At 56.2% G+C, this 44,357-nt stretch carries 29 protein-coding genes; 8 read left to right on the top strand and 21 right to left on the bottom strand.

All coding sequences use genetic code 11. The features are described 5' to 3' along the window. Nucleotides 1-146: 146 nt before the first annotated feature. From VEH04_13190 to VEH04_13140, 11 genes are all read right to left on the bottom strand, one after another. Nucleotides 147-1,067: a hypothetical protein gene (locus VEH04_13190; protein ID HYG23732.1), complete on the bottom strand. Its 921-nt coding sequence runs from the start codon at nucleotides 1,065-1,067 to the stop codon at nucleotides 147-149. Continuing rightward, a complete protein-coding gene (locus tag VEH04_13185; GenBank protein HYG23731.1) occupies nucleotides 1,064-1,885 on the bottom strand; it encodes a type II secretion system protein in 822 nt (273 codons plus the stop codon). The genes VEH04_13190 and VEH04_13185 overlap by 4 nt, the downstream gene beginning before the upstream one ends. Then, complete coding sequence (locus VEH04_13180; protein HYG23730.1) at nucleotides 1,882-2,700, bottom strand: prepilin-type N-terminal cleavage/methylation domain-containing protein; 819 nt, start codon at nucleotides 2,698-2,700, stop codon at nucleotides 1,882-1,884. The genes VEH04_13185 and VEH04_13180 overlap by 4 nt, the downstream gene beginning before the upstream one ends. 8 nt (nucleotides 2,701-2,708) lie before the next feature. After that, on the bottom strand, nucleotides 2,709-3,467 hold the full coding sequence (locus VEH04_13175) for a prepilin-type N-terminal cleavage/methylation domain-containing protein (GenBank protein ID HYG23729.1): 759 nt from the start codon (nucleotides 3,465-3,467) through the stop codon (nucleotides 2,709-2,711). 23 nt (nucleotides 3,468-3,490) lie between these two features. Further along, entirely contained in the window at nucleotides 3,491-4,132 is a 642-nt protein-coding gene (locus VEH04_13170; GenBank protein HYG23728.1) for a type II secretion system protein, read from the bottom strand. A gap of 7 nt (nucleotides 4,133-4,139) precedes the next feature. Further along, the gene (locus VEH04_13165; GenBank protein ID HYG23727.1) at nucleotides 4,140-4,415 is read right to left on the bottom strand and encodes a CopG family antitoxin; all 276 of its coding nucleotides are present in this window, start codon (nucleotides 4,413-4,415) and stop codon (nucleotides 4,140-4,142) included. A 32-nt stretch (nucleotides 4,416-4,447) separates the two neighbouring features. Further along, a complete protein-coding gene (locus VEH04_13160) occupies nucleotides 4,448-4,732 on the bottom strand; it encodes a hypothetical protein (protein ID HYG23726.1) in 285 nt (94 codons plus the stop codon). Nucleotides 4,733-4,957: 225 nt separating this feature from the next. Then, nucleotides 4,958-6,259, bottom strand: a complete 1,302-nt coding sequence (locus VEH04_13155; GenBank protein HYG23725.1) for a type II secretion system F family protein — start codon at nucleotides 6,257-6,259, stop codon at nucleotides 4,958-4,960. Nucleotides 6,260-6,269: 10 nt separating this feature from the next. Further along, nucleotides 6,270-7,979 carry an ATPase, T2SS/T4P/T4SS family gene (locus tag VEH04_13150; protein ID HYG23724.1) on the bottom strand — a complete coding sequence of 570 codons (1,710 nt, stop codon included), beginning with the start codon at nucleotides 7,977-7,979 and terminating at the stop codon, nucleotides 6,270-6,272. A gap of 6 nt (nucleotides 7,980-7,985) precedes the next feature. Further along, complete coding sequence (locus VEH04_13145) at nucleotides 7,986-9,110, bottom strand: type IV pilus twitching motility protein PilT (protein HYG23723.1); 1,125 nt, start codon at nucleotides 9,108-9,110, stop codon at nucleotides 7,986-7,988. Nucleotides 9,111-9,259: 149 nt separating this feature from the next. Then, complete coding sequence (locus tag VEH04_13140; protein ID HYG23722.1) at nucleotides 9,260-10,975, bottom strand: ATPase, T2SS/T4P/T4SS family; 1,716 nt, start codon at nucleotides 10,973-10,975, stop codon at nucleotides 9,260-9,262. Nucleotides 10,976-11,232: 257 nt separating this feature from the next. Here VEH04_13140 and VEH04_13135 point away from each other — a divergent pair, with 257 nt between their 5' ends. Further along, the gene (locus VEH04_13135; protein HYG23721.1) at nucleotides 11,233-11,454 is read left to right on the top strand and encodes a DUF2835 domain-containing protein; all 222 of its coding nucleotides are present in this window, start codon (nucleotides 11,233-11,235) and stop codon (nucleotides 11,452-11,454) included. A gap of 97 nt (nucleotides 11,455-11,551) precedes the next feature. On the opposite strand, the gene VEH04_13130 is transcribed toward VEH04_13135, so the two are convergent. Continuing rightward, nucleotides 11,552-12,931, bottom strand: a complete 1,380-nt coding sequence (locus VEH04_13130; GenBank protein ID HYG23720.1) for an FAD-linked oxidase C-terminal domain-containing protein — start codon at nucleotides 12,929-12,931, stop codon at nucleotides 11,552-11,554. A gap of 196 nt (nucleotides 12,932-13,127) precedes the next feature. Further along, nucleotides 13,128-13,373 (bottom strand): hypothetical protein, encoded by a 246-nt coding sequence (locus tag VEH04_13125; protein HYG23719.1) that lies wholly within the window; start codon nucleotides 13,371-13,373, stop codon nucleotides 13,128-13,130. Nucleotides 13,374-13,569: 196 nt separating this feature from the next. On the opposite strand from VEH04_13125, the gene VEH04_13120 reads away from it, so the two are divergent. From VEH04_13120 to VEH04_13105, 4 genes are all read left to right on the top strand, one after another. Next, nucleotides 13,570-15,447, top strand: coding sequence for a phosphoenolpyruvate carboxykinase (GTP) (locus VEH04_13120; protein ID HYG23718.1), 1,878 nt, complete (start codon nucleotides 13,570-13,572; stop codon nucleotides 15,445-15,447). 119 nt (nucleotides 15,448-15,566) lie between these two features. Then, nucleotides 15,567-16,034, top strand: a complete 468-nt coding sequence (locus tag VEH04_13115) for an EF-hand domain-containing protein (GenBank protein ID HYG23717.1) — start codon at nucleotides 15,567-15,569, stop codon at nucleotides 16,032-16,034. 101 nt (nucleotides 16,035-16,135) lie between these two features. After that, a complete protein-coding gene (locus tag VEH04_13110) occupies nucleotides 16,136-16,594 on the top strand; it encodes a response regulator (GenBank protein HYG23716.1) in 459 nt (152 codons plus the stop codon). Between the two features lie 90 nt (nucleotides 16,595-16,684). Beyond that, complete coding sequence (locus VEH04_13105) at nucleotides 16,685-17,821, top strand: DUF748 domain-containing protein (protein ID HYG23715.1); 1,137 nt, start codon at nucleotides 16,685-16,687, stop codon at nucleotides 17,819-17,821. A gap of 84 nt (nucleotides 17,822-17,905) precedes the next feature. Here VEH04_13105 and VEH04_13100 read toward each other — a convergent pair whose 3' ends face one another. From VEH04_13100 to VEH04_13065, 8 genes are all read right to left on the bottom strand, one after another. Further along, nucleotides 17,906-18,499 (bottom strand): response regulator transcription factor, encoded by a 594-nt coding sequence (locus tag VEH04_13100; protein ID HYG23714.1) that lies wholly within the window; start codon nucleotides 18,497-18,499, stop codon nucleotides 17,906-17,908. A 243-nt stretch (nucleotides 18,500-18,742) separates the two neighbouring features. Then, nucleotides 18,743-21,082, bottom strand: a complete 2,340-nt coding sequence (locus tag VEH04_13095; GenBank protein ID HYG23713.1) for a heavy metal translocating P-type ATPase — start codon at nucleotides 21,080-21,082, stop codon at nucleotides 18,743-18,745. 346 nt (nucleotides 21,083-21,428) lie between these two features. Beyond that, nucleotides 21,429-23,015 carry an FGGY-family carbohydrate kinase gene (locus VEH04_13090; GenBank protein ID HYG23712.1) on the bottom strand — a complete coding sequence of 529 codons (1,587 nt, stop codon included), beginning with the start codon at nucleotides 23,013-23,015 and terminating at the stop codon, nucleotides 21,429-21,431. A gap of 260 nt (nucleotides 23,016-23,275) precedes the next feature. Continuing rightward, a complete protein-coding gene (locus VEH04_13085) occupies nucleotides 23,276-24,493 on the bottom strand; it encodes an MlaD family protein (GenBank protein ID HYG23711.1) in 1,218 nt (405 codons plus the stop codon). 18 nt (nucleotides 24,494-24,511) lie between these two features. Further along, nucleotides 24,512-25,300 carry an ATP-binding cassette domain-containing protein gene (locus tag VEH04_13080; GenBank protein HYG23710.1) on the bottom strand — a complete coding sequence of 263 codons (789 nt, stop codon included), beginning with the start codon at nucleotides 25,298-25,300 and terminating at the stop codon, nucleotides 24,512-24,514. Further along, a complete protein-coding gene (locus VEH04_13075; GenBank protein ID HYG23709.1) occupies nucleotides 25,297-26,160 on the bottom strand; it encodes an ABC transporter permease in 864 nt (287 codons plus the stop codon). Before VEH04_13075 ends, VEH04_13080 begins: the two co-directional genes overlap by 4 nt. Nucleotides 26,161-26,760: 600 nt before the next feature. After that, on the bottom strand, nucleotides 26,761-28,347 hold the full coding sequence (locus tag VEH04_13070) for an alpha-N-arabinofuranosidase (protein HYG23708.1): 1,587 nt from the start codon (nucleotides 28,345-28,347) through the stop codon (nucleotides 26,761-26,763). A 346-nt stretch (nucleotides 28,348-28,693) separates the two neighbouring features. Then, complete coding sequence (locus tag VEH04_13065; protein HYG23707.1) at nucleotides 28,694-29,407, bottom strand: hypothetical protein; 714 nt, start codon at nucleotides 29,405-29,407, stop codon at nucleotides 28,694-28,696. Nucleotides 29,408-29,884: 477 nt separating this feature from the next. On the opposite strand from VEH04_13065, the gene VEH04_13060 reads away from it, so the two are divergent. The 3 genes from VEH04_13060 to VEH04_13050 all read left to right on the top strand — a co-directional run. Then, nucleotides 29,885-31,726, top strand: a complete 1,842-nt coding sequence (locus VEH04_13060; GenBank protein HYG23706.1) for a LamG domain-containing protein — start codon at nucleotides 29,885-29,887, stop codon at nucleotides 31,724-31,726. A 581-nt stretch (nucleotides 31,727-32,307) separates the two neighbouring features. Then, entirely contained in the window at nucleotides 32,308-36,159 is a 3,852-nt protein-coding gene (locus VEH04_13055; GenBank protein ID HYG23705.1) for a LamG-like jellyroll fold domain-containing protein, read from the top strand. A gap of 11 nt (nucleotides 36,160-36,170) precedes the next feature. Then, the coding region (locus VEH04_13050; GenBank protein HYG23704.1) for a DUF6531 domain-containing protein at nucleotides 36,171-44,357 on the top strand (8,187 nt) is incomplete at its 3' end.

Here is a 44,357-nt window from a genome sequence, read left to right as displayed (position 1 = left end):
CAGGAACGTGATCACCGAGAGCATGATCAGGGTGACAATCAACGCGATGCCATTCTGCGTCGGTGACCGACGCGGCAATTCAACACTGAGCGGGCGAAAAGGCCGGGCCGATGGGGCCGAATGTCTCCAAAATTTCAGATGCAATTTCATTGATAGGCGGGCAGGTCTACCCGGCGAATGGACACGCGTTGCCGAAACAGATGCACATTGCCGACAAAATTGGTGCGATACGACTGCAGCTTAAGGGCGTGTGTCGGCGCCGCTTGGTAGCGCTCATAGGATTGGTTCTCAAGAATCCCAATCTCCAGTTCCACGAACGCAGGCAACGTATTCGACGACATGCGGTAATCGTAAATGTGAGGCAGGATCAGCGAGTTTGTCGCCGACCACGCAACCAAACGGCTGCTGTAGTTCGTTCCCAGGGTGTTCAATTCCGGCACTGACACGATTTCCATCCCATTCGTGTCGAAGGCTCGAACCCTGAAATGCACGACACCGTCGAGAACCTTCGCAACGTTTGTCAGAACCCCGTTCCCCCGCGCCTGATTGAAGCCGTGCCACATGGAAAACGGATTGAAGCTGAACTGGAACGAACTGTTGTTGGTTTGGTATCGATAGAGTGTTCCTACGGGCCCAAATGAACCCTGGATCCTCGCATTCGTCCGCACAAAATAGCCGATCCCAGACCACGTCTGGTTTTCGCGAATTACAAAAAACAGATCCGACATCAGGTTCGTCCGCATGCTGTAGCCTGGAAGCGCCTGCCAGCCGGTATTGTCCACATGCATCAGCTGCGTATAAAAGCCTGGAGTTGCGGAGTTGGTCTTGAGCGGCGGAGTCATCTGCTCGAGCTCGCGCACGATCAAGTCTGTCGCGACCCGCCCTGCCTCCAGCACATCGGTCTGGTTCATGCCCAGGCGAAAGGCCCGCTGCGTCTGGCTGAACATTGCGACCAATCCCAGCACGATCACGGACATGAGCGTGACCGCAATCATGATTTCAACGAGCGTGAACGCCGCGCGCGCAATGGATCGGTGACCCGCTCGTAATGACGGAAGCTTGTTCATTGCACCTGGACGAACTTGGAGGGTTCGAAGAAAAAGACGGGATGGGAGGGTGTGTTAGTATCCATCCTTCGGAAGATGGAACCTGCAACCATCTGCCTGAAGTTCTGACGTCCATTCCCAATTCCCGTTGGAAGCGCCGGCCAGCGGAACAGCAGCCGAACATCAGTGGAATTGTTCAACTGCAGATTGTGCAGGTAAAGCGTTGCGTTGTTGGTGTCGCCAAGAAAAGCGGGAACATACGGTGCGTTTTCAACCACCATGCGATACGTGAACGCCGAGTCGAGCACATCGACATTCCGTTGCGGCGCTTTTTCGACGATGGCGCCGCTCATGGAGCGCACATATGCGACAACGTAATTGCTCGTGAAAAGCCCGACGCGCGACGGCCCATTGACGGGCCAGAATTTGGGCGTGCTGAGGACTCCGATGATCCGGTATCCGTTCGTCAGGCGAAAACTATCGTTCGGCACGCCTGCCGGAAAAGTCACCTTCGATTGCGCATAGCTGTAGGAATTCTCATTTCCAGCATTGCGAACAATCGTGCCGTCCGTCCGAACTTCGTATTCGGTCCAGTAGTTCGTAATGGCAACCACGTAGTTGGTAAGATCATCAAATCCATACGCGCCATTGCGCAACGCATCGAGCCAGACACCGGCGTCCTGGTTGACGATCGTTTGCTGGCGGTTGTCCTTCTGCACATTCATGCCAGTGGGCAGCACGCCGATGATGGCGACCAGCGCAAAGCCGACGATCGCCAGGCACAAGGCGATTTCCACCATGGTGAACGCGTGAGACCGCGAGGAAGTCCGGATCTTCATTGAATCTCCCTTCGTTCCAGATGCCCGCGGCCGGTCAGCCAGTCAATCCGAACGACATGATATCCGATTCGACTGTTGTTGGGCGGTTGTTCCTGCACGCTCACCTGATTTTCGTTCGGGCCCAGGATCACCAGTTGCTTTGTTTTGGGATCGCGCGGATACGCCACGCTTCCCGCAGCCAGCGGAATCAGTTCCGCCTCCTCGTTTTGAGGCCGAGTAATCAGCCGTCCCTGATGGTCGAAACCGATGCAGGGAAGAAAAATGGAAGGCGCCGTCGCGGTTGGGAACGGAACCTCGACCCGCTCAAACCCGTAAATCCTATAATCCTCGCCCTTCGCCGGATCGCTGATGGTGAAAAATTGCGGAACTTCCGACCGATACCGGAACTTCTCAGGCAGAATGAAAACGCCGTCTGGGAGTTGCTCCCACGCGCCATGGTAGTATGGCCGCCCTTGTCCCGGCTGGTCGCCCGCACTGCGGAAGGACACAAACGTAAAGCCAGTGAGTTGACGATCAACCAGGTTGGTCAACGCGATTCGTTGCTGGTCGTCCAATGCCAGCCAATGCGGTTCTGTGATCAGGCCCACGAAATTCGTCGGCAGGAACACCATGTAAACATCCGTCCGCTGCGTCAAAGCCATCTGTCGCGCCCGTGCAGCGCCGCCCAGTAATTGGCTCGTTGCCGCTGCCATCGCATCGCCCTTGCGAAAAGTCTGCAGGCTCGGGGCAACAATGGCGGCAAGAATTCCGATGATCGCAATGACAACCAGCAGCTCGATCAGCGAGAATCCCGCAATGGAACGGCGCAAATTCATAGATGTTCCTATTGCCAGCTCAGCACGTTATCGCGGTTTGGAACCGCATTCGCCTTCGCTGCGGGACCATACTTCCCGTCAGGCCCCTTCGACCAGACCATCACCCTGCCGTTGTACTTGAACTCGTCCCCGGTCTCGCCTGGCGCACGGAACAACCCAAAGAAACCCGTGTCCCCGCTGCTCATCGACACACCTTGCTGGCAATAGAGCGAGTCGCGGACTTTATCGTCCATGTTGAGGTCGACTGAAATCACGTAGGGATTGCCCCATGGATCGCGATAGACGAGGTCGGGACCCACGCCCGCATTGGCCACATTGTCAGTCATCTTTGGGGAGATGAACTTGATTTGCTGCACGTTCTTTACATGCCCCGCGTTCAATGTGGGACCGCCCGTGTTGGGGAATTTTTCGTAATCCATCAGGATCGACATCAACTCAGAATTGGTGCGTTCGTAGCGCGGGTTGCCGGGATTTAAAACCTGTCCGCCATAGGTGATGTCGTCCTGCCGCCCGTCGCCGTACACAATCAACTTGGAGACATCCGCAGGAACGGGCGAACGGCTGTAGGTGTTGTAATATTGCTCGACTCCCGAGACGATCATGGCCATCTCGCTCTTCGCCCGATTGATCATTGCCTTCTCCTTCATCTTGGCAAGCGCAGGCAGGAGCATTGCGGCCAGGATGCCAATGATGGCAATGACAACGAGCAGTTCAATAAGCGTGAACGCCTTCCGCGGGAAGGGTGATCGAGCAGCAGTTGTGTTCATAATGGGAAGCAGGTTTGAACGTGTCAGCGGGCAACATTCCAATTGGCAACGCGATTGGTTTTTCCGCCAGCGACCACATCCACCCAAAGGTCGTAGGTCCGCGGGCTGTTTGTCGGATTGGACGAATTATATCGCCAGATGAGGGTGTCATCCGCGCTGCATGCCAGGAGTCTCACGTTGCTGTTGGAAACCACCTGCGCGGGCTTCAAATTCTTGAGAAACGACTCGATGGCCGGACGATCGTCAGTGGCGCCAGTGGATGCCGAACTGTTGATGAGGCCGGGAACCGCGAAGGCAGACACGACGGCATTCGTTCCAATGGTGTAACTGCCATCCAGGCTTCGATAGGCCGTCCCGTTATTCACCACCTGCATTCCGATCAGTTCGTAATAAAGAGGCGTCATCACGGGGCCGCGCAGCGGGCTGTCGGGCGGATAGACGCCATATTTGCCCTTATAGGCATCGATCGCTGACATGATTTGCGTGATCTCAGCGCGGGCTGTGGACATCGCCTTCGCACGTGCGAACGCCGGCATCGCGGTAAAGAGAAGGCCCGCGAGAACCGCGATGATCGCTATCACTACGAGCAATTCGATGAGTGTGAACGCCAGAATAGACCGCCGAGGCGCCGGGACAGATTTGGGGTTCAGGTTTTCGCGTTTCATAGGCAGGTTACTTTTCACGAAGTTCATCTTCCATCCGCTCGCTCAACCATTGCTTGATCATGCTCTGATAATTCAAATACCGCGACCGGGCCAGCCGCTTGATTCTCGCCAGCATTCTCGGATCGATCCGCAGGGTGATCGTGACGGATTCCGAGGATTCCGTGTTGCCAGCCAGCGCAGATTCCATGAGCCGCAGGTCGGGCTTATTTTCCGACCAGAAGTCCGCCTCGGCAGATTCGCTGTCGAAGATCGGCACATCTTCCCAATGGGCGAACGCTCGCATCGCAATCGTTTTCGGGCCAAAAACCGCATTGTTTACGCAAGGGTCTGATCCATCTTGCGCTGATAGAACACCCGTTCTTCCGGCTGGAACGTCCGCGCATAGAGAACACGAATGCGCTTTCCGTTCGTTCGATAAACGCTGAACACCCCCACCCCCCCAGCAGACATCCCCAAGTTAAAAAATCGCGCCTGAACTGCGAATCGCGGCGAATCAGGCAGCAGCTTCAAGGCAAACGGGTCCTCAAAAGACTCCTCGATTTCTCTTTCCGTCAAAGAACCATCCAAATCGAAAGGCACATTGGTCCAGTCAAACTCCATATCGAGCTGATCTGTAAGTCAATTGCCCATGCAATGTATTTACGTTGTATTTACGCACGGCTGGATTGTTTGTCAATAAGTTGTTGGGCCGAACGCGTCGCGTGTAGCTGAAACTGCGAGTCCGCCCGTGTCGCGGATCTCCCTTCCTATGGTGGAGGTTCACCCCTGCCGACAAGGAACCCGGGGATGCAGCAGGTTTGGGAAACCTGTATTAGCTACTCGCTGCTAATCCCCGCCAGCGCCGCCGCCGAGGTTGTTCATCAGATCGATCAGCGGAAGGAACATCGCAATGACGATGCTGCCCACCACGACAGCAAGAAAAACGATCATGATCGGTTCCAGCAACGAAGTCATGGCAGCGACTGCATTGTCGACCTCGTCATCGAAATTGTCCGCGATCTTCAGCAACATTTCCGGCAAGGCACCCGTTTGCTCACCGACGTCCACCATCGAAATCACCATCGGCGGAAAAACCCCGGATGCCTCAAGCGGCGCTGTGATCGTTTCGCCTTCCTTTACGCTGTCATGAACAGAAGCCACTGCGTTCGCGATGATGACGTTCCCGGACGTTTCCTTGACGATCGTCAGCGCCTGCAGAATCGGCACGCCGCTCGAAACCAGGGTTCCAAGCGTGCGGGTGAATCGCGATATGGAAATCTTGGTCACCACGGGACCGATGACCGGCATCTTCAGCTTGAACTTGTCGAAGACCTTCCGGCCGAACTTGGTCTTGATAAAGAGAACAAAGAGGATGACCGCGACGATCACACTGATCGAAGTGACAATGAAATGGTTTCGAATCGTGTCGCTGATGCCGAGGACGAGCAAGGTGAAGCCTGGCAGCGGACGGCCTTCGCCGAGGCCCGCGAACACTTCCTTGAACTTGGGAATGACGATCACCGTCAGGATGCCGAGAATCACTGTCGCGACAATCAGCACCGCGACCGGATAAAACATCGCGGCCTTGACCTTGCCCTTGATCTTCTGGGCTTTTTCCATGAACTCGGAAAGGCGGGCAAGCACGACTTCGAGCACACCGCCCAGTTCGCCGGCTTTCACCATGTTCACGAACAAACGGTTAAAAACTTTGGGATGCTGAGCCAGGCCTTCGGAAAATGTACTGCCGCCCTCGATCGACAGGGCGAGCTCGGCAATGATCTTTTTCAGGGTTGGATTACGCTCCTGCTTCTCAAGCACCCGCAATCCGCGCAGCAGCGGAAGACCAGCGTCCACCAGCGTCGCCAACTGGCGCGTGAAGGTTGTCAGGACTTTGGTTTTCACCCGGCCGCCGAGGCCCGGGATGCTGATGTTGATCTGGCCCTTTTTGCCTTTCGGCTTTGCGCCGCGCGCCCCGGCCTTGGCCTTCTCAACCTTCTTGTCCTTCGTCTTGTCGATCTCGACAATCTTCGTGGGGAACAGGCCCATCTCCTTCACGCGGCTGATTGCCTCGTTCTGGCTGGTGACTTCGAGGGTGCCCTTGGTCTCCTTCCCCCGCTGATCCATTGCGACGTAATTGAATTTCGGCATAAGCCTCTCCTTAGGTGTATTTCACGACTTCCTCGATGGTGGTGTCACCGTCGAAAATTCCCCGCAATCCGTCCTCTCGCAGGGTAACCATTCCCAGTTCCACCGCCTTTTGCCGCATAACAACCGTCGGCGCGCGTTCGTTGATCAACATGCGAATCGCGTCGTTTACGACAAGCAACTCGTAGATGCCCTTTCGGCCCTTGTAACCCGTGTCATTGCAATTGGAACAGCCGCGCCCGTAATAGAACACCTTGTCACCCAGGTCGTGCGGAGACAGGTTCAGCATGGCCAGCTGGTTTTCCGTCGGCTCAAAAGGTGTGCGGCATTGCTTGCAAATGGTTCTCACCAGGCGCTGCCCCAAAACACCCATGAGCGTCGAAGATATCAGGAACGGTTCAACACCCATGTCCACAAGACGCGTCACCGCGCCAGGTGAATCGTTCGTGTGCAGCGTGCTCAGGACCAGGTGACCCGTAAGAGATGCCTGGATGGAAATCTGCGCAGTTTCGATATCGCGCATTTCACCCACCATGATGATGTCCGGGTCCTGGCGCAGGAACGATCGCAACGCCTTGCTGAACGTCATTCCGGCAGCGTCATTGATCGCTACCTGCATGATCCCTTCAATGTCATACTCGACGGGATCCTCGGCTGTCAGCAGCTTCGAATCGATGGTGTTGACCCGGCGAAGGCAGGAATAAAGCGTCGTCGTCTTGCCACAGCCCGTCGGCCCGGTAACGACGAAAATGCCGTTCGGCCGCAGGATCGCCTCCGTGATGTAATCGTAGACGTACTTCGGAAACCCGAGCGATTCGAGTTCCATGTTGACGGCTGAACGATCCAGCACGCGCAACACCACCGATTCACCAAAGGCGGTTGGCAAGGTGGAAACGCGCAAGTCGATCTGCCGGTTTCCAAGCGTGAACTTGATGCGTCCATCCTGCGGGAGCCGCCGTTCAGAAATGTTCAGGCTCGCCATCACCTTGATACGCGAGACAACCGGCAGGGCGAGATGTTTCGGAGGCGGGGCCATTTCGTACAGCGCCCCATCCACGCGATATCGAATCCGAAATTCGGATTCAAACGGCTCAAAGTGAATGTCACTCGCGCGATCTTTCACCGCCTGCATTAACACCAGATTAACGAAACGCACGATCGGCGCCGCGTCCGCAAGATCGGCAACCGTTGCAATGTCATCGCTGGCTTCGATTTGTTCGACCTCCCTCGCAATCCCTTCATCTGCCCCAAGTTCCTTCAGGATTTCTGAAACACTGTCGGTGTCGTCCTGGCCGTAGTGGCGATCGATCACCTTGGCAATTTCCGCTGGATTTGCGATCGCCGGCTGCACGTCCCGCTTAACAATGAAGCCCACTTCATCGACACGGCCGGGATTCAGCGGATCCTCGAAAGCCACTTGGAGCGCATTTCCGACTGTTCCCACCGGAACGCAGCGGTACATCCGGGCGGTGTTGGGCGGAATAGCCTTGAGGAGGTCGGGAGAGAAATTGACGTTCTTCAGGTCCACCACCGGCGCGCCCATGTAATGACTGATGGTCTCGAGAATGGCATCGATATCCATGATGCCGAAGTCCTGAAGAATCTGCCCGACGGGGGTGCCAGCGCGCTTGTGTTCGGCCGCCACTTCCTCGTATTGCAGGTCGTCAATGAGACCCTGTTCTTTGATGAGCGACAGCAGTGGATTTGAGATTTCTTCCGACATAGTGAATTACGTCTTGGGCTGCTGCTGCTTGCCGCTCGAATCCACCCCGACAGCTTGCGCCAGTTCCAGCTCCTGCAGTTTCGCCTGGATTGTGATTGGATCCTGCGACTTTGTGATGACTTCCTCCCGTGCAATCATCCCCTGCAAATACTTTTCAACGAGGAACGAATCCAGCGTCACCATGCCGTACTTGGCCCCCGTCTGGATGTCCGATTGGATGCGGAACGTCTTGTTGTCACGAATCAGCGCCGCGATCGACGGGGTGTTGATCATAATCTCAAAAACCGCCACGCGGCCCGGCTTGTCAACCCGGGGAATGAGCAATTGTGAAATCACCGCCTGCAGCACGGTCGAGAGCTGGATCCGAATTGTTTCCTGCTGGTTTGTTGGAAACGCATTGACCAGGCGGTCAATTGTCTTGGCAGCGCCAGTCGTGTGCAGCGTGCCGAAAACCAAGTGGCCCGTTTCGGCCGCGGTGATCGCCGCCTCAATTGTTTCCAGGTCGCGCATTTCGCCGACCAGCACCATATCCGGATCCTGGCGCAAGGCGCGCCGCAGCGCTTCTGCAAAGCTCGGAACATCCACATGCACCTCGCGCTGCGTCACGAGCGCTTTCTTGTGCTTGTGGTAATACTCAATCGGGTCTTCGATCGTGATCAGATGCACCTCGTCGCGCTCTTCATTCACGAGGTTCAGGAGCGATGCGAGGGTGGTCGTTTTGCCGGAACCCGTCGGCCCCGTGACCAGGATCAATCCGCGCGGCTTGTACAACAATTCCTTCACCGACGGCGGAATGCCGATTTGCTCAATCGTCAGGAGCTTGCTCGGAATCTGCCGCAGGACCATTCCGAAATTTCCCTTCTCCTTGAACACACTGACGCGGAAACGGGCCGCTTCACCGAACGCGAATGCGAAGTCTGCGCCGCCTTTTTCGCGCACGTGCTGGATGTGATCCTCGGAAGACATGCTGCGCATCAGCTCTTCAGCATCGTCGGACGAGAGCGCAGGGCCTTCCACGCGGTGCAGAATGCCGTGAACCCGGATCGTTGGCGGGGTTCCGACGCGGATGTGGAGGTCGGAGGCTCCCTCTGACACCACCAACTGCAACAGATCAGACATCGAATAGGACATGAATTCTAAGCCTTAACTCGTTTTAAACAGGTTTTCTGAAATTGGACAGGGCACAGTCCGTTCCGTTTTGCAATCCCAGCCGGGTGTGCCGCATCGAAGCCCGCCGCAGTATTGAACGCCCTGACGCTTCACGACTCCACCTCGATACGTCAATCCACGTCTCCAACCGTTGCACGAATGACCTCTTCCGGAGTCGTCAAACCCGCAACCACCTTGCGAATGCCGTCTTCGCGGAGTGTGCGCATTCCCATCTCGCGAGCGCGTGTGCGCAGGACCGACGAAGGCACCTTCTCGTAGATGAGTTTTCGCGCCTCGTCGTCCACCAGGAAGATTTCGAAAATGCCGAAGCGGCCGCGGCAGCCCGTGCCTGAGCAATTGGAGCAGCCCTTGCCCTTCATGAATGTGGCATTCTTGATCGATTCCGCATCCAAACCGAGCGAACGCAATTCAGCTTCGGTCGGCATGCTCGGGGCAGCACATTGCTTGCAAACCTTTCGCACCAACCGCTGCGCCATCAGCGCGCGCGTCGAGGAGGCGACAAGAAACGGCTTCACGCCAATGTCAATCAAGCGCGTCACGGCGCTCGGCGCATCGTTCGTGTGCAAGGTCGAGAACACCAGGTGACCGGTCAGCGATGCGTTGATCGCAATGGACGCCGTTTCAAGGTCGCGAATTTCACCGATCATCACCACGTTCGGCGCCTGGCGCAGAATCGAACGCAACGCCATCGCGAACGTCAACCCCACCGTCTCATTCACCTGCACCTGGTTGATGCCGGCCAGGATGTATTCCACAGGGTCCTCGACCGTGATGATCTTTCGGTCGGGACGATTGATGAAATTCAGGCAGGAATAAAGTGTCGTCGTCTTCCCGGAACCCGTCGGGCCCGTGACCAGCAGAATGCCGTCAGGAAGTCCAATCAAGCGTTCGAACGTCTGCTGATCGTCCGTAAAGAATCCGAGCTCAGGCAACCCCAGCTTCAAACCTTCCTTGTCCAGAATACGCATGACGATGCTCTCGCCATGATTAGTTGGCAGGCAGGAAACGCGCAAATCGATTGTCTTCGCACCCACCTGCGTCTGGATGCGGCCGTCCTGCGGGATGCGATGCTCGGCAATCGACATGTTCGACTGAATCTTCAACCGCGCAATGATCGCCGCTTGCAGCCGCTTCGGCGGAGCTTTCATTTCCTGCAGGACGCCGTCGATCCGATAGCGCAAACGGAAAGTCTTTGCCAGGGGTTCCAGGTGAATGTCGGAAGCCCGAAGCTTGAACGCCTCGACAATCAATTGATTCACCAACTTGATCAACGGGGCGTCAGCCTCAACAACCTTTCCGTCGTCAGCGCCCGGCAGCGACGCCTCAACGTGTTCTTCAGTCAGCCGCTGAATGACTTCCTGAAATCGGCTGTCCTGCTCCATCGCCTTTCGATCGCCGCCGTAATACTTGCTCAGCGCGTTCTCGATGTCTTCTTCGGAGGCGACCTGGTGAATAATCTCCGCGTGCAGCAAATGCCCGAGGCTGTCGATGGTATCCAGGTCCGAAGGATCCGCGAGCGCAACCGTCAGGGTGTTGTCATGCTTGAAGACGGGAACAACGCGATACTTGCGCGCGATATGGCGGGGGACCATTGCAATGACGTCATCCTCGATTTTGATTTCCCCGAGGTTGACCACTTCCGCGCCGAAATGCGCGGCTTTGGCCTGGGTGACATCAGCTGGCCGGACAAGCTTGTTGGCCAGCATCAAATCGACAACACCGACTCCGGCAGATTGGGCTTCAGTTTGGAGTGCGGTGACCTGCTGGGGGCTCACAAACCCGAGATCAACCAGCATGTCCACTAGATAATCGTCTTTTTCAGCCACGGCTTTGGTTCAGCACTTCACGATGGTCGTGGAATGGTTCGCACAGAGTATCGGCCAAAACTCCAATGTCAATGGTTAGACCTTGAGTGACGAGCCAGCGGCCGGCCCAAAAACAATGTCGGCTGCTGCGCAATTGCAATCGTCCTTGTTTTTCCTTTCGTGCTGAAAAAACATCGGCGCGTGCTACGCCATGGCGTCCCGTTGGAGATTAAGCGAAACGAAAACGGCTGAAGCTTCCGGGCGCGCAATGTACCCCCATGCATCGCTACGAATTCGAACTGAGCATCTCGCCTGATGAGTTTCTCGAGTACTATCGTGGAGGAGTTCGCCATGCAGTCGGCGTGAGTCGATCCGGCCAGCGCGTGCAATTCCCGGCCTCGCTTCTCCAACGCTTTATAACCCCGGACGGCATTCGCGGAACGTTCGTGCTCACATGCGATGAGAACCACAAAAATCCGCGACTTGAAAAGCTTCATTGATTCACGACGGAGTGTGCCTGTTTCCGCCACAGCAACGTGCGAACCCAAAACGTTCGACCTTGTTCCGACCGCGCCCCCACCACCAAACAAATACGCCCTAAAACATCTTCCCTGGATTCAAAATGCCGTTCGGATCCATTGCCCGCCGGAATTCCTGCATGACACGCATCTGGGCGTCACCCGCGAACTGGCGAAGAAACCTCTTTTTCGCAACGCCGATTCCGTGTTCGCCCGTGATCGTTCCCCCCAAACGGATCGCTTCCGCAAACAATTCCTGGAACGCTTCCTCGACGCGATGCATTTCATCGGAGTTTCGCTCATCAATGAGGAACGTCGGATGCAGGTTGCCATCTCCCATGTGCCCGAACGTTCCGACCCGCAGCTGATGCTTGCGCGCTGTGGCCTCGACGAATCGAACCATTTTAGCCAGCTCGCTGCGCGGAACTGTGACGTCTTCGAGAATGGTCGTTGGCGCGACCCGGGCGAGGGCTGAGAACGCGCTGCGGCGTGCGGTTGCAAGCTGCGCGGCATCGGCATCATCGGTCGCGATCCGAATTTCCAGCGCACCGTTTGAGCGTGCAATGGATTCCATTTGCGCCGCTTCGCCGGCCACGGCTGCGGGATGGCCGTCGGATTCCATCAGCAACAGAGCGCCGCAATCCCGCGGCAGTCCGATCTTCGCGTATTCCTCCACACATTGGATGGTAGTGCGATCGAGAAACTCGAGTGTGCATGGAATAATTGGCTCAGCGATGATATCGGAAACGGTCTGGGCGGCGTGGTCCATTTGAGCGAAGGTAACGAGCAGCGTCTTCTTCGCCGCGGGCCGGGGAATCAATTTCAAGAGCACCTTGGTGATCACACCGAGCGTACCTTCCGAGCCAATGAACAGATCACGCAGTGAGTAACCCGCAACGTCTTTGACGCACTTGTTTCCGGTCCACATTATTTCGCCGTTGGGCAGCACCACTTCGAGTCCCATGACGTAATTCCGCGTGACACCGTATTTCAATCCGCGCAACCCGCCTGAATTTTCGGCCACGTTCCCGCCGATGGTTGAGATCTTCATCGATCCCGGATCGGGTGGATAAAACAAACCTGCGTGTTCGGCTGCATTGGCCACCTGCAACGTCGTGACGCCCGCTTCAACCAGCAGCGTCAGATTGGCGGTATCGAGCTCGAGGATCCGATCCATGCGGACGAGGCACAACACAAGGCAATCCGGAGACGGCAGGCTTCCACCGCTGAGGCCGGTGCCCGAACCCCGTGTGACGACGGGCAGGCGTGCTGCGTTCGCATGCCTCAGGACCGCACTGATCTGCTCGGTGGTGCGAACAAACGCAACGCATCCCGGCATCTGCTTGAGCGCAGCGGTTCCATCGAACGAATACGGGATGAGATCCTCTGGCTCGGTGAGCACATTTTCGGTGCCGAGAAGTTCCCGGAGAGCGTTTAGCGAACTGGGCGCGAGTGCCATTCGCGCGAAGAATGGGCAAGGCGTCCAGTGTGTCAAGGCTGCTCGCCCGCCGGCATAAATCCGTACCTCGAATAATCCTGATGAACATGGACTGCAACGACTAAAGGATCCTACGAAAATTCCTGCTGCGGATCTGCCTGCATTGCATTCACTCGTGGCTATCCCACTTCTTCATTGCCTCTTCCGGGTTAAACAGTCACGAGATCGGCTGATCCGACTTTTGCAGCAAGGCGAGCTCCCTAAAGTAATTGATGCGATACAACCGTTTGAGGAACGGTTCAGGTCCATTCTGAAACGTTTCCAGGCATAAAGGACTGCAGAGTTCCAGCATCGCGTTCCCCCGTTTCAACTTTGCGAAGCCGCCGCCGCCCTCCAGATTCTTGCCGCAAACCACGCAGGCCGGAACGGCGTTCATGTAGCCTATCGTATCCTCAATGTTCATTTCGAATGCAGATCCACCACCGAGCCCCCAGTCTCCCGGGCCAGCGCATGTTGCCCCGCTTCAGAACTAAACCCCTGATTCACAATAGAATCCCTCCGAATATTGCAAACCTCCGAACGTTTTTTGGTTCGGCTCGCGGAGGTGTGTGGCATAGTTTCGACGGGCGCCATCCAGGGACACGGGTCTGAGAACACTTATGAGCCACTCGATTCGAGATTCCGTTTACCATCGCAAACTTCTGTCATGGATCAATGAAATGACCGCGCTCTGCACACCCGATGATGTCGTGTGGTGCAGCGGCTCGACGGAGGAGCACAATGCTTTGTGTGAATCGCTCGTGCGGACGGGAAGTTTTGTGCGCCTCGATCCCGCGAAGCGCCCCAGATCCTATCTGGTGCGCTCGCATCCCAGTGATGTGGCGCGATTGGAAGACCGCACTTTCATCTGCACAGCCGAATCGGAATCAGCAGGGCCAACGAATCGCTGGGCGGACCCCGCCGCGATGCGACTCAAACTCCTTGAGCTCTTCAAAGGGTCCATGCGCGGCCGGAAAATGTACATTGTTCCATTTGCGATGGGACCGTTGGATTCTCCGCTGTGCAAGGTCGGCGTTCAATTGACGGATTCGCCCTATGTGGTCGCAAGCACATACATCATGGCGCGGATGGGCACGGCTGTGCTGCAGAAACTCGGAAGTCATGGACCGTTCGTGCCCTGCCTGCACTCGGTGGGTGCGCCGCTTTTGCCAGGCGCAACCGACACACCCTGGCCGTGCGAACCGGATCCCCAACGCAAATACATCGCGCACTTTCCAGAGGAACCATCCGTGTGGTCCTACGGTTCCGGTTATGGCGGCAATGCGTTGCTTGGGAAAAAGTGCCTGGCGTTGCGCATCGCATCCTTCATGGCGCGCCATGAAGGGTGGCTCGCCGAACACATGTTGATCCTTGGCCTGACATCCCCCAACGGACGGAAGCATTACATTGCGGCTGCATTTCCGAGCGCCTGCGGGAAGACCAACCTCGCCATGATGGAACCCTCGTTGCCCGGCTGGAAAGTGACGACCGTCGGCGATGACATCGCGTGGATGCGCATTGGCTGCGATGGCAGATTGTATGCGGTGAATCCGGAAATTGGATTTTTTGGAGTCGCTCCAGGCACGTCCGCCCGATCCAATCCCCATGCTCTTGCTGCATGCCGTCAGAATACGATTTTCACCAACGTCGTTCAAACGGCAGACAACGACGTTTGGTGGGAAGACATGGGCACTCCCGCACCCTCCGCCGGGATTGATTGGCAGGGTGATCTGTGGTCGCCAACGTGCGGACGCAAGGGCGCCCATCCGAACTCCAGGTTTACGGCGCCCGCGGCGCAGTGTCCCGTCATTGACCCCGATTGGCAAAAGCCGGAAGGCGTTCCAATCTCCGCGATCCTGTTTGGCGGCCGTCGCGCGAGGACCATCCCCCTGGTTTGCGAAGCACTCAATTGGGAGCACGGCGTGTTTTTGGGTTCCACGTGCGGATCCGAAACCACAGCCGCGGCTGCAGGGAAAACGGGGGTCGTGCGGCGGGATCCATTCGCGATGCTCCCATTTTGCGGCTATCACATGGGGGATTATTTCGCGCACTGGCTGTCGTTTCCAAATCGCACCTCGCGCACCGCCCTTCCGAAGATTTTCTTTGTGAACTGGTTTCGAAAAGATGCCGAAGGCCAGTGGCTCTGGCCCGGCTATGGCGAAAACAGCCGCGTGCTCGAATGGATCTGCCGCCGCATTGAAGGCAGCGCTGAAGCGGAACTCACTCCGATGGGCCGCATTCCTGCCGAAGGCGATCTGAATCTCTCTGGGCTGAAAATTTCCCATTCACATATTCGCGAGTTACTCGCGGTCGATACAGCGGGCTGGCAACGGGAAGTGGCGTCGATCAGCGCGTTCTACGATTCACTGGGCGATCGGCTGCCGGAAGGTCTGCGCGATCAATTATCCGATCTGGCACATCGTCTTGGCATAAGCGGAGCCGCGGTCTCTCGCGAGGGAATCGTTTCCCGTCCCACCGCCTCTTCATCTTCAATTTGAGCCACGAACATTGCGCGGAAGGTCTCCGCGCGAACAACGCTGGTCGCGCGTGATCCGGCGGTCCGTTTTTTCTTTTCGCCTTCACATTAGCTTAAGGTGGAGGCGCGTAGAGTGGCGTCATGAAAACCGAAAGCCACGTAACGCTGTTCAATGCCGGGTCACGACTGACCCGCGCAGCGCTATGGCTGGAGGTCGCAACACATATGAAACTCCATACTACAATCGTAATGGCCGCGCTCGCCCTCGCCGCAACCGCAACCCCATTGCTCGCGCAGGACGAGCCGGGCAATGGACCTCGTCCGCGGCAAGGCGGGCCAGACGGTGGCCCCCGCCCTCCCATGCCTATCATCGCCGTCCTTGATGCCAACCACGATGGAACGATCGACGCCAGCGAAATTGACAACGCGCCTGCAGCGTTGCGATCGCTGGACAAGAACGGCGACGGCAGCCTGACGCGCCAGGAACTTCGCCCACCGCGTCCGGAAGGAGCCGGCCGCCCCGATGGAGAACGCCCCCGTCGCGAAGGCCGGCCGGGTGGTCCGCGCCCTGGCAATCGCCCCCCGCAAACTGACGCCCGGAATCGCTAAGATGCCAGTGCGCCGGGAACCCTCCCGGCGCACGCACGGCTTCGAATGGTAGGGATATCCCTCCCTTCACAAATGTGATTTTTCATCCACGATGCGACCAAGTGAATAAAGCAGTGTCCGAGAACGATTGGGAGACACAAGGCAGCCATTCCAAATGGATTGTCGTCGACGATAACCGCGGCATCCTTCAAGTGATCTCCACGATGATGGAATTGCTGACGGACGCTGAGATCTTGTGTTTCGAATCCGCAGAAGATGCGCTCAAGGCTTTCGAAATCCAGCCCGAGGAGGTCTCGCTTGTCATTACCGATCTAGAAATGCCAGGCATGAACGGCTTGGAATTGTGCCACGCCATCCGCGCCATTCGCCGGGACGCAAAGGTCGTCTTGATGACGGGTAATCATACTGCGATGGACACCGCGTCGGCGCGGCTGATCGGCTTTGCAGCCCTCCTGTATAAACCGTTCCTTCCGGTCGACCTCCGCAATCTGCTCGACAGCGTTGGCGTCCTGAACGGGCATTCTTCGAATTGCGAGCAAAGCTACGCCCGGCCGCGTTGATTCGTCCGCTTTGCAGCCCGGGAGGTTCATCGGCAACTTGTCGGCGATCACCCCATAGCTCCCGTCCTGCCTTTCCCGAATGTTTCCGCCATGGCGCAGACAGCAGGAGCGAAGGTGAAATCCCGGTGGCATTCCATCGCAGTCTGGCTGCGGTGGACGATTGTCTCCCTGGTTGTATTGATCGTCGCCGCACGCCTCGCTTTGCCGCATGTGGTGAAGCGTTATGTCAACCAGCAGCTGAACACGATTCCCGAATACCGCGGCAGCGTCGCAGACATCGACATGCAACTGATCCGCGGTGCTTACAAAATCAAGGGGCTCAAGCTAGAGAAAGTTGAAGGTCAGGTCCCCGTTCCCTTTTTGAGCATTCCCGAAGTTGATCTTTCAGTCCAATGGAAGGAACTTTTTCACGGGTCGCTTGTCGGCGAAGTGGAACTGCATCGACCCCAGCTCAACTTCGTAAATGGTCCCTCGGAAACAGAGCAACAAACGGGCGTCGGCGAGGAAGGCAAGCGCAGCCTCGAAAGTTTATTTCCGTTTAACCTCAATCGTTTTCAGGTCAACAACGGCGACATCCGTTTCCGGGATTTTCATCGCGAACCCAAGGTCGATATCTACATAACCAACCTGTACGCCACGGCCACGAACCTCACGAACTCCCGTGAAGTGAAGGATCGCCTCCCGGCGGGCGTGGTCGCGCGCGGAAAAACCATCGGCGATGGCGAGTTCGATCTCGTCCTGCGACTGAACCCGTTGGAGAAGCAGCCCACGTTCGAGCTCGCGGCCGGGGTCACAAACGTGAACCTGGTTGCGCTGAACGATTTCATGCGCGCCTACGGAAAGTTCGACGTCCAAAGCGGCACGTTCCAGCTCTTCACCGAGGTTGCCGCCGCCGACGGCCGTTACGAAGGCTATGTGAAACCGTTCTTCCAGGACCTCGACATCTTCGATTGGGACAAGGAGCGCAAGAAGAACGTGCTGCAGAAATTCTGGCAGGCAATCGTTGCCGGAGTCGGCGCTCTGTTTAAAAACCAGCCTGAAAATCAACTCGCAACGCGAATCCCCCTGCAGGGGAACTTCGAGAAAACGGACATCGATGTCTGGGCAACAATCGGCGGGATTCTGCGCAACGCATTTGTTCGCGCGCTCCTGCCCAAGGTCGACGAAACCATCGGCGTCGAAGAGGTCGAATCCAGGACGGATGCCAGCGGGAACAAGGATCCCTGAGGTTTCCTCAAAGTTGATCGCGCGTTCTAACCAGATTCAGCCCTGAAGGTGAAAATCCGCCGGCAAATTCCACCGTCCCGCCGCTCACCTTGCAAACACCGCAAGCCAGCCACGAACGCATTGGAAGCCGCGCACGAGACGGTTGCTCCGGCATTTATGCTTCGGGATTGCGCGGTGCACCGTTGGCGAACCGTCACGGTGTTCAATCGCTTCAGTTTTGACGGCGGCATGCGCATGGATGGCAGATGCCTCGAGCGGAAATGTCATCGCCGATCGCACCCGTTCAGCGATCTCCTGGACAGAGTAGCTCTTCAATAAAAAGTCCGTGGCACCATCGTGCAGAGTCTGGGCACGCGCTTCCTCATTGCCAAATGTGGTCAACATCAGGACACGTGTCGCCGGAGCGAGTTCACGAATCGGCGCCACTGCCGCCACCCCGCCCATGCCTGGCATGCGCACATCCAACAGAATCACGTCGGGTCCGTGACCTGATCCGAGGGCTTCCAATACCGACTCCGCATCAGGGAACTGCCGTTCACATTTGAACCCGCTCTCGTCCTCGAGCAACGCGGCCAATAGCACGCGAAAGTTTTCGCTGTCGTCCACGAGCCAAACTCGAAGGCTACGGGCGCCATCCGCATTCATCGCGTCCGACCCTCCGTTCGAGGGCGTCCCCATTCTGTTCCTGTAGTTTCCTGACATGCGGCATCCCTTCGCACGGTGCATGCCATTCGCACCTTCTCACGTGAAAACACCCGATTGAGCCACGTCGGCGAGGCATTTAGTTGCAAGCGACTGGGATCGCGGCGGGAACAGTTTGGCGGATTTTACACTGTTTGAATGAAATCCTGCAATGCGCGCAAACAAAGGCTGAAAGGCACTAAACGAATGGGTGATTTCCTCGGCATCAACAACAGCCGCTTAGGCTTCGTCCTTCAGGTGGTTGGCGCCAAACAGGAGCCGCAAGCTGTTCATGACTACAATCACGGTGCTGCCTTCGTGGCCGATGACCCCGAGCGTCAGCGGAATTTTTCCGATGATGGCGAATACCACGAGCACTGCGACTGTCCCGAGCGACACCACGAGGTTTTGGCGGATGATCGCACGCGCGCGCTGGCTGAGGCGAAAAGCGGCGAGAAAATTTTCCAGCCGGTCATGCATCAGCACCACGTCAGCCTGCTCCAGCGCGGCATCCGATCCGCGCGCGCCCATGGCAACGCCGATGAACGCCGCAGCCAGGCTCGGGGCATCGTTCACGCCATCGCCCACCATTGCCACCTTCCGCCCTTCTTCCGTGAGACCCTGGATGGCGCCGACCTTCTGCTCGGGTGTCAATTCAGCCCGCACGTCGTCCAACTGCAGTTCAGTTTTCAAATGACTGGCGGTGGCCTGCCGGTCACCTGTCAGCACGACAGTCCGCAACCCTTCTTTCTTCAACTGCTGCATGACCGCACGCGCCTGAGGCCGGACGTCATCGCGCAGAATGATTCTTCCAAGCAGCGTTCCCGCTGCCGCCCAGATTTCCGAAAAACCTGGGGCGCTTGCAGCGGGTTGTTCCGGGGCGCTACCAGGGTCACTTTGACTTAACACCCAATCGCGCCGTCCGAGCAGGCACAGGTTTTCTGCATGACGCGCCCGCAGTCCCTGTCCCGTAACCGACGCGAACTCCTTCAGGTCCAGCGGCGCGAGTTGCTGCTGCTTGCCGTAACGGGTGATGGCGCGGGCGAGTGGATGCGTGGAAAGACGTTCCAGCGAGAATGCGAGCCGCGCGACTTCGCCTTCATTCCCCGCCGGGAAACTCTCTACCTTCTCCACGCGCAACTCCCCCGTGGTCAACGTTCCCGTCTTATCCAAAGCGACCACGTCAACGCTCGCCAGCTTCTCAACGGCGGCGCCCCCGCGAAACAAAATCCCCTGACGCGCGCCCCACGCAATCGCGGCGAGCACCGCTGAAGGAATCGAGAGCACGAGCGCGCAGGGCGACGCCACGACCAGCAACGTCATGGTGCGATAGAAGGCACTGCGGGTTTCTCCAGCGGAAGTGAACGGTTCGAGTCCCAATGCCAGCCACCAAACGAAAAACATCACGACGGAAAGGCCGAGCGCGAAGTACGTATAATAGGTGCTGAACTTGTCCGTGAATTGTTGCGCGGGCGCTTTCTGGTGCTGCGCTTCACGAATCAATCGAATGATCTTCTGCAGCGCACTCTGGGCGGCGGGCTTCTGCACGATGACTTCCACCGCACCCCAAAGGTTCATCGTGCCCGCCAGCACGGCGTCGCCCACCGCTTTGTCGACCGGAATTGCTTCGCCCGTGAGATTCGATTCATCGGCCGCGGTGTTGCCGCGCGTAATTTCAGCGTCGACGGGGAACTGGGAGCCTGGTTTGACGAGAAGGCGCATCCCGACTTGCAGCGACTCGACTGGCACCTCCGACTCGGTTCCATTTCGCTCAATCACGAGGGCCGTTTTCGGAGCGTCACGGAACAGCGAACGGATCTCCTTCTGCGTGCGGCCCAGGGCGAAATGCTCCAGCGCGCCTGAGAGCGAAAACAAAAACAGCAGCGTTGCGCCTTCGCCCCACGCTCCAATGCTGGCGCTGCCCGCGGCGACAGCAAGCATGAGGAAATGGACGTCGATGGCGCGCTGACGCAACCGCTCCCAGACTTCCTCCGCTGGAAACCACGCGCCCGCCAGGTAGCTCAGCAGGAAAACCGGAACCCGCCAGGCGGCAGGCACGACATAGGCCGCCAGCAGCCCGAGCACGCCGCACGCGGCTGCCAGCGCAAGTTGCGCCTTCCATTCGTTGATGTGGTGTTCGGCGTGTTCCTCATCCTCAACAAATTCAACATCACGTTGAACGACCTTCGGCCACGGGATATCGCGCCATCGCCAGAACTTCGGAGCCGTGGGACAGGTGACGCGCGATATCGTCGTTTGATCTCCATGATGCTCAATGGAAATACGGCGCTGTTGTTCCTCCGAAAGCGGCGCGCCGCACGTGGCACACTTCCCCTCGCCTTCGATCAACATGCAATGATGTTCCCGGCTTGATTCATATGCCCGTTGAATGGTGTCCGAGACGGTGCCCGTGACGCGGGGTTCGTCGGTCCTGCCAAGCGTGGCGACCGAGATCTTCTGGCGGGCGCGGTCGATCGTGACCGCCTCGAGGGTTGGCTCTTCACCCATGGCCTGCGCGACAGAACGTGCCAGGCAGTTCCCGTTTTCCGGCGGCACTGGCGGTTCGTTCGTTTGGCTCATATTGGCATGCGCAACATATACCGGTTTGACACCGATAGAAACCTGTTTGCACAAGGTGTGCACTGAAAACTATCGCGATCCGGAACAACTCCATTCCACGAAACAGAGTTCGAAAAGCCCCTCGTCTGCGACGCAGGAGCGGGAGAGGGGCCGGGGGAGAGGGTTTCCAAATTCAAACACTCCTCCTCTCCCCAGCCCTCTCCTCTGCTCCGAGTGGAAGAGAGGGAGTTGGATGAAGTCTGCACAGGTAATTACGAGGGCGTTCGTCTCAGACTCCATCTTCCTCCGTTCGCCGGCGAAGGAGGACATCGATGGCCGCAAACCCGTTCCGCCCCACGCCCGCGCCTCAACACCTCGCGGTCTTCAGCGCGGCCGCTTCACACGCCGCGTACTTTTCAATCAGCTTGTCGTAAATCGCCACGGCTTTCGGTTGTGGCCGAATTTCGGATTTGGGGATGGGATCGGCAAAACCGCGGACAACTTCCTCCCATTTCGGCTTCTTGCCATTCGCGAGCAGCCAGCCGTGCGCCGCGCGAATCCCAGCGCCCAATGCCGCGCTTTTTGAAACTTCAATTCGTACGACCGGGCAATTCATCACATCGGCCATCACCTGCAGCAAAGGAATGTTCGTGGACGCGCCGCCCGTCGCGTAAATGCATTCCGGCTTCACCTTCATCCAGCGAGAATGCAATCGCATCGACATCATCTGCGCCTCCGCTATTGCCCGGCAATGTGCCGCCGCGTCCTTCTCGTTGAGATCAAAACGATGCAGCAGCGGCGTGTTTACCCGCGGCACGATCTCGGCCTCAAACCACGGCAGCAGGATCGCCCCGTTGTTGCCGACCGGAGTGGCGGCCAGCGCCTTGCCAAACGCCTCCCAGGTTTTGATGCCGTACAGCTCCCTCACCTTTTCGCGTGCAAGGGACCCGTTCTTGAAACAGATCAGCGTCATGTAATCCCCGTTTGGCGACCCGAATACATGCCCTTCCCCGTGCTCGTCCGTCCGGCAGCGTTTCATGGATCCAAAATACGTGTCGCTGGTTCCCAGGCTGATGGCCACCCTGCCCTCGCTCACAAGGCCCAAACCAATCACGCTGCAGGGATTGTCCCCGGACCAAACCTGCACCTGCGCTTCCGGATTCAATCCATACTTCCGCGTGAAGTAAGGACAGACGCGCCCGATCAACTGCGACGACGGCGCGAGCGGCGGCAGCTTCCTGCGCAGTCCCGGGGCTGTCGCCTTCAATGCATCCGCGTGCCAGGTCTTCGCGCGGATGTCCATGAGGTTCATGCCCGCGCCGTCCCCGTGGTCGATGGGCGCGATTTTTCCGGCGAGGATCGAAGCCATGAAGGAGCTGACGAGCGCGATGTGCGCGGTGTGGTGGTAGGCTTCGCGATCCTGTTTGTAGAACTTTCGAATCTGCGGGCCCGTGAATCGTTCAAAGGTGTCCGACCCTGTTTTCTGTGCCGTTGCCTTGATGCCCCCAAGCTTCGCGCGAACCTCAGCGCATTCTTCAGCCGTTGAGGAATCCATCCAGATTGGCGAGGTGCGTCGCGAAAAGACCCCGCGCAATCCTCCGACGAGGCTCCTGGCTTTGCCCAACTTGGCGAACGCTTCAGCGGCGCCAGCGTTCAGATACACCGAGCCGTGCTGCTGGCCGCTGCCGCTGATGGCGAGAACTTCGCCGAGCGCAACGCCATCCTTTTGCATCTGCGCAAACAGCATGTCCAGGGCCTCCGCCCACAGGAGCGGTGAACTGTGCTTCACGAGCGGATCACGATGCGGCAACACTCCGTTCTGCGTTCCGTAGTCCGGCAATGCGCTGTCGAAGTTGAGTGACTTTTCGTAAACCACTTTGCGCGTGTCGTAATCAATGATCACGGCGCTGAGGCTCTGCGTGCTGGAATCGATCCCAAGGAATAGCTTAGCCATAATTATAATGCCGCAATTTGGCGGCAAGGCGGCGAGAGTAAGGAGCCGCTCCCGAAAGTTCAAATCGTAAACCGCACTGCGCGCAGCGGCGTACCGCTATACAAAAACGCACCCGAGCCGGAGCGCCGACTTGCAGTCGGCTTACGACGATCGACAATGACCGCCCCAAACTTGAGAAATCCGGGACCACTGCTGTACAAGTCCGGCGCCTCCCGCAAAAAAAACCCTAAGCCGGCTGCAAGCCGGCGCCCTGTTGAACGTCAGCGCGCGGCATCCCGCGGGGAGAGAATCGGCCGCCGCGAACCTTTCTCCCGCTCCTCTTCTTCCCTGCCCTCCGCGTTCTCTTCCTTGAACGCCGATCGCAACAGCCAATGCCGCTTCAATCCCTGCACAAGATTGTCGGCATCCACGATGGCCTTGGAAATCTGGCTCACGATGTTCGTGTTTTGCTGGACCTGCGTGTTGAGATTGCTCGTGATGCCAGCCAAGCTGATCAGCGTCTCGTTCAGGCTGTGCGCCAGCATCGCCACATTCGTGTTCGCGCTGTTTAAAGTCGAACCCGCCTCGCCAAGCACGCTGTCCAGTTGCTGGTTGATATTCGTCGGCAGAAGCCATTCGCCAAGCGAGCCAGGCTTGTCGAGATTCGCCGTGATCAGCGCGAGGTTGCTCACCGCCGGTCGCGCCGCCACGGCAACGTCGCTCAGATGCGACATCAAAACCGCGGAATTGGAGAGCACCGCGGCGAGCTGGTTCGTCAGATTCAAAATGTTGGGCAATGCCTCCTCCACCTGGTTCGCAACGGCCTCCAGCCGCTCGTTCAACGCAGGCGATTCGTCAGGGTCAAGCCAGTACACAGATTCCAGGTTGGTGTAAAAGCGTGCGCGATTTGCCGCGACAACCTGTTTTAATTCGTATCCAACCAGCCATTCGAATCCCGCAGCATTCGTGCGTGCCATATCCGGGTTCGCGCTTCGCAATTGAACCGCCTTCTCCGCGCGCGCACTGCGGATCAAGTCAGATCGCAGCATCGCCACCGCCACTCGGTTGGTGTTCTCATCGATCGTGGGCACACCCGATGCGCCCTTGGTGATTTCCAGGAAACGATTTCCCAGAAAATCCGACGACACCTTCACGCGCGAATCGTCCCAGATGTAACCGTAGTCAGGCTTCAACACCTGGAAGTAGACCGTCATGCCATAGTAATCATCGGGCGCATTCGGCACGATGCGGGTGATTTCGCCAACGGATTTTCCCATGAGCATCACGCTGTTGCCCTCCTTCAAACCGGCGGCGTTGTTCAGACCGGTTTGATACTGGAACTTGGGCGTGAACCAGCCTTTGCGCGCGGCAATGTTATAGATGTAATAGCCGAAGCCGAAGACGAGGAGCGCGGTGGCTATGATCACAAACCACCCAACCGCGCGTTCCATCCGGCTGAGTCGGGTCCGAAGCTGCGGTGTCAGATCCTGTAGGGCCATAGTTTGGTTAAGTGTGCTTCAAACCGAATGCTGCGCCGATGTCATGAATTCACGCACCTGCTGGTCCATGGAACGCTCCACCTCACTCCACGCTCCGAGCACCTCAAGCCGCTTGTCCTTGATAATTGCAAACTGATGCCCCCTGTTGCGCCAGATCCGCAGGTCATCGGTCGTTACCAGCAGCGTCATAGGCGTGGAACCGTACCATGCAGGTCCCGCTGCAAGTTCACCGAGGAAGTTCAACCACCAGCTCCGATGCCGCAGATCAAGGCCGCCCAAAGGGTTGTCCATGATCACCACCTCGGGCCGGAGAATGAGTGTCCGCGCGAGACCCACGCGCTGTTGCCAGGTTCGGCCAATTGCACCGGGAGTGTTGTCGGCAAATGCCGAAAGATCCATCAGGTCCAACAGCCGCCGCACTTCGTCGCGCGATTCCGCTGGCGAAAGATCGCGATGATAACGCAGCGGCAGCGCGATATTTTCTGAAACGGTAAGGTGGTTCAGCAGCTGTCCACCATCGAAGACCAAGCCGAGTTTCAGCCGTTCGGCGAGGCGGTTTTCATCGAACATGGGCATCGGCTCGTTGTTGAATCGATACGTTCCCGAAAGCGGCGGCATCAAACCCGCAGCCAGGAGCGCGAGATCCGTTTTTCCCGAACCCTGCAGGCCGCCGACCACCCAGAACTCCCCGCGGTTCACCGACCAGTTCACATCGCTGATCATGACCGCGTCGGGATCGCGCAACGCCCCCACTGCGACTCCGCGCATCTCAAGAACTGGAACTGAAGTGGCGGCGGAAACATTCATGCGACGACGAGATAAATCAGGATGAACACGGCATCCAGAAGCACACAGGCAATCACGCTTTGCGCCACGGCGCGCACTGTCGCAAACGAAACCTCCTCCAGCCGCAGAGGCTGGGCCAGCCCGTGATAGCAGGTGACCAATGCAATGATGAATCCAAACAACAAGGTCTTGAGCGCAAGCAACGCGAAGTCGAGTCCCGACAGGGCGCCGGCCAGTTGCCGAAAATAATCGCCGGGCCGAAGCGGCACGTCCTGCAGAAACGCCCAAAGGTAACCGCTCGCAAGAGTTCCCAGAATGAGATAGACGGTCAGCGCAAACAACCCGACTGCCATTCCGATCACTCGCGGCACGACAAAATAATGAATCGGATCAATCCCCAAGGCTTCCAGCGCCTCGACTTCACCCGTGGCGCGGGCGGTGCCGAGTTCGATCACGTTTGCAGCGCCGACGCGTGAAAGAATGAGCAACGCCGCGATCAAGGGCCCCAATTCCCGCACCACAACAATCACCATGATGGTTCCGAGATAATTGATTGCCCCAAACCGTGTTGCCCACGAGACGGTCTGTCCAATCACAACAAGGCCAGTCGCGCCCGCGAGAAACAGGAACATGGGAAGCAGCCGAACTCCGGACCGCGAGATTTGAAAGACGATGAGCGGGCGGATCAATTTGCGAGCGACCCCCATTTTGGTAAGCAACACGCCAAGCGTGATCAGGGTGAAGGCGCCCAGTCCCTGGATCGTGAGCAGGAATCGAAATAATTTCCGGCCGAGAAAGTTCGAGTAGGAACGGGGCAGCGGCATGCGCGAGATGAAGCGCACCTGCGGTGAATCAAACGTGCTGGCGTTGCCCTTCTGCACGGGCGAAAGCTATGTTCTGCCGCCGCAAGGGTCAAAGGGGAACTTCAACCCGCCGCCCCGCAGTGACGCTTCTTCTCAGCCGAAACCTCGTCCCATGGGGGACAATCACAGCACACACACGGCGAGAGATGAGGATGGGACCAAGGGACCAAAGGACCAAAGGACGAAGGGACGACGCACCGCGGAAGAACTCAACTCTCAACCAAAGACCCTCAACCCTTAACCATCAACCAACTACGGACAACGGGCTCTCAGTGATCTCTGCGTGTTCCTGTTCAAAGCCTCTCCTCCGCGCCCTTCGCGGCCTTCGCGTGAGGTTATTTTGTTTGACCCCGGACGGCGGTATAAGCACGACAGGCACAGCGGTCTTGGCTGCTTGCGGCGCTGATCATTCGCGAATCGCTGTGAAACGTTTCATTGCATTCACCCTTCCCACGCCGGGTTTCGTGTGGTTCGCGTGATTCGTGGTTAAATGCTGTCTTGCCTTTTCCGTATCCGCGTGGATCCGTGTCCATCCGTGGTTAAAGCCCTCTCTTCAATTCGCTAAAATTGGGTAATTCGCGTAACCCGTTTTGGCACCGAAACGGACACGTCCAACCATTAATGCAGCGAAAGAACCACCACCGACTTCGGCGGCAGTGTGGTCGTAAATCCCGAATCGTTCACCTTGCAATCGTTGAAAGGCGCAGGCTTCACCACGTGGGGATTGTCGAACGTGTTGTGTGAGTTGATCGCAGGAGCCGTCAACACCCGGCCACTCACCTTTTTGCCGCCCAAACCCGCCAATTCACAGGCGACCTCTGCAGCCTCGTTCGGATTCAAATTGGCAAGCGTCACATGAATTCTCCCCGCTTTATCCCTCGATGCCGACGCGTGGATTTGTGGAACTTCCTGCGATTGCGAGATGTATCGCCTCGACGAAATCGTCGCGGGCAGCAACGTCGCATCATGGTGAACGGAGTACATTTCAAACACGTGAAACGTTGGCGTCAGCACCATCTTTTCCTTGTGGGTCAGGATCATCGCTTGCAGCACGTTCACCGTTTGGGCGATGTTTGCCATCGTCACGCGATCGCAATGTTCGTTGAAGATGTTCAGCGAAATCGCGGCAACCAACGCATCACGCAACGTATTCTGCTGATACAGGAATCCCGGGTTCGTGCCTGGCTCCACATCGTACCACGTTCCCCATTCGTCGACGATCATCCCGATGCGCTTCTGCGGATCATATTTGTCCATGATCGCGCCGTGGCGGGTAACGAGATCGTCCATTTCAAGCGCCTTGCGCAAAGTGGTGTGCCACTCGGATTCATCAAAACGCGTTGCTGATCCTTTCTCGCGCCAGGTGCGGGGAACAGTGTAATAGTGCAGAGACAGCCCCTGCATGCGGCGGCCGACATCACGCATCACCACCTCTGTCCAATTCGTGTCCCCCCCGTTTGCGCCACATGCAAAGCGGGTCACTGGATTCGCACGATCATAGTTCTTCACGAACGTGTTGTAGCGGCGATACAAATCCGCGTAGTAATCGGGGGTCATATTGCCGCCGCAGCCCCAGCTTTCGTTGCCGACGCCAAAAAACGGAAGCTTCCACGGTTCGGCGCGCCCATTCTGGCGCCGCAGGTTGGCCATGGGGGAATCCGCACTCGACGTCATATACTCCACCCACTCCATCATTTCCTGGACCGTTCCGCTTCCGACGTTTCCACACACATAAGGTGCTGCACCGATCTGTTCGCAGAGGTCCATGAACTCGTGCGTTCCGAAGTGATTATTCTCCACCACGCCTCCCCAATGCGTATTGATCATGGACGGCCGTTTTTCCCGCGGCCCTATGCCATCCTTCCAATGATACTCATCTGCAAAACATCCGCCCGGCCAGCGCAGAACGGGAATCTTCAGCGCACGCAAAGCATTGGCAACATCGTTGCGAATGCCGCGCGTGTTGGGAATTGGACTGTCTGGCCCGACCCAGATGCCTTCGTAAATGCAGCGGCCCAGATGTTCCGCGAAGTGGCCGTAAATGTTGCGATTGATGATATTTGTGCCCTGCGTGCTCAGGACGATGCGATTGGCGTTGGCTGATGTCGCATTCGTCGAGACATTCTGCGCCCGAGCGGGAGCGCCTGAAGAGGCCACGGCCATGGCGATGAACAGAACCAGGGAACGGAATGTTCGGGAGGTCATGGCGCTAATTCACCGCAATAAACCGCCATTGGCAAGCGCTCAGTGTGATGTAGCCCAGCGTTCCAAATGATTGCAGTTGCTGATCCGACTCCAAGTCGGTGCTCCCGACGAAATAATTTTTCCCTCGCAACGAAACCAGCTTTCAATCCGAGCGAACTCGTGCTGATCGTGGATCGAATACCTTGGAAAATAGGAGCAACGCAAGGACCACGAAATGCATACCCGGCGACTTCGACCGCTCCTTGGCAATTTGCGGAGCGCAGCGAATGCCAGGAAGCACCCTGCGAAGCTTCGGCGATGACAATCCGCGCTGAAATGCCATCGCCGAGTCGCCCCCTGTCACTCTTCAGGCAGCTTTTAGAGCTTCCGCGTCGGGTTCGGGAGCGGGTTCGGGAGCGGATGCGTGCGCGGGCGAGCTCATCACAATCCGGGCGGATTGATATTCCGCATAAAACTCCGGATGCGATGATTCGAACTTCACCATCATCGCATCCAGCCTGAGTTTCAGGAGATCGTCGAGGCGACCGAACAAGCTGGCCAGTTCGGCTGTGGCGGCAGCGCGGGCAGCGCGAGCCTGGAGCGGAGCCGACTGTACGGATTCGAACTCTGCCACCAACGTTTTCAAGGTCTTCAGGTCGGAGGAATTGATATTCGCCTTTTTAGCGAGGTCCTCCCGATGTTGTTCAGCAAGCGCCAGAATGGACTTGCATCGAGTCAACACGTTCGCCTCGCGTCCATCAGCAATCGCGCATTTACTGAAACCTGCCTGTGCCGCAAGCGCCGCATTATCGGTTAATGATGCGAGAGCGACCATGCCGGAGCTGACTGCGAACGCGGACGCGACCATGCCTTCTCGCACAGCTGCCTTTTGGGCGGTGGTGCCGGTGAGGGCCGTTTGCCGCTGGGCAGCGGAGCAAATGGAATCGATGATCGCCTTAAATTCGGCGACTGATTCCTCGAAGGGTGGGATATCCTGCCACATCGGCACGTGGTCAGGGTGCTGAAGACAGGCGAGAGTGGCGCCTGCCATTTTCAGTTTGTTATTTTGGATACGTTGCATAGGTCCTTATTAGTTAGGTTAGGGCACGGAGACAGGCCTTCTCGTTAGTTATTAAGGCTGTCGCTGCTCCGATCGGCAGGCAAAAAAGCTTGCCCTGTGCCATTAGCGCAAGTCATTGGGCATCAACAGAAAGATAAGCGTGTGCCGAAGAAAGCCGTCGATATTGTCCAGTTTTCGCGCAGCACAGCGTGGGATTTCTATACAAGTTTCATCCCGGAGCGGGTGGGACCCATCATGTTCGAGATCAGTCCTTGCCCGGCATCCGTTTGTCCATTGCATATTGAACGCGCCAATCCACCCGTGCTCAGAATGGAGAAACGGCCTACAGCGATTCGGAACCCGAAGATCTCCCTATCGTATCTCTTGTTCGTTCTCGCCAAAAAATGAAAGATTTTTGAAAGATTTCCCGTCTTCGTCCGTATAGATGCGCAAGCCGCTGCTAATCTCGTCAATGGTTGGTGGCGCATTTGCAACGTTTTGAGGAACATCAACAACATCCCAAGAATCAGCGACATGAAAATACCTATTGTTTGTTTAAGCGTGTTGGCGTCTGCGTGCATCAGTAAAGCGGCAACGGCTTCAGTGACCGTTCCAGCGACGGCCGGGTTTGTGAATTCGAGTCTGACGGTTTCGGCGGGAGATTGTGTCAGTATAACATCAACCGGTAGTTGGAAATGGGGAGCATCCTCGCCATCAGTCGGTCCAAACGGCGCCTTTTATGCACTCGATATTCCGAACACACCCATGCAGAACGGCATGAACGGGCAGCTCATCGGAGTGATCGGCACACCGGGATCAGATCCATATTTTGCTGTCGGGAGTTCGGCTTATTTTCGGGCGGTGAGTTCCGGCGATCTGCTGCTCGGCATCAACGACTTTGTCCTAAACGACAACTCTGGAACAGTCACATCTCAGGTTAACGTGGTGTCGTGCTACACAGCGCCGTCAAATATCGTGGCGTTCTGGAAAGGAGAGGACAATGCCATGGACAGCGTGGGAGGCAACAATGGAGCGCCCTTAAACATTTCGTATTCCGATGGCATCGTTGAACGGGCATTTCGGTTTAGTGGCACGAATAGCGGAATCGTAGTGCCACCGTCAAAGCGTCTCGACGTAGGGACCACCACTGGGTTCACGATCGAAGGATGGATTGCGCCTACCGCCGTTGCCAATCTTAACCAATGGTTATTCGGCTGGCGCGAGGGCAGTGACACGTACGGCGCTTGTGTCAAACTCTCGCAAGCACCCTCAGCCGGCCAAGGCGCGGGATCGATCTGCATCAACATCATCGATGTCAACGGGACGCCTCATGTTCTTTCAACATCACCCCTGATTGTTGATTACGCTTTCCATCACTTGGCCGTTACCTATGACTCCAGCGGTACCGGTCTTGCGAAAATTTATGTAAACGGAACTCTGGCGGCTCAATCGTCCTTCGGTTCCTTCACACCGCAGACTTCGTATCCGTTTGTTTTCGGGTCAGCCGCTGCGAATGGGAATTACGGCGAGAGTGATTACAGAGGCTACATGGACGAAGTCGCGCTATACAGTAGAGCGCTCAGTTCAAACGAAATATACGGAATTTTTTCAGCCGGTTGTGCTGGCAAGTGCCCGCCGCAGCTGAGCGCTGTTTCCTCTCTGACCAACCTGGTTTCACTATGGAAAGCAGAATTCAATGCAGAAGATAGTGTCGGCTCCAACGACGGGACTGCAACCGCGATCTCGTACGTACCTGGGGAAGTGGGCGAAAGCTTTTGGTTCACGCACACGAATATCGCATCAGGTGTAATTGCGCCGGCTTCGTCGACTTTGAATGTTGGTTTATCCAGTGGATTCACCATTGAAGCATGGGTGCATCCAGTAGATCTGGACTCCGCTAACCAGTGGCTGTTCGGCTGGCGCTATGGCAGCAACACATACGGTTCCATGGTTAAGCTGTCGCAAGATCCCGAGGCTGGACAGGGAAGTGGCTCGATTTGCGCGAACATTATCGATGTATACGGTAATCCATATATCCTCTCCTCTGGACCGATTGTTCTAGAAAACGCGTTTCAACACATTGCGGTTACCTATGATTCCAGCGGAGGAGTGGCACGAATTTTCCGCAACGGCCTCGTCGTCGCCGAAGAATCAATCGGAACGATCATGCCACAGACGTCGTATCCGTTTGTCATTGGGGTCGTCGCGAGCGGCGGATCTTATGGCGAGCATGGGTTCGCTGGAAGGATGGACGAAGTCTCGCTCTACAATCGGGCGTTGACGGTCTCCGAAGTCCAGGGGGTATTTAACGCCGGCACGGCGGGTAAACAACTGCCGTAAACTGGAACAGAAAACAAGAGACCGCGGACTTGTCCGCGGTCTCTTGATGCATTTCCATAAGCCCGGGTCGTGCAAAAAAGTCGACCGGACTGAATTCCAGACCTGCCGACTCAGTCCAGCCACACAAATTCTCTGCAAAGGCATCAAACTCCGAAAACTGCCTTCAAACATGAACTTCATCAAGAAAACCCCTTGACTCTACAGCCCACTCTCTTTTACAAAGTTCCAAATTCCAGCGTAATATCCCGGCTCGCGATAACACATGTCTGTGTCAGGACGTTGGAAAAATATTTGACTAACTAAAGGTGGCAGGGAGCTATGAGATCTCCACGGCAAACAGGAGAGTCTCGAATTTCCTCGGGCCAATTCCGTATGATATGAGAACTTGCTCTTGCTTTGGAGTGTTCCTTGTACTTTCGTTCGCAGTCCTTGCTGCACCGGTGCAAACGGATCAGGTGACCCACGCCTACCGCGTGAAGGAGCGGGGACCGCATCACCGTGTTTGGGAGAAAACTGCTTATGAACCGACGCCGGACGGCCCACTGCCACGTGTTCAGCGCTATACGGAACTCAAAACTGCGATGCATTTTCGGAATGATGACGGCCAGTGGGAGGAAGCCCAGGAGAAAATCGAGATCCTGCCGAATTCAGCTGGGGCAGTTGCGAATAAAGGACAGCACAAGGTGATCTGGCCGGCTGACGCCTCTGGAATTATCGAGATGAGTTTGCCCGGAGAAAAAGGTTGGTTACGCTCCCAGGTGATTGGTCTTGCATATCATGATTCTGACAGCGGGCAGCATGCGCTCATTGCGGAGGTGAAGAGCAGCACCGGGGAGATACATGGTGACAATGTTATTGTTTATCCCGAATGCTTTGCTGGCGATGGGTTCACTGCGAGCCTGCGATACACTTATAAGTTGGCCGAGTTCGAACAGGATGTGGTTCTTCATCAGCAGCCGCCTCCTCCTGCGGACTACGGTATGAATCCCGCAACGACAAAGTTGCAGGTTTTGACCGAATTCCTGGATCCTCCGCAACCGGTCCGAACCGCGGATTTTTTCACGTCTCATTCAGGAAAACTCATACGCGACGAGAGTCTTGGATTCGGCGCGATGACGATGGGCCGCGGAAAAGCCTTTTCCACGGACCGCGACAGCAAAGAAATACCGGTCACCAAGCAGTGGCTAACGATCGATGGGCGGGATGTGCTCGTGGAGGAGGTGCACGTGATGGATTTGCACGAGGATCTGGAGGCACTGCCCGAAGCAGACAACGCCATGAACTCGACAGTTCGTCCACGTCGGCGAACGGCGTCGTTGCAGCAGATATTGCCCGTTCGGCGTCTTGCCAGAAATCCGCTTGGTGAAATCAAAATGGCCTCGGTTTCAAAGCCAATGCGCGGCCTGGTACTTGATTATGTAACCGTTAACACGAGTCAAACGGATTACATATTCGATTCCTACAACACATTCTACATAAGCGGCAACGTCAGCCTCTGGGGAACAAACACGACATTTGAAGGCGGCACTGTGATCAAGTACGCAAGCAACGCCTCCCTTCTGGTTAATACTCCCATAACATGGCTGGGGCGCAATTACGGGCCAGTGCTAATGATATCAAAGGATGACAATCGCGCGGGTGAGAATTTACCTGGCGCTTCCGGCAATCCAGGAAACGGCCAGTACGCCAGGACCGCATTGCACTTGAATGCCGGCGTTTCCGCAAGCGATTATGAATTGTGGAACCTGCGGATCGCAAACGCGCAAACCGCGGTGGCAATCAACGGCGGTTCAACGCATACATTCGGCAACGTCCAGGTGCTCAATAGCGGTGTGGGATTCGCCGTGACGAATACAACAATTAAAGTTCAAAACGCCCTGCTTGTCCGTGTCCTTACCAACTTCACCGGCAACGGCGCTGTGGGTCATGTTGAGCACCTTACATCTCACACGGCATCTTGGTTGAACCACAACCTGGGCACAAACTTTTTCGTGACGAACAGCTTGTTGATCGCCGTTACCAACACCGCTCCATTCGCGCACGAGGCTGTGAGTGTTCATTCCAGCAGCGACGGAATTTTTCACACTGTTGGGGCCGCAGATCATTATCTCCCTTCCGGAAGCACGAATCGCAACTCCGGTGTCACGGCGATCACGCCGAGGCTTTCGGCGGAACTAAGACGAAAAACCACTTTCCCGCCAACGGTGTTCTCAAACGAGATATTTTCTGTCGAAAGCACCTTTGGCCCTATCGTCGAAAGGGAGTTGGACATTCCAGATCGGGGGTTCCATTACGATGCCTTGGATTATGTGTTTGGGGGCGTGACTGCGAACACAAACATCACGTTCGCTCCCGGGACTGCTGTAGGATGGTTCGAACTGCCGGGATCAAGCGGCCCTGGCTATGGCATATCGATCCCGAATGGAGTCACAGCGAGTCTGGTTGGGACCGCTGATTCGCCCTGCATCCTGGCGCGCTATTCAACAGTCCAGGAAGGGGTAAACAACACGTGGAATGAGAAAGGATGGCTTGCCGGAATCCGCGGAACGGGTTCCATGCAAACGCATAATCCGTCACGCATTGTCGCAACGTTCCTCCGGAGTTATTTGCTGGCTGCGGGGCCATGCCACTTTCGCGACTACAACAACATGCTTCGGGTTACGGCAAACCACTGCGAGTTCTACGTTGGCAATCAGGGGGGTTACAATACCCAGAGCGCATACACCAATACACTGTTCGATCGGATTTATCTGGTCAACAACACTGGGTTGTCCGCCGCGAGCTTTGTGTTACGCAACTGCACTCACTATGGTGGATGGGTTGACTTCGGCCACTCCGAGCCGTCAGCGCCTTACTGGTATTCCAGCATCAAAGATTGCACATTCGACCGCACGCTCTTTTCCATTGGCAACCCTTCGGGAGGCAACCCGCTGTACATAACGAACAGCCACAATGCTTACGTTTTTGGCGCTGCCACAGCCGTCCCAACGGGCGGCAGAAACGTCACGAACTCAACGCACAACTGGCAGGTTGGACCATTTGGCCGCTTCTATCTTCCGGCCCATTCGCCATTGATCGATGCGGGGAGCGTCGGCGCAGGCAATGTTGGGCTGCACGATTTCACAACACAGGTCCCTTTCGATTCTCCTGAGGGAAGCACACCTGTAGACATCGGATATCACAACCCGTCTCCAAACAGGTGCCTGCAGGCCGGGGATGTGATCGACCCCGGCACTCTCAATTACATGACCACAAATATTTGCACTGGGGGAAGCCCGACACTACCAGTCATGAGTTCTGCAGCGGTGTTCAGCCCGGCCCTGGTCCGTGATTGGATAAACTACGCTTACAACCTTCAACATTTCGAGACCAATACTGTTTCTTATGTTTCCGGAAATCTGGTGTTCACGCCCGCATTGCCGGCAACATTCACTCAAGCCGGGGACCACCATTTTAATGTCACGGTGACGGCGACCGCGTCGGGGACGGGATGTTCAAACCTCATTGCAAATCTGGGGCTTTTTGTGGTCAGGGTGTGGGGCACAAATCACTCGGACTATGATGGGATCTGCGACTGCCAAGAAGCTCTGGATATCACCGATCCGCAGAATTCAGACAGCGTCAAGCCTGTGGCTTTAGGGCATTGGGGATTCAACAATACCAACACGTGGGTTGGTGCACAAGGCCAGTTACCGTTGCAAACGAATGATCTCCGGGGAGTTTTTAGCTGGAACAGCAATGCAGTCCGCATCCTGAACACCGGTTCGTCGCTGGTTTATCGAGATCAAGACACTGACAATTGCAATGCGAATTTGGTCCTTCGCAAAGGATCGATTCGATTCTGGTTTAAACCGCTTTGGACCAGCCTAAATGCGGGTGGAACTGGACCACAGACTGAATCGCGTCTGCTGGAAGTTGGCAGCAAGGGAACGACCAACGGGTGGTTCGCGATCGGATTGCATCCGACTGGAACAAACCTATGGTTCGCCACCCAGACCAACACCGCCGGAACTCTGATAACAAATGTATCCACGTCTGTGCAATGGACTTCGAACCTTTGGCAGCAGGTCGTTCTCACGTATTCCAGCAACGGAACGGCACTATATATTAATGGAAACCTTGCAGCGGTTGGGTCGGGCGTAACGGCTCACCCCGGGCTGGCCGCGCGGGCTCTCGGGTTCTCGCTTGGAAGCAGCCGATCTGCGGGCCTGCAGGCGAAGGGAGTGTTCGATAATCTTCAGACCTTCAACTATTGCCTGGACCCTGAAACCATAGGAGCCGATTTTCATTTCGATATCAGCCTCGATAGTGACGGTGACGGATGGCCTGACTTAATTGAGGATTTTCTGGGGTCAAGCCCGCACCTGGCTGGATCTATGCCAGCCTCGATCACGATCGATTCGCCTGCAAACGGTTCCACTGTATCTCGATAGGCTCCACTCCCATGAACCCGCCTCCACTCTATTCACTATTGTTTGGGCACATCCTTTTGCTCTGCGCCTTGGTTCCAGCTTGTCTGAGCGGATTTAGCCAGAATCTTCTCACAAACATGGAGAATCGGACAATAATTGCTTGCGGCTCACAGTTCGGGCTGATGGTTCGACATGATGGGACGGTTTGGGGTTGGGGCGGCGATAGCCATGGACAGCTCGCGGGTCTCTATAACTCACCGGACGGAGGATGGATTGACTATCCGAGAAGGATCCCGGCGATTCTAGGCGCTGTTTCCGTCGCAGCCGGAAGCCGTCACTCGCACGTTCTGAAATGGGATGGATCGGTCTGGTCGTTTGGAGCAAACGAAGACGGCCAACTCGGATTGGGAGATACGCTCGACCGTCACACGCCGAGACAAATTCCCAATCTCACAGCGCGAGATATCGATGCCGGTTTCAAGTTTTCCGTTGCCATTCTTCCGAACGGCCGCTTAGTGAGCTGGGGACAGAATGACCAGGGGCAGCTTGGAATTGGCTCTAAGTCGCCGGGAAAGGTCACTTTGCCGGTTTCAGTGATGACCGTGACCAATGCTATTCGAATTGCATGCGGAATGGATCACGCGTTAGCCCTTTCTTCAGATGGATCGGTTTGGGCATGGGGTGATAACGGCGGGGGGCAGCTTGGCGATGACAACATCCCAATAGGAGCTGACCGAGCAAGTCCCATTCTGATTCCAAATTTAGATGGCGTCATGGAAATTGCCGCAGGCGAGGACTTTTCAATGGCACTCAGGACTAATGGAACCGTTTGGGTTTGGGGTAAGGGCGAGAGTGGAAGACTGGGCCTTGGCAACCAAAATAATCGGTTGGTTCCGACTATGAACTCATCGCTCAGCAACATATGCCAGATTCGGGCCGGATCGCGCCAAGGGTATGCGCTCGATCGCGACGGAAAAATGTGGGTGTGGGGTCGAAACGGAAACGAGGATTGGTATTGGGGACTCGGCTTTTGCGGTTCGGACTATCGACTTTCCCCGACAGTGGTATCTAACCCTGCTAAGGTGCTCTATATCGGAAAAACTGGGCCCAAGCGTTATGACGAGCTCGACTTTAATGACGACGACTTCACGACATTCCACACATCAGCTTGCCTGGACAGTAGCGGGACACTGAAATACTGGGGGGCACGTCCATTAGGCAGTGGGATGACCTTTGAATGCACGCCGGTCGCGTATGGTGCCGGCCTCGATTGGGGATATTCTCGTAACTGGTCTTCTACGAAGGTGCATCCCGGCGCCTATCGGCGTGGGAGTGAAACAAATGCTGATTTTGCATCTTTCGTGATTCCGTTGGATTTCCAGACCGGGCAATTGCTGGCGCCAAGCGGCGGAATAGTGACTAACCTGCTTCCTTTTTTTACAAATGCACCACTCGCGTATCATTATAACGAGACAAACTCGGGTGCGAACGGTCAGACCCATCTTCCACTCCGCATTCCGACTCAAAATCCCATCGTTGCGTTCGGTTCTCGTGTCGGCGGCTCCTCACTTTTTGCCGAACGGTCGTATCGCTTTGTCGTGTTCAGCGGATGTCCAGCGATTACAAACGACTATCCTTTCCTGAACCAGTATTCGAACGCTCTGAAGATTGACGTCTATTCTCGCGCCACCTTCGCTCTCGTCGGATCGACGGATGTGGCCATACCCCACTACCTTCTCACCAACAACGCATGGTCTACTTTCCTGACCAATGGTCTCAAACAGTCTGTCACCGCTTTTGGCCTTACAACAACGCTTTCAACTCGCGAGTATCCGTTTGCTTACGGCGTTACCAACAACGGCGTCCTTGAATTGACTCACGAGGCACGTGATGTGGCGACAAATTATATATTCGTTGTAAAATTCAAGGGTCAGGGCGCTAACGGTTGGATGTCTTTGTCTGGGAGTCACACTCCCACTTGGACGCCACTCTACAGTGCTGAGTTCATTCCTGCCCCCCCATGGAATATTCGGTTTCTTTCGCAGATTCACTTTGAAGGGAAGCCGTTGCCTCCGTTGTATGATGGAAAGTCGCTCGACGAGATATTGGATACCAAATTGGTGGTAAGCAACGTCGTGCAGGTCCCGCAGCCGGTTGGAACGTACACCAATCTCGACCAAAGCCCCGAACTTAGGCGTCATCCGACTCTCGACGATTTTGTTCAGTCCATGAAGCATGACCCAATGGCTCTCGCGCGGTTTGTGCAAAACGAAATTGACCTTACGGATGCGATCGACCCGTTGGGCACAAATCAAATCATGAAAGGAATGGTTCGCCTCGGTGGAGTAAACCGGAGCGCACTGGCCACTTTTCTGGAGCGTCAAGGCTCACCGGTTGAACAATGCGCCCTGCTCGTCTACCTGATGCGGCAGGCAGGCATCCCCTCGGTCTATGCATTCACCACTAATGGGGGAATGGGAATGCTGGACCGCCGTCTGAGCCGAATGCTACGCGTTCAACTCAAAGGCGCTTACGACCCCTTCACGCAACAGAGCAATTCGTACGAATACATTGCGGTCAATTACCCCTGGGTCGCTGCCTACATTGATAACCGTTGGGTTCATCTGTTTCCCTGGATAAAAGACACGGAAATCATTGAGGGACCCAACCTTTATGATTTTATGCCGCCGGAGTATGACACGCCGATGGAATGGGTGATTGGCTATATCCAAAACCGAGCAGAAGTTATAAGCTTTGGCGGGCCAGCTGACGCTCCCGAAACGTTATTTCCACGGTTCGCACGGCAGTATCTAGCGACAAACGCTCCAGGAATTTCCTACGATGAAATGGGAGTGCGATGTGTAAACCGCCGGAAAGCGTACAATTCCTGGGACGAGTTCCCTACCCCCACGATTCTCGCTCCCACTAATCGAATAGCCGAATCGCTTTCGGATTCTATCCTCACTTCGCCGACGTTTACGAGTTGGAATCCCTTCCTTTTTCCATCGGGGCATATTTTTAACACCGTCCAGATCGAAGTGCTTCGCTTCGGCACTAATATCATGAACACCTCTGGCCTCCGCACGTGTGATATACACAATAGGCCGTTACTGCTCGTGCACGACAGAGCCACGTCGGATCCGGATTCCAACCTCCGATTGAAACTCTATTTGGCGCCATATCGATCCGGAGTCACGGTAACGAACAGTTTCACAAACGGGTCAATTGTCAACGCCCAGGTGCTCACGTTCCCCAATCCAGGAACCGACGTGAGCGTGAAGGTCACCCTCAATCGCTACCGCGTGTTGGACAATCCCGATACGGTTAGTCGGACAATGAAAATATCGCGGGGGGATCTCAACGCCCTTTGTTTAAATTTCGGACGTGTTTCCAAGGAGATGTTGGAGCCGCTCGCCCGGAACGTCTGGGAAATGGAACGACAGATCAAAGCGACTCCCTCGATAACAAACAAGCTAGCTGTTGAGCAGTATCATGGGCCCCTCACCTATCTCATGGGCATGGCCTATTATGAAAAATGCAACCGTTTTCTTCCTGAACTCGCGCGGATTCACCGAAGGACCCCAGTTGCCACCGTGGCCATCGGGTCAGCCCGTCTGATTGCAAAAGTGCAACAGAACGGGAATCTTCCAGACGGCCCTATGATATATGTTCAGCCGAGCGTGGACATGTTTTTTAACCAGCGCTATACGGCCTTATGTCCAACGTCGCGCCCGGACTCGCCAGAAGAAGTGAATTTTGGAAACGACGGCTTCAACCTGTTGTCGATCGTCGATGCCTCCGCCAAAGAGCATGAAATCATCAACAGCTTCTATCAGCAGGCTGATGCAATCTCGACGGTCCGACTGCTGCAGCTTGCTTCACGTCGAAATTCGACCAACTCAAACAAGAAGCCCATTTTGCTTGTCAATCAGGGGAACGTGCGTCTCGTGGAAACCAATTCATTCTTCGGTGGTTACTCACCCAACAGGATTGATTCCGCCATCTGGGATCGTGTGATTGAAGGCGTAATCGGCAGCAGCGAGAGCCAGGCATTTGTGACACCGGGTAGTATCGCCAGCGACGGCGGAGACTATACAGGTACAGGAGCGTTAATCATCGATCGTAATGGCACATACTCCGCCCTCATCAGCGGAAATGCCAATGGAGGTTGGGGTGCTTACATCCCGGATACTTCCCTGATGGCAGGTAACCTGTGGAACGTCTCTTTGAATGTGAACTGGGCGGGAAACTATTCAGTCAACTATTCCACTCCAAGCAGCACATATCATCCTTTCGCCTACGAGACGTTCAACGCTTCCCAGACCTGGAGCGTTTATCAACATTCGCTGGCAGGCGGTTACACTTACACCCCATTTCAAAACCAATGGGCTTTTCAAGCGGCGGGATACCTCAACGTTGGTGGAAGCGGGTTCAACCAGACTTATGCAAATAGTACTTTCTTCGGCGAATCCCGGTCGTTTCTAGGCTGGGTGGGAGACGCCCTCAAGCAGGCTTGGTCTGCGGTCTCCGATCCTGTCCATGCGGTTTCCGGGGAGTTTTATGTTGATACAGTGGACCTGACGTTGGTGGGTCCCTTGCCACTCGAGGTTCGCCGCAACTATTCAAGTCACAACACGGCCGACAACCAGTTTGGATTCGGTTGGAAGATGGCCTTTACGCCATACATCAGCGTCACAACCAATGGCACGGTAATGTATGCAGCAGAGCCCGACGGCTGTGTCCTTGCTTATGAACCAACATCAACAAACAATAACCTGTGGGTTCCGACACTCCTCCGAAACCCGAGCCTCGTCAATTATCGGACTGAAGGTGTGGGTTCCACTGCAAACCTGCTTTTGTCCCGAATCGAGCGGAAGGAAGAGGCTACAAAGACCAATTTTTACCTGCTGAGCCCGAACGGCGATGTAAGGCGTTACCAGCTGCTGGCGTTCCCCATAGACCTAGGCACAAACTTTCTTGAAAGAAGCCGTCCCTACCTGGCGGAATGGCGGGACAGTCGCAGCAACAGCCTCATCTTCACGTATGGCACCAACGAACTTGCAACCGACTTTGGGGAATTGATCCGTGTGGACAGTTCGAGCGGCGGCTACCTCCAATTCCGGTATGATGTATACGGGCATATTGTTGAGGCATTTTCCGGTGATGGCCGCCACCTTCAATACCGTTACGACGACTTCGGTGATTTAGTTAAGGTGACATTGCCGGACGCCTCGGAGATTGCGTACGAGTACCAGCATAGCACCCAATCCGTCACGAATTCCGGCAAAGTCACCGAGGAGCCGTACTCCATGCACCTGTTGTCGTATGAATTGAAGCCGGAGGGCCGAATGCTGAGGAATGTCTATGACTCACAGCGCCGGGTGACGATACAAGCCGCAACCGTAGGGTCTGATCTCAACCTCGTCACCAACGCGCAGTTCATTTACAACAACAACTTCGTCCTGACAAACTCGTTCACCAACGGCATCACGGGGCACACGCTCATCACAGATGTTTTCAACAAGGTCACGCGTTATGATTACACGAACAGCCGGATCACGAAGATTACCGATCCACTCAGTCAGACGATCACGCAGCAGTGGTATGACGAAAACCCCTCGCAGCCCGGGTATTATCCCCGGAGCATTTGGAAGAAGCAGGACAAGCGGGGGCTTTGGACGGAGTATCGGTACGACCAGTTTGGGAATGTCACGAACACGATCGTGACCGGCGCCCTGACGAATGGAGTGGGAACCCAGGTGTCATCATCCCGCACTGCCTACAACACGAACCAGCTTGCGATCACCATGATCGACGCGTTGGGCAACAGCAACGCGATTCACTACGACGCTTCGTTTAAATTCCTGCCGAGCCGGGTGATTTCCTACAAGTCGGCGCAGCCGATGGTCACGAATGCGATGTTCTACGGCAGCGTGACGAGCGTTGTGCCAGCGGGGAACCGGACCTGGACGAACCGCGCCTTTGGCATGCTGCTGCGGGAAGTGCGGGCGTTCGGTTCCCCGGACGCTGCAACCAATGAATACCGCTACAACGGCGGCGGCTTCATCACCAACGAAATTCGATACACATCGACAACGGATCCGCACGTCACGAACTGGCTGTTTTACAATGCGCGCGGGGAGTTATTCAAAAAGGTGGATGCCGCCGGGCGCACGTATCGCTTCGAGCACGACGGCCTTGGCCGTGTCATTGCCGAGGAAACGTATGAGCCGGGAGCGGGCGTTCCGCTAGGCTGGGAGTATTCCTATTACAATCACAACGGAGAGAAGACGTGGTCTGACGGGCCGCAGTATGATCCGGAGGATTACGTTTGGATGGATTACGACGGAGCTGGACGAAAGATTGTGGAAGTGCGATGGCGCAGTTGGGCCACCCCGGGCGGTCTCGTCGAAGCCGAATCTGGCGACGAGCTGTATTCAATCACTACCTATCAATATGACGCCTTCGGAAACCTGATCAGAGAAACGGACCCGGTTGGCAATTATGTGGTGATGCAGTATGACGCCATCGGCCAGCTCACGCGGAAGGTGTTTCACGATGCGAGCGGAAACGCTCTCTCCACCAATTCAGTGGCGTATGAGCCGGGAGGGGAAATTAAATTCAGCACAAATGCTTTGGGTGGCGTCACCGAGGTTTTACACACGATTGCAGGAAAGCCGTACTTCCGAAAGAATGCCGACGGCACCACCAACGGATGGAATTACGATCTGATTGGACGTCCGGTGCGTGAATACGAACCCAATGGAAGCTATTGGCAAACTACGTATTTGGATTCCGCGCGGCAACTCGGCAGGCAGTTCAAGTTGGGAACTGGAGCTGTGCTTGTCAGCATCACCAACATGTTCGATCGCCGTGGAAACACCACCACGAACATTGATGCGGCTGGGGCTGTATTCTTTTCAACGTTCGACGCCTTGGACCGGGTCAAGATTGCCGGAGGTCCGCCGGAGACTGCGCTGTCCGGCCAGCAGGTCAGCACGAATTTTTATGACGCGGCGGGGATTTGGACGACGAATCGGAACCGAATTGGCCGCATAGCGGTGACAGCCACCGACGCGCTCCAACGTCCGGTCCTGGAGGAAATTCGTGACGCCGGCAATGCGCTAGTCCGATCCAAACGCTATCTTTACTCCCACGATAAACACTACGTTGAAGAGCAAATCGGGACTTCAGCGGGTTCACTGCAAATTCTGACGAACCGCACATCTTTGGATTCGAATGGCAGAGTTGTGGCGACGGTGCGCTTCCTCGGACCTAACAACAGCCAGTTCAATAGTGCTTATGTGGCGCGGACGGTCTTTGATGCCGCCGGACGGACGGTTGCCATCTTCGATGAAATGGGCCGGGAGACCGCAATCACTTACGACGGACTGGGACGTGTTAAAACAAAACGACTCGCCGACGGCGCAACCGTGACTCACACCTATAATGGCGAAGGTGGGTTGACGAGCATGTCGATGCCAGGTGGGCTCACATGGTCAGCGACCTACAATCTGGCGAACCAGCCAACGAGCGAGCGGATTTTCAACGGTGCCCAAATCACTCGGAATATCACCAATATCATCACGGCGGCCGGCCCATGGGCTGGCTTGGTGCAGCAATCCGTCGATCTTGGCAGGGCGGTGACGAACACCTTCACATACGACCTGTTTCGGCGAGTGGCAACCAACGCTGCAGGCGGCAAGGTGCCGGAACACACACTGGTGACCGTGTTTGATTATGACAAGCGGGGGGGCGTCACCAACTACGCACAAACCTCGGGTGTCAATCCGGCCACCACCGTCAAGCGCTGGCCCGACGGCTACAGCCAGGCCACCAACGAAATTGTGAGCCTTGCTGGGAATACCCTCAGCCAGTTCATACAGCTTTGGGACGCGGGTGGTCGGCGCGGGGTTTTGCAGCAGGCGGGAGCGGGTTATGGAGGCGGATTTGGGTATGGCTACCGCGTGGACAATACAATGTGGGCGGTCCAGCCCGCGGGATTCGACCTGTTCCAGTATGGGTACGAAGACAACGGGCTTTTATTCCTGCGCACCAACAACTGGCGTTTCCAACGGGTCCTGTCGCGGATGTGGAACGGCGCGCCGCATGTGCAGGCCACATGGTTGACTGGCCAAGCCCAGGCAAAGTTTGAAGAGGTGCTCAACTACTGGCCTGACGGCAAGTTGTACACCTACGGAGCGGCGCGCGATGGCATT

This window comes from Verrucomicrobiia bacterium, assembly GCA_035629175.1.
Taxonomy (GTDB): domain Bacteria; phylum Verrucomicrobiota; class Verrucomicrobiia; order Limisphaerales; family DASXHY01; genus DASXHY01.
Note: the sequence above shows the minus strand (reverse complement) of the source record. Positions and strands in the feature narration are given on the sequence as shown.

Coding starts and splice junctions, on each gene's coding strand:
- VEH04_13070 (HYG23708.1), bottom strand. CDS start 28,347: ATGACCTCCCGAACATTCCGTTCCCTGGTTCTGTTCATCGCCATGGCC.
- VEH04_13160 (HYG23726.1), bottom strand. CDS start 4,732: ATGGAGTTTGACTGGACCAATGTGCCTTTCGATTTGGATGGTTCTTTG.
- VEH04_13165 (HYG23727.1), bottom strand. CDS start 4,415: ATGCGAGCGTTCGCCCATTGGGAAGATGTGCCGATCTTCGACAGCGAA.
- VEH04_13155 (HYG23725.1), bottom strand. CDS start 6,259: ATGCCGAAATTCAATTACGTCGCAATGGATCAGCGGGGGAAGGAGACC.
- VEH04_13175 (HYG23729.1), bottom strand. CDS start 3,467: ATGAACACAACTGCTGCTCGATCACCCTTCCCGCGGAAGGCGTTCACG.
- VEH04_13130 (HYG23720.1), bottom strand. CDS start 12,931: ATGGCACTCGCGCCCAGTTCGCTAAACGCTCTCCGGGAACTTCTCGGC.
- VEH04_13080 (HYG23710.1), bottom strand. CDS start 25,300: ATGAATGTTTCCGCCGCCACTTCAGTTCCAGTTCTTGAGATGCGCGGA.
- VEH04_13095 (HYG23713.1), bottom strand. CDS start 21,082: ATGAGCCAAACGAACGAACCGCCAGTGCCGCCGGAAAACGGGAACTGC.
- VEH04_13115 (HYG23717.1), top strand. CDS start 15,567: ATGAAAACCGAAAGCCACGTAACGCTGTTCAATGCCGGGTCACGACTG.
- VEH04_13185 (HYG23731.1), bottom strand. CDS start 1,885: ATGAAGATCCGGACTTCCTCGCGGTCTCACGCGTTCACCATGGTGGAA.
- VEH04_13090 (HYG23712.1), bottom strand. CDS start 23,015: ATGGCTAAGCTATTCCTTGGGATCGATTCCAGCACGCAGAGCCTCAGC.
- VEH04_13135 (HYG23721.1), top strand. CDS start 11,233: ATGCATCGCTACGAATTCGAACTGAGCATCTCGCCTGATGAGTTTCTC.
- VEH04_13120 (HYG23718.1), top strand. CDS start 13,570: ATGAGCCACTCGATTCGAGATTCCGTTTACCATCGCAAACTTCTGTCA.
- VEH04_13055 (HYG23705.1), top strand. CDS start 32,308: ATGCATTTTCGGAATGATGACGGCCAGTGGGAGGAAGCCCAGGAGAAA.
- VEH04_13125 (HYG23719.1), bottom strand. CDS start 13,373: ATGAACATTGAGGATACGATAGGCTACATGAACGCCGTTCCGGCCTGC.
- VEH04_13065 (HYG23707.1), bottom strand. CDS start 29,407: ATGCAACGTATCCAAAATAACAAACTGAAAATGGCAGGCGCCACTCTC.
- VEH04_13085 (HYG23711.1), bottom strand. CDS start 24,493: ATGGCCCTACAGGATCTGACACCGCAGCTTCGGACCCGACTCAGCCGG.
- VEH04_13105 (HYG23715.1), top strand. CDS start 16,685: ATGGCGCAGACAGCAGGAGCGAAGGTGAAATCCCGGTGGCATTCCATC.
- VEH04_13180 (HYG23730.1), bottom strand. CDS start 2,700: ATGAATTTGCGCCGTTCCATTGCGGGATTCTCGCTGATCGAGCTGCTG.
- VEH04_13145 (HYG23723.1), bottom strand. CDS start 9,110: ATGTCCTATTCGATGTCTGATCTGTTGCAGTTGGTGGTGTCAGAGGGA.
- VEH04_13190 (HYG23732.1), bottom strand. CDS start 1,067: ATGAACAAGCTTCCGTCATTACGAGCGGGTCACCGATCCATTGCGCGC.
- VEH04_13150 (HYG23724.1), bottom strand. CDS start 7,979: ATGTCGGAAGAAATCTCAAATCCACTGCTGTCGCTCATCAAAGAACAG.
- VEH04_13100 (HYG23714.1), bottom strand. CDS start 18,499: ATGGGGACGCCCTCGAACGGAGGGTCGGACGCGATGAATGCGGATGGC.
- VEH04_13170 (HYG23728.1), bottom strand. CDS start 4,132: ATGAAACGCGAAAACCTGAACCCCAAATCTGTCCCGGCGCCTCGGCGG.